This is a genomic window from Kitasatospora sp. NPDC127121, assembly GCF_042677305.1.
Lineage (GTDB): Bacteria > Actinomycetota > Actinomycetes > Streptomycetales > Streptomycetaceae > Kitasatospora.
In genome coordinates this window covers 1-55774 of the sequence record NZ_JBHXTQ010000008.1, presented here as the reverse complement: position 1 = coordinate 55774, position 55774 = coordinate 1, and the positions used below count along the sequence as shown (strand labels likewise).

Sequence of the window (55774 nt, the reverse complement as noted above, 5' to 3'; positions counted from 1 at the left end):
CGCCCAGGGACGTTCCGACGCTCTGGCTGCCGGTCAACGAGTCGGTGCAGTTCCGGCTGACCTCGCGTGACGTCATCCACGACTTCTGGCCCGTCAACTTCATGATGAAGATGGACGTCGTGCCGGGCGTGGTGAACAGGTTCGAGGTCACCCCCACCGTCAAGGGCGAGTACATGGGCAAGTGCGCGGAGCTCTGTGGCGTCGACCACTCGCGCATGCTGTTCAACGTCAAGGTCGTCGACCGCGCCGACTACGACAAGCACCTGGCGGACCTCCGGGCCAAGGGCCAGACCGGCGCGTTGCCCTCCGGCATCACGACCATGGGAAGTGAAGAGAAGTGACCATCCTCAACGAGCCCGCCGCGGCCGGCGGGGGCGCCGGGGCCGTCACGGTCGGGGCGCAGCGGACCCGCAAGCCGGGTTCGACCATCATCAAGTGGCTGACCACCACCGACCACAAGACGATCGGCACCCTGTACCTGGGCACGTCGTTCGCCTTCTTCCTGATCGGCGGCATCCTCGCGCTGGTCATGCGCGCCGAGCTGGCTCGTCCCGGGACCCAGATCCTGTCGAACGAGCAGTTCAACCAGGCGTTCACGATGCACGGCACGATCATGCTGCTGATGTTCGCGACGCCGCTGTTCGCCGGCTTCGCGAACTGGATCATGCCGCTCCAGATCGGCGCCCCGGACGTGGCGTTCCCGCGTCTGAACATGTTCGCGTACTGGCTGTACCTCTTCGGCTCGACCATCGCGGTGGCGGGCTTCCTGACCCCGAACGGCGCGGCCAACTTCGGCTGGTTCGCCTACTCCCCGCTGTCGGACGCGGTCCGTTCGCCGGGCGTCGGCGCCGACATGTGGATCATGGGCCTGGCCTTCTCCGGCTTCGGCACGATCCTCGGTGCGGTCAACTTCATCACCACGATCATCTGCATGCGCGCCCCCGGCATGACGATGTTCCGGATGTCGATCTTCGTCTGGAACGTCCTGCTGACCGCCGTGCTGGTCCTGCTGGCCTTCCCGGTCCTGGCCGCCGCGCTGTTCGCCCTGGAGGCGGACCGTAAATTCGGGGCCCACGTATTCGATCCCGCCAACGGCGGGGCGATGCTGTGGCAACACCTGTTCTGGTTCTTCGGCCACCCCGAGGTGTACATCATCGCGCTGCCGTTCTTCGGCATCGTGTCGGAGATCATCCCGGTCTTCAGCCGCAAGCCGATGTTCGGCTACTCCGGCCTGATCGCGGCCACCATCGCGATCGCCGGTCTGTCGGTGACGGTGTGGGCGCACCACATGTACGTCACCGGGCAGGTGCTGCTGCCGTTCTTCTCCTTCATGACCTTCCTGATCGCGGTCCCGACCGGTGTGAAGTTCTTCAACTGGGTCGGCACCATGTGGAAGGGCTCGCTGAGCTTCGAGACGCCGATGCTCTGGACGGTCGGCTTCCTGGTCACCTTCCTCTTCGGTGGTCTGACCGGTGTGCTGCTGGCCTCCCCGCCGATCGACTTCCACGTCTCGGACTCGTACTTCGTCGTCGCCCACTTCCACTACGTGGTCTTCGGCACCGTCGTCTTCGCGATGTTCGCCGGCTTCCACTTCTGGTGGCCGAAGATGACCGGCAAGATGCTGGACGAGCGCCTCGGCAAGATCACCTTCTGGACGCTGTTCTTCGGCTTCCACACCACCTTCCTGGTCCAGCACTGGCTCGGCGCGGAGGGCATGCCCCGCCGCTACGCCGACTACCTGGCCTCGGACGGCTTCACCACGCTGAACACCGTCTCGACCATCGGCTCGTTCGTGCTCGGCGCCTCGATGCTGCCGTTCCTCTACAACGTGTGGAAGACGGCCAAGTACGGCGAGAAGGTCGAGGTCGACGACCCGTGGGGCTACGGCCGCTCGCTGGAGTGGGCGACCTCCTGCCCGCCGCCGCGGCACAACTTCCTCACCCTGCCCCGGATCCGCTCCGAATCCCCGGCCTTCGACCTCCACCACCCGGAGATCGCCGCGCTGGACTACCTGGAGAACCACGGTGAGCCGGCCAAGCACCTCGCCGGCGTGACCCCGGCGAAGTACGACGCCCCGAAGCTGGACAAGGGCAAGAAGGAGGGCGACGTCTGATGAAGGAACAGGGAAAGATCTTCCTCGGGCTGGCGGTCTTCGTCCTCGCGATGGCCGTCACCTACGGCCTGTGGACCAACCACTCGGAGCACGGGATCGAGGCGGCCGGCACCACGGCGCTGTTCCTCGCCTTCGCGCTCTGCGCCTTCATCGGGTACTACCTCGCCTTCACCGCCCGCCGGGTGGACAGCGGCGCGGGTGACAACCCCGAGGCCGAGGTGGCGGACGACGCCGGCGAGCTGGGCTTCTTCGCCCCGCACAGCTGGCAGCCGCTCTCCCTGGCGATCGGCGGCTCGCTGGCGTTCCTCGGAGTGATCTTCGGCTGGTGGCTGCTGTTCTGGTCGATCCCGATCATCCTGATCGGCCTCTTCGGCTGGGTCTTCGAGTTCTACCGGGGCGAGAACCAGAACCAGTAGGTTCCCGGGTTCCGCCGACGACGACAGGGCCGGTCCTCCCGCATGGGGAGGACCGGCCCCGTTGCGTCTCCAGGGTGACGAACTCACTCACCCGGGTGAACGCGGGGGCGCTCCGATGTCGCTTCGGCGGGCCTCGTTCCTACGATCTGAGCAATCGTGCGGACCCTCGGAGGCGTTTCATGGCCGACAGGCGCGGAATCGCAGGTATCGGCGGCATCTCGCTGACCCTCGCAGTACTGGCCCCGCTGGCCGCCTGCTCGTCCGGCGGCGGCGAGGCGGTCGGCCCCCACCGGATCGACGCGGCCGTGCTCGTCCATCTCTCGGCCGAGGGCGGGGGCAAGGTCGACCCCTCCAAACCGGTCACGGTGACGTCCGTGCCCGGCAGCCGGCTCACCGACGTCACCGTGACCGGCCCGGACGGCCGGGTGGTGGCCGGTCAGCTCGCCGAGGACCAGCGCAGCTGGCAGACCACCGGCCGGCTGAAGGCCGACACCGACTACTCGGTGCGGATCGCCGCCGACGACGGCAAGGGCGGCCGCGGCGACACCACGGCGGACTTCAGCACCCTCGCCGCCCAGCGCCTGCTCACCGCCAAGCTGGGCCCGGACTCCTCCGGCAGCGGCATCTACGGCGTCGGCCAGCCGCTCACCGTGCAGCTCTCCGAGGCGGTGCAGGACCCGCAGGCCCGCCAGGAGGTCGAGCGCGTCCTGACCGTCAGCTCCCAGCCCGCCGTCACCGGCGCCTGGTACTGGGTGGGCGACAAGGAACTGCACTTCCGCCCGCAGGAGTACTGGCCGGCCGGCACCACCGTCTCGCTGGCCTTCGACGGCACCGGCGTCCGGATCGCGGACGGCCTCTACGGCGGCGACCGCAGCACGCTGGGCCTGCGGATCGGCGCACGGGTCGAGACGGTGGTCGACGCGGCCGCCCACCTGCTCACCCTCAGCCGTGACGGCGAGCTGCTCCGGAGCATCCCGGTGACCACCGGCAAGCCCGGCTTCGACACCCGCAACGGCGTCAAGGTGGTGCTCGGCCAGGAGCGGTCCGTCCGGATGAACGGCGAGACGATCGGGATAAAGGCCGGGAGCTCGGAGTTCTACGACCTCAACGTGGAGTGGGCCACCCGGGTCACCTGGAGCGGCGAGTACGTTCACGCGGCGCCCTGGTCGGTCCGCTCGCAGGGCCTGGAGAACGTCAGCCACGGCTGTACCGGCATGAGCACCGAGAACGCCAAGTGGTACTTCCAGAACACCAGGGTGGGGGACCTGGTGACGGTGGTGAACAGCCGCGGCGCCACCATGGAGCCCTTCGGCAACGGCTTCGGGGACTGGAACATCTCCTGGACGGACTGGGTCAAGCACAGCGCCCTCGGGCAGCCCGTCAGCACCACCGTGCCGTCCTCCCAGGCCCACGCCTCGGGGATGATCCGCCCGGAGGCCTGAGGGCCCCTGGAGCGCCTTCTCAGGCCTCCTGGTAGGCCAGCCGCAGGGCGGCGTCCACGGCGGCCAGCGCGTCCGCCCGCGGGAGCCCGAGCCGGGTCGCCCGCTCGGCGTACTCGGCGGCGGCCGCGGCGGCCAGCCGGTGCGCGGTGTCGCCGGTGGCCGCGATCAGCGTGCCGCGCCGGCCGTGGGTCTCCACCACGCCGTCCGCCTCCAGTTCCCGGTACGCCCGGGCGACCGTCCCGGCGGCCAGCCCCAGCTCCTCGGCCAGGGCCCGGACGGTGGGCAGCCGCAGCCCGGTCGGCAGTTCGCCGGAACGGGCCCGCTCGGCGATCTGGGCCCGGATCTGCTCGTACGGGGGAGTGGCGGCGGCGGGGTCGACGGACAGCTGCACGGGAGCTCCTGGAGGGTGCGGACGGGGGACGGGAAAGCCCGAGGGCCGCCGACCAGAAGAACTCTGGTCAGCGGCCCTCGGGTGTGACGCTGCGGGGCGTACGGGATCAGTGGTGGCCGTGGCCGCTGGTGATCTCGTGGTGCTCCTCGGAGGTCGGCTTGGGGATCTGGGCGCCGCCGCCGTAGAAGCCGCGGGACAGCTTGGCCCGGGTGCGGCCGATCAGGCCGGCCTTGCCGGCCACGCCGTTCTCGTCCGTCTGGGCCGGCAGCTCGACCGGCTGGACCTGCTCGTGCGCGGTGAGCTTGTACAGGTCCTTCTGCGGCAGCTGGGCGTGCACCTCGACGAACTCGCCGTGCGGCAGGCGCTTGATGACGCCCGTCTCGCGGCCGTGCAGCACCTTCTCCTTGTCCCGGCGCTGGAGGCCGAGGCACCAGCGCTTGGTGATGATGAAGGTGATGACCGGGACCGCGAAGAAGCCGACGCGGACGAAGTAGGTGATCGAGTTGATCGACAGGTGCAGGTGGGTGGCGAACAGGTCGTTGCCACCACCGACCAGCAGCACCAGGTACAGGCTGATCCAGGCGGCGCCGAGCGCGGTGCGGACGGGCGCGTTGCGCGGGCGGTCCAGGATGTGGTGCTCGCGCTTGTCGCCGGTGATCCAGCCCTCGATGAACGGGTAGACCGCGATCGAGACCAGGACCAGCGGGAAGATCATCAGCGGGATGAAGACACCCAGGTTCAGGGTGTGGCCCCACAGGCCGACCTCCCAGCCCGGCATGACGCGGATCAGGCCTTCGGAGAAGCCCATGTACCAGTCGGGCTGGGCGTCCGTGGACACCTGGTCCGGGCGGTACGGGCCGTACGCCCAGATCGGGTTGATCGTGGCGATCGCCGAGATGGCGGCGATCAGACCGAACACCAGGAAGAAGAAGCCACCGGCCTTGGCCATGTAGACCGGCATCAGCGGCATGCCGACGACGTTCTTCTCGGTCTTGCCCGGGCCCGCCCACTGGGTGTGCTTGTGGTAGAAGACCAGGATCAGGTGCGCCACCAGCAGGCCGAGCATGATGCCCGGGATCAGCAGCACGTGGATCGTGAAGAAGCGCGGCACGATGTCGTGGCCGGGGAACTCGCCCCCGAACAGGAACATCTGGATGTAGGTGCCGACCAGCGGGACGGCGAGGATCGCGCCTTCCATGAACCGGATACCGGTACCCGACAGCAGGTCGTCCGGCAGCGAGTAGCCGAAGAAGCCGTCGAACATGCCCAGGATCAGCAGCAGGAAGCCGAAGACCCAGTTGATCTCACGCGGCTTGCGGAACGCGCCGGTGAAGAACACGCGCATCATGTGCACGAGCATCGCGGCCACGAAGACCAGGGCGGCCCAGTGGTGGATCTGCCGGATCAGCAGCCCGCCGCGGACCTCGAAGCTGATGTCCACCGTCGAGGCGTACGCCTCGGACATCCCGATGCCCTTGAGCGGCACGTACGAGCCGTTGTAGACGACCTCGGCCATCGACGGCTTGAAGAACAGCGTCAGGTAGACACCGGTCAGGATGATGATGACGAACGTGTAGAGGCAGATCTCGCCCAGCATGAAGGACCAGTGGTCCGGGAAGATCTTGCGCAGGTTGGCCTTGGCGAGGGAGTAGATCCCCACCCGGCCGTCCGTCCAGTCAGCAGCGGCCTCCCACTTGTTGGCGGGCTTGGCGCGCGTGCTGGCGGGCTTGGCGGCACCGGTGGTGCTGCTCGTACTCATCGAGCACGCTCCCAGTAGCTCGGGCCGACGGGCTCGTCGAAGTCGCCGGTGGCGACCAGGTAGCCCTTCTCGTCAGTGATGATCTTCAGCTGCGGCAGCGGGTGGCCGGCCGGGCCGAAGATCACGCGCGCGCCGTCCGCCAGGTCGAAGGTCGACTGGTGGCAGGGGCAGAGCGCGTGGTGGGTCTGCTGCTCGTACAGGCTGATCGGGCAGCCGACGTGGGTGCAGATCTTGGAGTAGGCGAGGATGCCCTCGAAGCCCTTCTCCCGCGACCGGTCGTCCTTGATGTCGTCCGGTGCGATGCGCACCAGCATCAGGGCGTCCTTGGCGATCGCCTGCTGGAAGTCCTCGTCGTGGACGTGCAGACCCTCGGGCATGGCGAAGGTCAGCGAGCCGATGACGATGTCCTCGGCCTTCATCGGCAGGTTGGTGTTCATGTTGATGAGCTGCAGGGGCTGGGCCGGGGTCGCCTCGTTCCAGCCCGTCTCCTTCAGCTTCTTCTCGGGCAGCGGCCCGAGGTCGCGGAGCAGGACCACGCCGGAGAGCGGGACCAGCGCCATGGAGCCGATGAGGGTGTTGCGGATCATCTTGCGGCGGCCGAAGCCGGACTCGGCGGCACCGGTCTTGAACTGCTCGATGACGTCCGCGCGGACCTCGTCGTCAGCCTCGATCGGGTGGCGCTCGGCCGGCAGCTCGACGTCCGACATCAGCGTGCGGGCCCAGTGGACCGCACCCGCGCCGATCATGAACAGCGCGACGCCCAGGGTCATGCCGAGCGCGAAGTTCAGCGCGCTGACGTGACCGAGCGGGAAGATGTAGACGATCTTGTCCGGGTCGATGGCCACGTACGAGGCGATGAAGCCGATGGTGGCGAGCATCGAGACCACGAACATCAGCGAGACCTGGCGCTCGGCCCGCTGGGCGGCCCGCTCGTCGATGTCGGTGCGGCGGGGCTCGTGGGCCGGAAGGCCCGGGTCGGCGAACGGGTCGCCGTGTGCGGCGACGTCACCGGCGGAGCCGTGTGACTCCGGCAGCTTCTCTTCTGACATGTCGTGGCTCATGACTTCTTGGCCTTGGTGGTGTGGGCGGCGACCCAGATCGCGACCGCGATGAGCGTGCCGAGACCGAAGATCCAGCCGAACAGACCCTCGGTCACCGGACCGAGGCTGCCGAGCGTGAGACCACCGGGGTTGGGCTCATCGGAGGTGGTGTGGCGGACGAAGGCCACGATCTGCTTCTTCTGCTCCTCGGGCATGGTGGTGTCCGGGAACGACGGCATGTTCTGCGGGCCGGTCTGCATGGCCTCGTAGATGTGCTTGGCGTCCACGCCCTCCAGCGACGGGGCGTACTTGCCCTTGGTCAGGGCACCGCCCTGGCCGGCGAAGTTGTGGCACTGGGCGCAGTTGGTGCGGAACAGCTCGCCACCCTTGGAGATGTCGTCCGGGTTGGTCGAGGTGTACTGCTCCGGGGTCGGCGTCACCGGGCCGGGGCCGAGCGAAGCGACGAAGGCGGCGAGCTGGTCGATCTCCGCCTGCGAGTAGATGTTCTTCTTGCGCGGCACCTGGGCGCCGGGCTGCTGGGCCGGCATGCGGCCGGTACCGACCTGGAAGTCGACAGAGGCGGAGCCGACGCCGACCAGGCTCGGACCGTCGCTGCTGCCCTGGCCGTTCAGGCCGTGGCACGAGGAGCAGCCCACGGCGAAGAGCTTCTTGCCCTCATCGATCGCGAGCGACTGCGCGGCGACGTCGGCCTGCGCCTTGTCGGCGGGCGCGAACGCGGCGTACAGCCCCCCGGTTGCCGCCAGGGCGAGAAGTAGGACGACCAGCGCCGCCAATGGGTGGCGCCGTCGTGCGGAGAGCTTTTTCACGGAATAACCCCGGTGTCAGGATCTGGTCGACTGGTGGGTGCACCCGGCGGCCGGTCTGGCCGGCACGAGGCTGCCTGTCTAGGGCTGCGCGCGCGGTCGGTCGGTGGGAGCGTCGCCCACCGGCAGAATCGGCCCGACGCCGGTGAGGGCGGGGACCGAAGCCGGTGGCCAGCGACCTGATCAGCTGGTTACTTGATCAGGTAGATGGTCGCGAACAGGCCGATCCACACGACGTCGACGAAGTGCCAGTAGTACGACACGACGATCGCGGCGGTGGCCTGCTCGTGCGTGAAGCGCTTGGCTGCGTACGTCCGTCCCAGGACCAGCAGGAAGGCGATCAGACCACCCGTCACGTGCAGACCGTGGAAGCCGGTGGTCAGGTAGAACACCGTGCCGTACGGGTCGGAGGACAGCGAGAGGCCGTCCTTCTTGACCAGCTCGGTGTACTCGAAGATCTGGCCGCCGATGAAGATCGCGCCCATCACGAAGGTGATGACGAACCACGAGCGGAGCTTCTTCACGTCCCCGCGCTCGGCAGCGAACACGCCGAGCTGGCAGGTCAGCGAGGAGAGCACCAGGATCGTGGTGTTGACCGAGGAGAAGGGCACGTTGAGGGCGTGCGCCTTCTCGGTCCAGAACTCGGCTCCCTTGACGGAGCGGAGCGTGAAGTACATCGCGAAGAGGGCCGCGAAGAACATCAACTCGGAACTGAGCCAGACGATCGTTCCGACGCTGACCATGTTCGGCCGGTTGACCGATCCGTGCGCGTGCCCGGTTTCTACTGCTGTTGCTGTCGCCACGACGGACATTATGTCGGTCCCTTATTCCGTCTTCACGCCGGGGGGTGTCCCTCGGAGTGTCCGGTGCGTGCGGTATGCCCCCCTGAGGGGCGGTGGGGGACCCCAATGGCGGCTGAGCAGCGGCGTGTCCCTTTTCTGACGGTTCCTCGAAGGGGCCCGCGACCCCGTTGCCCAGCGCGTCGTTGCACGCTTGGCGGAGCCTCCGGGGGTAATGCGCGGGCCCCTTATCGGCCGTACGGGTGGTCTGGCCGGGTCCGGGTGACGGGCCGTCCTCCGGGCGGGTGAGTCGCGGGCGCGGCGGCTTGAGGAGGAAGGTCCGCGAGGGGGACTCGGCGACGGGTGATCGGGAGTAGCATCCGGATCAGGCGAACGTGGTCCGGATCACACTTGAGGGAGCAGGGCCCATGGCGTACACGACCGACGAGACGCTCACCGTCCTCGTCTACAGCGATGACCGCAACACCCGCGAGCAGGTGCTGACGGCACTCGGCCGCCGGCCCGTCGAGGACCTTCCGGAACTGTCCTACCTGGAGTGCGCGACCACCCCGGCGGTGCTGAAGGCACTGGAGAAGGGCGGCGTGGACCTCTGCATCCTGGACGGCGAGGCGGTGCCGGCCGGCGGGCTCGGGCTCGGCCGCCAGCTCAAGGACGAGATCTACGGCTGCCCGCCGGTGCTGGTGCTGATCGGCCGGCCGCAGGACTCCTGGCTGGCCGCCTGGAGCCGGGCCGACGCCGCGATCTCCCGCCCGGTGGACCCGGTGGCGCTGGCCGGCGCGGTCGCCACCCTGCTGCGGGCACGGCTGGCCAAGCGGGCCCCCGTCAGCCGCTGAGCGGTGCCGTCTCACGACTAGAGAAGACGCCGCCGCGGGAACCCGACTGGTCGATAGGCTGACTCCATCCGTACGGACGTCCCCCCGACGCGGGGAACCCGACAACAGCTGGAGTCAGCCATGGTGAACGTGAACCCTGCGAACGGTGGTACCGCACCCGCGCAGGTGGTCCGCACCTGGCCGGACGTCCTGGCGGCGCTGTTGAAGGGGGAGGACCTCGACCGCTCGGCCACCGCGTGGGCGATGGACCGGATCATGAGCGGCGAGGCGTCCCCCGTCCAGGTGGCCGGGTTCATGGTGGCGCTGCGGGCCAAGGGCGAGACGGTCGACGAGATCACCGGCCTGGTGGACGCGATGTACGCGCACGCCGAGCCGCTGGACATCCCCGGCCCGGCCGTGGACATCGTCGGCACCGGCGGCGACCGGGCCAAGACCGTCAACATCTCCACCATGTCGGCGATCGTCGCGGCCGCGGCCGGCGCCAAGGTGGTCAAGCACGGGAACCGCGCCTCCTCCTCGGCCAGCGGCTCCTCGGACGTGCTGGAGAAGCTCGGCGTCCGCCTCGACCTGTCGGCCCGGCGGGTCGCCGAGATCGCCGAGGAGGTCGGGCTGACCTTCTGCTTCGCGGCCAAGTTCCACCCGTCGATGCGGCACGCCGCCACCGCCCGGCGCGACCTCGGGGTGCCGACCGCGTTCAACATCCTCGGCCCGCTGACCAACCCGGCCAAGGTCACCTCGCACGCGATCGGCTGCTTCGACACCCGGCTCGCCGCACTGATCGCCGGTGTGCTCGCCCGGCGCGGCTCGACCGGCCTGGTCTTCCGGGGCGACGACGGCCTGGACGAGCTGACCATCACCACCACCTCGCAGGTGTGGATCGTGCGGGACGGGACCGTCACCGAGACCACCTTCGACCCGCGGGACGTCGGCGTCGAGCTGGTCGGCATCGAGGCGCTGCGCGGGGCGGACCCCTCGTACAACGCCGAGGTCGCGCGTCGGCTGCTGGCGGGCGAGCGCGGGGCCGTACGGGACGCCGTCCTGATGAACACGGCGGCGGCGCTGGTCGCGCTCGACCTGGGCGAGGCGCCGCTCACCGAACAGCTCGCGGCCGGCATGGCGCGGGCGGAGCGGGCCATCGACTCGGGCGCGGCGCAGGAGCTGCTGCGGCGTTGGTCGGAGGCCACCAGCCGGGTGTGAGGCGGTACTTGGGAGCCCGTGCCGCAACGTCGGCGCGGGCTCCTCGGCTGTCCGGATGGTGGATGCCTGTTTGACCACTCGCTGGGCGCGACCTAGAGTCTTGGCCAGGTCATGAGTGACAGCGTCAAGCCCCAGCTTGCTGTCCGGCAACCCTCCGTCCGTGGCGGGGTGCCCTGGGTGAGGACCGGGTCGCTCGGCGAATCGTCCGTGCGGCAAGCGCGGACGCCCGACGACTAGTACTCCCGGGGTCCCACATCCCCAGAAGGAGTGCATCCTCATGTCCGTCGCCACCGAAATCTGCGCCCCCCTCGCCGTCCTCGGCCACGACGTCCAGGTCCCGCTCGCCAGCGGCGAGAAGGTCGGGTACGCGGCCCTCGACTACGCGGCCAGCTCCCCGGCGCTCCAGCGGGTCTGGGACGACGTCTCCGCCTACGCCCCCTACTACGGCAGCGTGCACCGCGGCGCCGGGTACCTCTCCCAGCTGTCCACCGACCTGTTCGAGCAGAGCCGCCGCACCGTCGCCGAGTTCCTCGACCTGCGCGAGGGCGACCAGGTGGTCTTCACCCGGGCCACCACCGACTCGCTGAACCTGCTCGCCGCGGCCGTCCCGGCCGGGACCCGGGTGTTCGCCTTCGAGACCGAGCACCACGCCTCGCTGCTGCCCTGGGCGCACGCCGGGCTCGACGTCCACTACCTGCGCGCGCCGCGCTCGCACGCCGAGGCGGTCGCCGCCCTGGACGCCGCGCTCGCCGAGGCGCCCGAGGGCCCCAAGCTGCTCTGCGTCACCGGCGCCTCCAACGTGACCGGCGAGCTGTGGCCGGTCGCCGAGCTGACCGGGACCGCGCACCGGCACGGTGCCCGGGTGGTGCTGGACGCCGCCCAGCTGGCCCCGCACCACCGGGTCTCGGTGCGCGAGCTGGACGTCGACTGGATCGCCTTCTCCGGCCACAAGATCTACGCGCCCTTCGGCGCCGGTGTGCTGGCCGGCCGGGCGGACTGGCTGGACGCGGCCGACCCGTACCTGGCCGGCGGCGGGGCGACCCGGACGGTGGCCCGGGAGACCGACGGCTCGGTGGCCGTCCAGTGGCACTCCGGCCCGGCCCGGCACGAGGCCGGCTCGCCGAACGTCATCGGCGCCTACGCGATCGCCTCGGCCTGCCGGGCGCTGAGCGAGGCGGGGTTCGACGCGTTGGAGGCCCGGGAGCGGCAGCTGATCGCCCGGCTGACCGCCGGGCTGGCGGAGATCCCGCAGGTCAAGGTGTTGAACCTGTTCGGTGCCGAGGCGGCCCGGGTGGGCGTGCTGTCCTTCGTCGTCCAGGGCTGGAACAGCTCGCACTTCTCGGCCGCGCTGTCCGCCGAGTACGGCATCGGGGTCCGCGACGGCCTGTTCTGCGCGCACCCGCTGCTGCGCACCCTGCTCGGGGACGAAGAGGTCTCCCCCTCCGAGTGCGGGGCGCCCGAGCCGTCGCTGCCCGGCGAGCGCAGCCTGAACGCGATCCGGGTGAGCTTCGGGGCCGGGACTCCGGACGAGCACGTCGACCGCTTCCTGACCGCCGTCCGCGAGCTGGTCACGGACGGTGCCGCGTGGAACTACCGCAACGAGGGCGGACGCTGCGTCGCCACCGTGGAGGTCGACCGGGGGCGTCGGCAGGGCTGAGGGGCCCGGTCGGCAGGGCTGAGGGGCCTACTCGTCCAGGCCGAGGGCGAAGGCGGCCTCGAGGTCGTGCTGGGAGTAGGTGCGGAAGGCGATCTGGGTCTCGGTGTGGGCCACGCCCGGGACCTTGTTCAGCCGGCCCGGGATGACCGCGGCCAGATCGTCGTGCCGGCGCACCCGGACCATCGCCACCAGGTCGTAGCCACCGGTCACCGAGTACACCTCGCTGACGCCCTCGATGGCCGCGATGGCCTCGGCGATCTCCGGGATGCGGTCGACACTGGTCTTGATCAGGACGATGGCGGTGATCACTGTTCGGGCTCCTTTGTGGGGTGCCGCCAGCGTATCGGGCGTCAGCCGGGTCGTCTCGGGGGGTGGCTGACCGCCGTGCAGGCGTAGAGGAAGCCCGCCGCGAAGCCGATCACGTGGACCAGATAGGCCACCCCGGGCCCGGCCGAGTGGACCGACCACCACTGCAGGGCGAACCAGAGGCCGAGCACCAGCCAGGCCGGGAAGCGTAGCGGCAGGAACAGCAGCAGCGGGACGAGCGTCGTCACCCGGGCGCGCGGATGGAAGCGCAGGTAGGCGCCGAGGACGGCGGAGATCGCGCCGGAGGCTCCGATCAGCACCCGGGTGGAGCCCGGGGAGTGCGCCTCGGCGAGGGCGAAGCCGTACGTGGCCAGACTGCCGGCGGCCAGGTAGAAGAGGGCGAACCGGGCCCGGCCCAGCCGCTGTTCGACGGTGGGGCCGAAGACGTGGAGGAAGAGCAGGTTGCCCAGCAGGTGCAGCCAGCCCGCGTGCACGAAGAGCCCGGTGAGGACGGACAGCGCCGGGTGCTTGGTCGGGGTGGGCGCGGCCGGGCAGCCCGGGGCCGGGTCGGGGGCCTGGGCCAGCTGCTCGGCGGTCAGCGGGCGGCCGGCCAGCACCTCGGCGGGGATGACGCCCCAGCGCTGCTCGTACCGCTGCTCCGCGCAGAGCCGGGACTGGCCGGTGCCGTACAGCGGATTGAGCCCGGCGGCCGGGCCCAGCAGGAACACCAGGGTGTTGACCGCGATCAGGGCGTAGGTGACCGCCGGGGCGGGCACGGACGGGCGTTCGCCCCGCGCGTCGGTGTGCCCGGGGGCCGTCAGTGCCATGCGGCCAAGCATCCCTCCGTGTCGGGCGTGTGACACGGCCTTGTACGGCAGGTGGACTAGCCCGCTCGTTCTCCTGACTGGTGGCCGGGATGGTTGCCTCAGGCAATAGGCTTGGGGCGGGCAATCCCGCCTCCCGCCGCCGACGCCGGGGCCCCGGGGGGAGCGCCTAGCCCACCCAGGGACCACCCGAGAGGACCCCCGATGACCGTCCCCGCCCTGACCGCCGAGACGCGCTGGCGCTGCACCCTGTGCGGAAACCTCACCCGCTTCGACGTGACCCGCACCGCGCGGGTCACCGAGTTCCTGCACTTCGACCTGGCCGGCGAGTCCAAGGTCGAGGAGACCGAGGTGCTGAGCGAGACGATCGAGTCGGTGCGCTGCCGCTGGTGCAACGCCGTGGACCAGGTCGAGCTGGTGGCCCGTCCGGGCGCCGAGAGCGCGGAGGCCTCCGCCGAGCAGGGTTGACGCCCGACGGCGCGGGGGGCGGGTGCGCGGCGCGCCTGCCCGCCGCGCTGGGACAATACAGACAGGACGCACGGAGCGTGACGACAGGGCGGCGGCCGCGGGCCGTGACCCCGTAGGACCAGGATCGGAGCCGAGGACGTGGTGGACGCAGCGAGGGAGCCCGCCGAAGCGCAGGGGCTTCAGCCTGCTGCCGCCGCGCAGGCGCAGGCCGCCGACGCGGCCCCGTCCGGGCCCGCGGCCGTCGGCGAGGCGGCGGGTTCCGATGCGTCGGTGGGCTCCGGCGAGGCGGTGGGTTCCGGCGAGGCGGTGGCGGAGCGTGCTGCCGAGAAGCTGGACCGGCCGCTGCCCGAGGGCGTGCGCCGGCGCGTGGTCGGCCTGGCCTCGGACGCGCTCGGCGGGCTGCCGCCCGGCGAGCTCCCGCAGAGCCTGCGCCAGTACGTCAAGTTCACCCCGGCCCGGCGGGCCAAGTACGCGGCCACGGCGCTGGCCGCGGCGCTGGAGTCGGAGCCGGCGTTCCGGGTGCGGATAGCGGAGCGGCTGAGGCTGGGCCAGCCGGACCTGGTGAAGGCGTTGGAGTCGGGCAGCGTCCCGGGCGCCGCCGATCCGATGGACGTCGCGGCCGCCGCCTACCTGGTGCGGTCGGCCGGCTGGAGCCGGCTGGTGGCCGAGGCCGGGGAGGAGGCCGAGCGGGCCGGCGCCGAGGGCGCGGCCGCCGAGGCCACCCGGCTGGTGGAGAAGCTGCAGGCGGAGCTCGCCGAGCTGCGGTCCGCCGCCCGGGCGGACCTGGAGCGGCAGCGTGCGGAGTCCGAGGACGTCCGCCGGGAGGCCGAGTCGCTGCGGAAGAAGGTGCGCTCGCTGGAGAGCGACACCCGCCGGGCGCAGGCCGAGACCAGGCGGCTGACCGCCGAGCTGGAGGCCGCGAGGGCGCAGGCGGCCGTCGAGCGCGGCGCCGCGGAGTCCGAGGCGCGGCGGCTGCGGCACCGGGTCGGCGAGCTGGAGACGGCGGCCGAGCAGGGCCGCCGGTCGGCCCGCGAGGGCCGCAGCGTCGAGGACATGCGGCTGCGGCTGCTGCTGGACACGGTGCTGCAGTCGGCGCAGGGGCTCCAGCGGGAGCTGGCGCTGCCGGTCTCCCAGATCCGGCCGGGGGACCTGGTGGAGGCGGTGGTGCCGGGGGCGGCCTCGCCGCACGACGTGGCCCGGCGCGGTCTGGCCGACGACGATCCGGCGCTGCTGGACCAGCTGCTGGCGATCCCGCAGGTGCACCTGGTGGTGGACGGCTACAACGTGACCAAGACGGGCTATCCGACGCTTCCGCTGGAGCAGCAGCGGATCCGGCTGCTGGGCGGGCTGGCGATGCTGGCCCAGCGCACGCAGGCGGAGGTCACCTGCGTGTTCGACGGGCAGGACCTGGACGTTCCGGTGATCATGGCGCCACCGCGGGGGGTGCGGGTGCGGTTCAGCCGGACCGGCGAGACCGCGGACGAGCTGATCCGCCGTCTGGTGCGGGCCGAGCCGCAGGGGCGTCCGGTGGTGGTGGTGTCCACCGACCGGGAGGTCGCGGAGGGCGTGCGGAAGGCGGGCGCGCGCCCCGTGGCCTCCGTTCTGCTGCTGAACCGGCTGGCGCGGCCCTGACGGCTGCCGCGACGGAATGACGCCTGGTCAGCGCCCGGTTTGCGGCGGTGTGCACATCCGGTGAAGCCTGCGGGGGAAGTGGAGTTCACGCCTTCGGGGGAGTGGCAAAACCCGTGGATCTTCCCTAGGGTGTGGCGTCAAACCTATTTTCCGGATTCTCACCTGATCGGGTGAGGCCGATGGAAGAAGGAGCAATTCCCTTGGCCTCCCACCGCCGTCCCAAGCAGCCGAGCCGTGCCCGGGTCTCCGTGCTCACCGCTGCCGCGGCGACCGCGGTCGCCCTCTCCGCGCAGGTCGCCGCGCACGCCGCGCCCCAGCCCAGCAAGAGCGACGTCAAGGCGCAGATCGACCAGCTCCAGCAGGACCAGGAGCAGGCGGCGGAGAAGTACAACGGCGCCAAGGAGCGGGCCGACCAGCTCCGCAAGCAGTCCGACCAACTGCAGGACAAGGTGGCCCGCAGCCAGGACGAGATGACCCAGCTCCAGACCGGCCTGGCCGGCGTGGCGGGCGAGCAGTACCGCACCGGCGGCATCGACCCGTCCGTCCAGCTGATGCTCTCCTCGGACCCGTCCGGCTACCTGGAGAAGGCGTCCAGCGCCCAGCAGGCCAGCGCCAGCGAGTCCGAGGCGCTCAAGGGGCTGCTGGACCAGCAGCGCCGGCTGGACCAGGAGAAGTCCGAGGCCGCCGCCGTCCTGGCCTCGCTCGACTCCACCACCAAGGACCTGAACCAGGCCAAGACGGACGTCAACCAGAAGCTCAAGGCCGCGCAGGACCTGCTGAACTCGCTCAGCGCCTCCGACCGCGCCGCGCTGCGGGCCCAGCAGCAGCAGGACGACCGCGCCTCGCGCGGCAGCGACCGCGCCGACCTCGGCAGCCTCCCGCAGGCCGGCGGCTACGCGGGCGTGGCCGTCGCCAAGGCGATGAGCAAGCAGGGCTCGCCGTACGTGTGGGGTGCCACCGGCTCGACCACCTTCGACTGCTCGGGCCTGATGGTCTGGGCGTACGGTCAGGCCGGCGTCTCGCTGCCGCGTACCTCGCAGGAGCAGGGCAACGTCGGCACCAAGGTCACGCTGGACCAGGCCCAGCCGGGCGACCTGGTCATCTACGGCCCCGACCGGCACCACGTCGGGATGTACATCGGCAACGGCATGGTGGTGCACGCGCCGCACACCGGCGACGTGGTGAGGGTGATGAAGGTCGACGCGATGCCGATCAACACGATCCGCCGGGTCTGACGGCCCGACACGCCCGAAGGGCCCCGTCCGGGCCTGTGATCCACGCCACCCCCCGACCGGGGGTGGCGTTCGGGTTTTGTCCGCCGCGCGAGTCCCCGGTGAAGACTGATCAGCTTTGCGTACGACGGTGATCACTATGTGTCATATTCACAAAAGAACTTTGGTCTTCTTCCGTCTTTTTTCTGACAAGGATTTGAACGGATCACGGTTCAGTTACTAGGGTCGTGCCCCGAACCACCGCACTCCCGATCGCCCAGCCAGGGTGACGGCGGTGGTTTCCGTCGAGTTCGTGACGCAGCGGGGCGGGCCCAGTGCCTGCCCGACGGGGAGCCCAGCAGTCGGGGGTGCTGTCGAACGGAGCCGGGGAACCACGTTCCTCCGGGGTGAATCGGCGCCAGGTCGGCCGGTGGAACGGCCGTGAGGCGTCGTAGGGCACGCTTCCGGCCCGAACCCGTCAGCTCACCCGGTAGACGGCGTAGGAAGAAGGAGTCCGCCTTCGTGGCGTCCCATCGTCGTCCCAAGCCCGCTAGTCGCACCCGGGTCTCGATCATGACCGGCTTCGCCGCCGCGGCCGTCGCGCTGTCCGCGCAGTCCGGCGCCCACGCCGACCCGCAGCCGACCAAGGACCAGGTCAAGGAGCAGGTCGACCAGCTCAACGAGCAGGCCGAGGTCGCGACCGAGAAGCTCAACGCCGCCCAGGAGAAGCAGCAGCAGCTGCAGAAGCAGGTCACCGACCTCCAGGACCAGGTGGCGCGGCAGCAGGGGCAGGTGACCGACCTTCAGGGCGGCCTGGCCGAGATCGCCGGCGAGCAGTACCGCAACGGCGGCATATCGCAGACCGTCCAGCTGATGTTCTCCGCCAGCCCGGACACCTTCCTGAGCCAGGCCGACACGCTGAACCAGGCCGGCGGCACCCAGAAGGGCCAGCTCAAGCAGCTCCAGGACGAGCAGCGCAAGCTCGACCAGGTGCGCTCCGAGGCCCAGGGCAAGCTCGCCGAGATGGAGACCACCACCCAGCAGCTGAAGAGCGCCAAGGACGAGGTCCAGGGCAAGCTCAAGGCCGCGCAGGACCTCTTCAACACCCTGTCCGAGCAGGAGCGCCAGGCGATCCGCGCGGCCGAGGAGAAGGCCGCCGCCGAGGCCAAGGCGAAGGCCGACGCCGCCGCGAAGGCCGCCCAGCAGCAGGCGGCGGCCCAGCAGGCCGCCGACCGCTCCTCCCGCGACAACAGCCGCACCGACCTGAGCGCGTCGCAGGCCCCCGCCGCGCCGGTCACCAAGCCGAGCGCCGGCAGCTCGCGCGGCGCCGCGGCGCTGTCCATCGCCGCCTCCAAGATCGGCAGCCCGTACGTCTACGGCGCCTCCGGCCCCGGCTCCTTCGACTGCTCGGGCCTGATGGTCTGGGCGTTCAACCAGGTCGACGTGGCGCTGCCGCGCACCTCGCAGGAGCAGGCCCACGCCGGTACCCGGATCGGCACCGACCTCTCCCAGGCCCAGCCCGGCGACCTGCTGATCTTCTACGGGGACGCCCACCACGTCGGCATCTACGCCGGCAACGGCCAGGTGCTGCACGCGCCCAAGCCCGGCGCGTCGGTCCGCTACGAGGCGGTCGGCAACATGCCGCTGACCTCCATCGTGCGGGTCTGATCCCCGCGCAGGCCCTCCCAGGCCCGGCCTTCCACCACGGAAGGCCGGGCCTGCGGCTTTTCCGGCGCCTCGGACTGATGTCCGATTACGGGTCAAATATTCGGGTTGGCAGGGGTTTGGACTCGGTTGCCCGGACTCGCTAACGTCTGCCACCGGACTCCGCTTCCAGGGCCGCCCGCGTTGGTGCGGCGGCGGGGCCCCACCGCCGGATCGGAGCCGCTGCCGCCATGCCCGTGCACCGTCGTCCCCAACTGCTCGCCCGTGCGCTGGTGCTGACCGCGGCCGCCACCACCGCCCTGGGCGTGACGGCGGGCGGCAGCGCCCAGGCCGCCCCCGCCGTGCCGGACACGCCCACCCGCAAGGACGTCAAGGCGCAGGTGGAACAGCTCTACGGCGAGGCCGAGCAGGCGTCCGAGAAGTACAACGCCGCCCTGGAGACGCAGCAGCGCCTCCAGGGCGAGACGACCGTCCTCCAGGGCGAGATCGCCGTCGCCCAGGAGCAGCTCAACCAGTTGCGCGGCGACCTCGCCACCGTGGCCGGCGCCGAGTACCGCGGCGGCGGCATGGCCCAGACCGTCCAGCTGATGCTCTCCACCGACCCGGAGGGCTACCTGTCCCGGGCCCGCACCCTCGACCAGGCCGCCGAGCGGCAGCAGGAGACCCTGCACGAACTGGCCACCCGCCAGCGCCGGCTCGACCAGCGCCGCACCGAGACCGCCGGCAAGCTCGCCGAACTCGACCAGGCCCGCCGCTCGCTCGCCGACAGCAAGCAGCAGATCCAGCAGCGGCTCACCAAGGCCCAGCGGCTGCTGAACAGCCTGGGCGTCGCCGAGCGGGCCCGGATGGCCGCCCAGGACGCCCAGGAGGCCGAGCAGCGCGCCACCCGGGGCACCGACCGGCTGGACCTCGGCACGGCCCCGCCCGCCTCCGAGCGCGGGGCGGCCGCGCTGGCCGCCGCGGTGCGGATGATCGGCTCGCCCTACCTCTACGGATCCACCGGGCCCCGCGCCTTCGACTGCTCCGGTCTGATGTACTACAGCTGGCGGCAGGCCGGAGTGACCCTGCCGCGCACCTCGCAGGCCCAGGCGTACGCCGGGCAGCGGGTCAGCCTCTCCGAAGCGCGGCCGGGAGACCTGGTGATCTTCTACCGGGACATGCACCACGTCGGGATGTACGCCGGCGGCGGGGTGATCGTGCACGCCCCCTACCCGGGCGCCAGGGTCCGCTACGAGAGCGTCAACGCGATGCCGGTCGCGGGGGTGGTCCGGCTCTGAGCCCGGCACCGTCCGACCCCGACACCCCCCACCCGATAGACGGCGCCCGCCGGACGCTGTCCCGGCGCGGTGCGCTGCTGCTCGCGGCCGGCGGGCTGGCCCAGCTGTCGCTGCCGCCGGCCGCCCCGGCGGCCCCCTCGGCGGCCGGGCGGGCGGCGGACCGGTGGGCGGCGGACCGGCGGGCCGAGGTGGCCGCACTGCTGGACGCGCGGGCCCGGGCGCTGCCCTCCTGGTCCGGACCGGCGGCGATCGAGGCCGGCTACCGCAACCTGGTGCTCGGCGCGGACGCCGGGCCGGAGCGGCTCACGGCCGCCGCCGACCTGGCGGTCCGGATCACCGGGTACGACGACTACCCGGTGGTGTACCCGCGCCGGATCGACCTGGTCCGGGCCGGCGGCAGCTGGCGGGTCGACCGGGAGGAGAGCGCGAGCGGGCCCCCGGCACTCTGGGACCTCGGCTCCGCCCGGTCCGCGGCGGGCGCGCACTGCCTGGTGCTGGGCCTGGCCGACGGACCCGACCCGGCCGGCCTGGTCGCGGTGGCGGACCGGGCCGTGCCCGCCGTGAGCGAGGCCTGGGGCACCGGCTGGGCGGGCCGCCTGCTGCTCGAAGTGCCCGCCACCGCAGAGCAGTTCGCCCGGCTGCTGGAGGTCGACCCGGCGGGCTGGACGGGCATGGCGGCGGTCACCTCGGCCGCCCCCGGTGCGCCCTGGCACACCCCCGCCGACCGGGTGCTGGTCAACCCCGGGACGTTCGGGCGGCTCAGCGACTTCGGCCGGCAGGTGGTCGTCACCCACGAGGCCACCCACGTCGCGACCAGGGCCGACACCCGGGCCTGGACACCGCTCTGGCTCTCCGAGGGCGTCGCCGACTGGACCGCCTACCGGGGCTCCGGCCGGCGCCCGCAGCAGATCGCCCCCGAGCTGGCCCGGGACGTCGCCGCCGGCCGGCTGCCCGCCGCGCTGCCCGCCGACCGGGACTTCACCGCGGGCGCCGACGGCATCGCGCAGGCGTACGAGCAGGCCTGGCTCGCCTGCGAGCTGATCGCCCGGCGCTACGGGCCCGAGCGGCTCGTGGCGTTCTACCGGGCGGTCGGCGCGGCCGACGGGCAGGGGGAGGACCGGGACCGCCGGCTCGACCGGCTGCTCCGGGCCGGACCGGGCGTCGGCCTGGCCGAGTTCACCCGGCTCTGGCTGGCCGAGGTGGCCGCGCTGCGCGATTGAAGGCGCGCGTCGTTCAACGCCGCTGCCTGGCCGGGGTGCCGGGCCGCTGCCTGGCCGGAGTGCCGGGCCGGTCGATGCCGTCCAGCAGGTCCTGCTCGTAGGCGATGCCGGGGCGCACCGGGTAGGCGCCGGCGGGCACCGCCTCGGGCTTGGCCAGCACCACCGTCGCCGGGAGCTGTGCCGGGCCGCGGGTGGCGCGCCAGAGCCGGATGCAGGAGAGCACGGTGGCGGCCAGCAGCAGCAGGTTGCGCAGGCTGAGCACGGTGACGCCCCAGGGCTCGCTGGCGAGGATCCGGCTGAACATCAGCGGGAACTCGGCCAGCGTCAGCGGGCAGGCGAGCAGGATCAGCAGGGCCACCGGCCGCTGGCTGCTGCCGCGTACGGTCAGGCAGACCGCGGCGACGCCGATCAGCCAGACCAGGTACTGCGGGCTGATCACCCGGCTGGTGACGGTGAAGATGAGCAGCGCGCTGAGCGCCGCGTCGTACATGGTGGCCGCGTTGCGGCGCTTGGCGGTGAAGCGCCAGAGCAGCAGCCAGGCGAAGCCCAGCACGGTGCCGGCCATCATCACCTTGCTGATCACGGGGACCCACGGCCCGAGCATCTCCGGGGAGCCGTAGTTCATGGTGACCTTGCCGTCCCAGGCGTCCGCGAGCCGGGCGAAGTGCAGCGGCAGCGCGCCGAGCGACTCCACCTCGATGCCGCGCTCCTTCTGGAAGGCGAGGAAGCCGAAGGCGCCGTTCATCCCGGCCGCGAGCAGGAAGCCCACCGAGACGGCGGTGGCCGCGGCCAGCGTCCAGGCGCGGCGGGTGCGGCGGCCGGAGGGGGTGCCGATCAGGGCGAGCAGCGGCCAGATCTTGATGATCCCGCCCAGGCCGAGCAGCATCCCGCCGATCGCCGGGCGGCGGATCAGCGCCAGCAGGCCGGCCAGGGCGATCGTGGTGACGATGATGTCCAGCCGGTTGTAGACCATCGGGCCGAGCAGCGGCACGGCCACCACCCACATCCAGGCGCCGGTCAGTGCCCGGCCCCGGCGCAGTCCGGTGCGGACCAGCAGGGCGGTGGCGGCGATGTCGGCGATCCCGCAGATCACCCAGAAGGAGACCAGGTACGACCAGGGCAGCAGGCCCGGCAGCAGGATCACCAGGGCCGCGCCGGGCGGGTACTGCCAGGTCACGTCGTCGAACGGGAAGGTGCCGGTCTGCAGGACGCCGTACCAGGCGTGGTAGATCATCCAGACGTCGGCGGTGATGTCCCCGCCGAGCCCCTTGACCACGCCGGTCATCAGCAGCACCAGCACCGTCCGGGTGGCCAGCCAGGTGGCGCCGAGTGCGGCGAGCGCCCCGAACGGGCGGCCGGGGGCACGGGCCGGCTCCTGCCGGGCGGCCGGCGTCGGGCCGGGGCCGGCGGCGCCGCTGGGTGTACCGGACTCGGTGGCCGGGGCCAACTCCACTGCGCTCCCTCGTTCGTCTCGGACGTCCCACCGGAGGCGCCGCGCGACGGACGCCCGGGCGGTCGGAGGGGCGGGCACGGCACGCTGGGCCGGGCCGCCACCGGCCGCCTAGGTTCTAGGACTGACCCGGGGGTGAAACGGTTGCCGTGCGCGGATCCGTTCCCGGCGGGTCATGGTGTTGACCTATCGTACGGATCACCCAGCGGTACACCGCGCACCCCCCGACAAGCGAGCCGTGGCCTGAATGCACCGAACCTTGATCGTCACCAACGACTTCCCGCCCCGCCCCGGCGGCATCCAGGCCTTCGTGCACAACATGGCTGTACGTCAGCCCGCCGGGAGCATCGTGGTGTACGCCTCGACCTGGCGGGACGGCACCGAGGTGGCCCGCTTCGACGCCGAGCAGCCGTTCCCGGTGATCCGGGACCGGACGAAGGTGATGGTTCCCACACCGCGGGTCACCCGGCGGGCCGCCGAGATCCTGCGGGCGGAGAAGTGCGACTCGGTCTGGTTCGGCGCCGCCGCCCCGCTCGGGCTGATGGCGCCCGCGCTGCGCCGGGCCGGTGCGGCGCGGCTGCTCGGCATGACCCACGGGCACGAGGCCGCCTGGGCCCAGCTGCCGGCCGCCCGGCAGCTGCTGCGGCGGATCGGCGCGGGCACCGACGTGCTGACGTACCTGGGGGAGTACACCCGGTCCCGGATCGCGGGCGCGGTCGGGCCGCAGGCCGCGGCCCGGATGGTGCAGCTGCCGCCGGGCGTGGACGAGACGACCTTCCACCCGGGCTCGGGGGGCGCCGAGGTGCGTCGCCGGCTCGGGCTGGCGGACCGGCCGGTGGTGGTCTGCGTCTCCCGGCTGGTGCCGCGCAAGGGGCAGGACACGCTGATCGAGGCGATGCCGCAGATCCTCGCCGACGTGCCGGACGCCGTGCTGCTGATCGTCGGCGGCGGCCCGTACCGGGCGGACCTGGAGAAGCTGGCCGACGCCAGGGGAGTCCGGGCCTCGGTGCGCTTCACCGGCTCGGTGCCGTGGGAGGAGCTGCCCGCCCACTACGGGGCCGGGGACGTCTTCGCGATGCCCTGCCGGACCAGGCGCGGGGGGCTGGACGTCGAGGGCCTGGGCATCGTCTACCTGGAGGCCTCGGCGACCGGTCTGCCGGTGGTCGCGGGCGACTCCGGCGGCGCGCCGGACGCGGTGCTGGAGGGCGAGACCGGGTACGTGGTGCCGGGCGGCTCGGCCGCCGCGGCCGCCGAGCGGATCGTCCGGCTGCTGGGCGACGAGGAGCTGCGGCGGCGGATGGGCGAGGCCGGGCGGCGCTGGGTGGAGCGTTCCTGGCGCTGGGACCTGCTGGCCGGTCGGCTGACCTCGCTGCTGGCGGCCTAGACCGGGCTTGGGCACGTGAGCGGGCCCCGCCTCCCTCCGGGGAGACGGGGCCCTGCGGCTACTTCTGGTAGATCGCCTCGATGTCGGCGGCGAAGTCCTTCAGCACGAGGTTGCGCTTGAGCTTGAGGGAGGGCGTCAGATGCCCGCTCTCCTCGGAGAACTCGGTGTCCAGCAGGCGGAACTTCTTGACCGCCTCGGCGTGCGAGACGGCCGCGTTGCCGTCGTCCACCGCGGCCTGGAGGGCGGCCAGCAGGTCAGGGTCCTGGCTCAGCTCGGCCACCGTGGCGGTGGCGGGCTTGCCGTTGAGCTCCTTCCACTTGGGGAAGAAGTCCGGGTCGACGGTGACCAGGCAGGCCACGAAGGGCTTGCGGTCGCCGACCACCATGACCTCGCCGACCAGCGCGTGCGCCCGGATGCGGTCCTCGATCACGGCCGGGGCGACGTTCTTGCCGCCCGCGGTGACGATGATCTCCTTCTTGCGGCCGGTGATGGTCAGGTAGCCCTCGGAGTCCAGCGAGCCGAGGTCGCCGGTGGCGATCCAGCCGTCCTTGAGGGTGTCGGCGGTGGCCTGCGGGTTGTTCCAGTAGCCGGTGAAGACGTGCGGGCCCTTGAAGAAGACCTCGCCGTCCTCGGCGATCCGCACCGAGGCACCGGGGACCGGCTGGCCGACCGTGCCGATCTTCGGCTTGTCCCACGGGTTGAAGGCGGTGGCCGCGCAGGTCTCGGTCAGGCCGTAGCCCTCCAGGACGGTGAAGCCGATGCCCCGGTAGAAGTGGCCCAGCCGCTCGCCGAGCGGGGCGCCGCCGGAGATGGCGTGGGTGGCCCGGCCGCCGAGGGCGGCGCGCAGCTTGCTGTAGACCAGCTTGTCGAAGACCGCGTGCTTGATCCGCAGGACCAGGCCCGCGCCGCCGGCGTCCAGCGCCCGGCTGTAGGCGATCGCGGTGTCGGCGGCCTTGTCGAAGATCTTGCCCTTGCCGTCGGCCTGGGCCTTGGCGCGGGCGGTGTTGTAGACCTTCTCGAAGACTCTCGGCACGCCCAGGATCAGGCTCGGCTTGAAGGCGGCCAGCTCGGCGGTGACGTCCCTGATGTCGGAGACGTGGCCCAGCTTGATCGGCGCCATCGCGGTGGCGATCTCGGCGATCCGGCCGAGCACGTGGGCCAGCGGCAGGAACAGCAGGACGGAGCTGTCGCCGGTGCGGAACAGCGGGGCCAGGCGTTCCACCACGTTGCCGCACTCGGCGAGGAAGTTGGCGTGCGTCAGCTGACAGCCCTTCGGGCGGCCGGTGGTGCCCGAGGTGTAGACGATGGTGGCGATCGAGTCGGCGGTCGCGGTCGAGCGGCGCTCCTGCACCGTCTCGTCCGGGACGTCCTTCCCGGCCTCGGCCAGCGCGGCGATCGCGCCGCCCTCGATCTGCCAGGTGTGCTTCAGCCCGGTGAGCCGGCCGCGGACCTCGTCGACGACCTTGACGTGCTGGTCGGTCTCGGTGACGACGGCGACCGCGCCGGAGTCGCCGAGGATCCACTCGACCTGCTCGGCGGAGGAGGTCTCGTACACCGGGACGGTGATCGCGCCGGCCGTCCAGATCGCGAAGTCCAGCAGCGTCCACTCGTACCGGGTGCGGGACATGACGCCCACCCGGTCGCCCGGCTCGATGCCCGCGGCGATCAGGCCCTTGGCGGCGGCGTGCACCTCGGCCAGGAACTGCACCGCGGTCAACTCCTGCCAGCGGCCGTCCACCTTACGGCTGAGCACCGCGACATCCGGGTGCTCCGCTGCGTTCCGGTGCACAGGGTCGGAGAGATTACCGCCGCTGGGTACCTGGTAGAGAGCCGGAAGGCTGAAGTCGAGCAAGACTGCTCCTCGTTCGCGACGCTGCGGGACGGCAGGACGTTACTGCCCGGTAGGCAGCTTCGACCAGGGGGGTCGGCTCCGGTGTTCGAAGTGTCACACCCGGCCGGGTCCGACCAGGCCGTGACCGGGTCGTTCGAATGGCACCCTACGACAGCCCCGAGGTGACCGGCCGGTAGCATGCCCCGCCGACCGGCGCCGGGCCCCCGCCGAGCCGCGGCCCGCGCGGCCGAGCCGATCGCCGGTCGCGGTAGCCTGCTCCGGGCGGACAAGGCCGAGCACGCTCGACCGGACCGGCAGGCAGAGGGACGACGCGGAGGGCCATTCCATGGCGGAGCACACCAGGTCGAGCATCACCATCGACGCGACCCCGGCCACGGTCATGGCCGTGATCGCCGACTTCGCCGCCTACCCGGCCTGGACCGGCGAGGTCAAGGAGGTCGAGGTCCTGGAAGCCGGCGAGAACGGCCGCGCCGCCCAGGTCCGCCTGCTGCTCGACGCCGGCGCCATCCGTGACGAGCACGTCCTCGCCTACACCTGGGACGGCGACCGCGAGGTCGGCTGGACCCTCGTGCGCAGCCAGATGCTCCGCTCGCTGGACGGCTCCTACACCCTCGCCCCGCTCTCCGGCAGCCGCACCGAGGTGACGTACCAGCTCGCCGTGGACGTCAAGATCCCGATGCTCGGCATGATCAAGCGCAAGGCCGAGAAGGTCATCATCGACCGCGCCCTGGCCGGTCTGAAGAAGCGCGTCGAGGACGCCGACGGCAAGAAGCCCGTCCAGGGCTGACGCGGCGGAACGGGGGCCGACGGCATGACGGCGACACGCACCATCCTGGTCAGCGGCGACGCGGGCGCGCCCGTGGTGGCCGCCGCCACCGCCCTGCACGCGGCCCGGCGCGGCCACCGCACCTGGCTGCTGGCCGCCGACGACCCGCACCGCGCCCTGGACGGCGTCCTCGGCACCCGCCTGGAGCCCGAACCGGCCCGCTGCGCACCCGGCCTGACCGTCTCCCGGATCGACGAGCAGGCCGCCTTCCGGTACGCCGCCGGCGAGCTCACCAGCCGGCTCAAGCCCGCCCTCGACCTGCTCGGCGCCGAGCAGCTCGACCCCGAGGAGCTGACCGCCCTCCCCGGCATCGCCCGGATCGCCCTGCTGCGCGCCCTGCCCGCCGCCGACCAGGACGTCCTGGTCGTGCTCGCCCCGCCGCCCGCCGAGCTGATCGCCACCCTCGCCCTGCCCGAGCAGTTGGAGCGCTACCTGGACCGGCTCGTCCCCGAGCAGCGGCAGGCGGCCCGGGCGCTGCGCCCGCTGCTGGCCGGCCTGGCCGGCGTGCCGATGCCCGCCGAGTGGCTGTACGAGGGGCGGACCAAGGCCGCCGCGGTGCTCGCCGAGTCCCGCGCCGCGATCGCCGCGCCCGGCACCAGCGTGCGCCTGGTCGTGCCCGCCGACGGCCACCCGTACCAGGAACTGGGCCGGATCCGGGCCGGGTTGGCCCTGCACGGCCACCGGCCGGACGCCGTCGTGGTGCACGGCGTGCTGCCCGAGGGCGCGGCCGACTCGCCGGACCCGTGGCTGGCCGCGCTGGCCCGCCGCCGCCGGGAGGAGCTGGCCGAGCTCGCGGCCGAGACCGACGCCCCGGTGCTGGCCACCGGACTGGCCGAGGCCACCCTGGAGGCCGTCGCCGACCGGCTGTACGGGGACGGGCCCGGCCCGGAGCGGCTGGCCCCCGAGCCCTGGCCGGTCGAGGACCGCCTCGCCGAGGAGGGCCTGCTGGTCTGGCACCTCGCGCTGCCCGGCGCCGACCGGGCCGAGCTGGACCTCGTCCGGCGCGGCGACGAACTGGTCGTCGGCCTCGGCGCCCACCGCCGGGTGCTCACCCTGCCGTCCGCGCCGCGCCGCTGCACGGTGGCCGGCGCGAGCCTGCACGACGGGGCGCTCTCGGTGCGGTTCGCGCCCGACCCGGCGCTCTGGCCCCGGGGCTGAAGTGCTTTCGGGGCCCCTACGGGCTGTCCGGTAGCGTCGGGCCCGAGGGCCGCGGGGTGCGGCCCCGGCTGAGGAGGCGCCCGCGATGACCAGCACCGACGACCGGACCGAGCCCACCGCCGAGCCGGGCGGCCCGCAGGCCCACCCGTTCGGGCCGGAGCTGGGCCCGCTGGTGGACGAGGTGCGCAAGCTCGCCTCCGCCGTCGGCCAGAAGGCGCAGGAGGCGAGCGCCGACACCCTGATCACCCTCTCCGGGCTGGCCGACCGGCTGCGCACCCAGCAGCCCGAGGTCTACTCCCACCTCGCCGCCGCCGGCTCCGGACTGGCCGCCGCGGGCACCGAACTGCTGGCCGCCTACCGGGCCGCGGTGGCCGGCCACGAGCACCGCTGGACGGCCGGCGGGGGCGCCGCCACCGAGCGGATCGACCTCGACACGCCTGACGAGGCGTCCGCCAAGCAGTGAATCCGTAACCTTCGAACCGTGATCGCGTTGCTCTGGTGCGTGACGAAGCGGGCGATTAGATACGACTTTTGAAGCGTCACGGCCCGGTTGGTCCATGATTGTCTTCGGTTAATGTATGCGAGGCTGTGTACGGGGGGCAGGGTTGGGCGGTACCGTTCCGCCCAGCGGGAACGAGTGAATAGCTGAGGGACACATGGCTCTGACCATCGGCGTCGATGTCGGCGGGACCAAGATCGCGGCAGGCGTGGTCGACGAGGCGGGCGCGATCCTGGCCCGGACCAGGGTGCCCACCCCGGCCGATCCGCAGTGGGCGGTCGATGCCATCGCGCAGGCCGTGCGCGAGCTCAAGGAGCAGCACCCCGACGTCACCGCCGTCGGCGTCGGCGCCCCCGGCTTCGTGGACAGCAACCGTTCCACGGTGATCTTCGCGCCCAACATCGACTGGGAGAACGAGCCGCTGCGCGGCCGCATCGAGGAGCTCGCCGGCCTGGACACCGTCGTCGAGAACGACGCCAACTGCGCCGCCTGGGCCGAGTTCCGCTTCGGCGCCGCCGCCGACCACCAGGACATGGTGCTGATCACCGTCGGCACCGGCATCGGCGGCGGCATCGTCCTCGACGGCCGGCTGCACCGCGGCCGGTTCGGCGTGGCCGGCGAGATCGGCCACCTCAACATGGTCCCCGACGGCCTGACCTGCGGCTGCGGCGGCAAGGGCTGCTGGGAGCAGTACGGCTCCGGGCGGGCGCTGCGCCGCTACGGTCGGGAGAAGGCCGCCGCCGACCAGGTGCGCGGCCGGCGGATGCTGGAGCTCAACGACGGCGTCGCCGAGACCATCCGCGGCATCCACATCACCGAGGCGGCCGAGGAGGGCGACCCGCTCGCCCTGGAGTGCTACGCCGAACTGGCCGACTGGCTCGGCCGCGGCATGGCCGACCTCGCCGCGCTCTTCGACCCGGGCGTCTTCGTCCTCGGCGGCGGCGTCTCCGACTCCGGCCGCCTGCTGCTCGACCCGGTCGCCAAGGCCTTCGAGCACTACCTCACCGGCGGCATCCACCGCCCGCGCGCCGAGGTCGTGCTGGCCTCGATGGGCTCCGCCGCCGGCATCGTCGGCGCCGCCGACCTGGCCCGCACCGCGTAGCCACCCCCTGAACCCGCCGGCGGCGGTGCGACCGGACCCCGACCAACCCCGGACGCGCCGCCGCCGACGCACGCCCCCGGCCCTGCCGTACGGTCGTCCCACGCACCACGTACGGGGAGGACCAGGACCATGACCACGGCACCCGCCGAACCGCCGCCGCCCGGCCCGCGCCGGCTGCGCCTGCTCAGCTACAACATCCGCTCGCTGCGGGACGACCGGCGGGCGCTGGCCCGGGTGATCCGGGCCTGCGCACCCGACCTGGTCTGCATCCAGGAGTCACCGCGCTACTGGCGGCCCGAGGGCCAGGCCGCCCGGCTGGCCCGGAGCACCGGGACGGTCGTCCTGGCCGGCGGCGGCCGGACCGCCGCCGGGCCGCTGCTGCTCGGCCGGCCCGGCGCGGCGCAACTGCTGGGCGTGCACGACCGGCTGCTGCCCAAGACCCGCGGCCTGCACGCCCGCGGCTTCGCCACCGCGCTGCTGCGACTGCCCGGAACGGCGCCGTTCACCCTCACCAGCTGCCACCTCAGCCTGGACGCCGACGAGCGGTACGGCCAGTTCGAGCTGCTGCTCGACCAGCTCGGGATCGCCGAACACGGCATCGTGGCAGGGGACTTCAACGAGCACCCGGACGGCAGGGGCTGGCAGCTGCTGGCCGCGCGGCTCCAGGACGGGTACCCGACCGCGCCCTGGGGCGGCGAGTTCACGTCCGTCCCCGAGCGCCCCTACCAGCGGATCGACGCCGTGTTCGCCACGCCCGGGATCACCGTCCTCGGCTGCGGGGTGCCGCACGGGCTGCCCGGCGTCACCGAGGCCGACCTGCGCGCCGCGACCGACCACCTGCCGGTGCTCGCGGTGCTGGAGCTGCCGGAGGCTTAGGAGCTTGGCTCAGACGACCGCGCCGTTGTCCGGGTCCTCGGGCTCGTCCTCGTCGCGGTCCTTCATCCGGGTCACCAGGGTGACGAAGCCGCCGAGGAAGGCGGTGATCCCGACCCAGGCCGGCCAGCCGGCGATCTCCCGCCACACCACCGCGTCGAACAGCAGCAGGGCGGGGCCGCCGAGCACCGCGAGCCAGGCGAACTTCGCGGTGACGTCGGCGGTCGGCAGCGGCGGGGGCTCCGGCGGGACGTAGTGGTCCTCGTCGGTCTCCTCGGCCAGCTCGAAGTCGCGCGGGCCCGAGCCCGCCGCCGGCATCACCGGCCGACCGGAGCGGGGGCGGGGCTGCGGGGCGAGGTCGGCGAGGTCGTCCGGGTCGGTCCGGGAGCCGGGGGCGTCCTTGAAGCCGCCCTTCAGCTCGCTCTGGGCCCGGAGGTTCTCGACCTCCGGCCAGTTGGGGTTGGTGAGGTCCACGGGGTCGTCGAACTGGGCGACCAGGGCGGCGAAGATCTCGTCCTGCTCGGCCTGGCTGCGCTCGGGGGCGCGCCGGGTGCGGGGCTCCGCGGGCGCGGTGGCGTCCGGTTCGGCCGGGCGCCGGTCGGCGGCCGGTGCTTCGGCGGCCTCCGCGGCCGGGGCGGTGACGCCGTCCGCCCCCGGACGGTCCGCCGGGGCGCCGCTGTGCGCGGTGCCGTCCTTCGCCGTGCCGTCCTTCGCTGTGCTGTCCTTCGCCGTGCCGTCCTCGCGGGGTGCCTCGTCCCCGCCGCCCGCCGTGCTGCTCTCGTGCACTTCCGGCCCTTCAGCCATGGTGATCGTCGGATTCGACCCCGGTGACGCCCACCGCGTGCGCGGGGGCCAGCCGTCGGATGAAGTCCTGGCTGGCCGCGAATATTTCCGCCGCGTCGTGGTCCAGCGTCGCGACGTGGAAGCTGCGCTGGCACAGCCGCTCCGTCACGTCGGTCGAGGATATCCGGGCCAGCACCAGTTCCGAGTTGGCCGGCGAGACGACGTGGTCCTGCGGACTGCGGAAGAGCAGCACCGGCTGGGTCACCTGCGGCAGCCGCCGTTGGACGTCCCGCCACAGCCGGCCCAGCGACCAGGCGGCGTTCAGCGGCGTCCGGTCGTAGCCCAGCTCGACCGCGCCGGGCTTGGCGATGTCGTCGGCGATCCCGGGCACGCTCGGCACGAGGTGCCGCAGCACCGGCAGCAGCGCACTCGCGGGGTTGTCCGAGCGCACCGACGGGTTGACCAGCACCAGCCCGGACACCGCCGGACCGTGCAGCGCGGCCAGCCGCAGCGCCAGCGCGCCGCCCATCGACAGCGCGCAGACGAAGACCTGCTCGCACTCGGCGGAGAGCGTCAGCAGTTCGTGCTCGACCTCGGCGTACCAGTCCTCCCAGCGGGTGACCTGCATGTCCCGCCACCGGGTGCCGTGCCCGGGCAGCAGCGGCAGCGACACGCTGAACCCGGCCGCCGCCAGTTCCTCCGCCCAGGGCCGCAGCGACTGCGGCGATCCGGTGAAGCCGTGGCACAGCAGCACCCCCACCGGTCCGCCGTGGTGGCGGTACGGTTCGGCACCGGGCAGCAACGGCATGGCGGACTCCTTCGCGGGCGGGTGGCGCTGGGGGAGGGACGCTGGAGGGGGAGGCTGCGGGAATCCGCATCGTCCCACGGCCCCGCCCGGGACGTACACCCCTCATGGCGGCCTCCGCGCGGGCCGCACACCCCTCTCGGCGGCCCCCGTGCGAGTGCCTGCGGGAGTCCGATGGCGGCCCGCCGGGGCGGGGCGGGGCGCGGGCCGAGCCCACGGGGCATTAGGATCGACCGGTCCGCATAACAGGAGGCCCGGGTTGTTCTACCGACTGATGAAGATGATCGTCGCGCCACTGCTTCGGATCTTCTTCCGGCCGTGGATCGAGGGTGAGGAGAACATCCCCACCGAGGGCGCGGCCATCATCGCGAGCAACCACCTGTCCTTCTCGGACTCCTTCTTCTTCCCCGCGCTGATCAAACGCCGGGTGACCTTCATCGCGAAGGCCGAGTACTTCAACACCCCGGGCATCAAGGGCCGGCTGACCGCCGCGTTCTTCAAGGGCGTCGGCCAGCTGCCGGTGGACCGCTCGGGCGTGCGCGGCGCGGGCGAGGCCGCGATCCGCAGCGCCATCGCGGTGCTGGACGGCGGCGAGCTGTTCGGCGTCTACCCCGAGGGCACCCGCTCGCCCGACGGCAAGCTGTACCGCGGCAAGGTCGGCGGCCTGGCCCGCGTCGCGCTGGCCACCGGCGCGCCGGTCATCCCGGTCGCCATGATCGACACCGAGAAGGTCCAGCCGCCCGGTCAGGTGATCCCCAACTTCGGCACCCGCCCCGGCATCCGGATCGGCCGCCCGCTGGACTTCTCCCGCTACCACGGCATGGAGAACGACCGCTTCATCCTCCGTTCGGTGACGGACGAGGTGATGTACGAGATCATGCGGCTCTCCGGCCAGGAGTACGTGGACATCTACGCGACCGCCGCCAAGCGGCAGATCGCCGACGACAAGAAGAAGGCCGACGCCGAGCGCAAGGCCGCCGCCAAGGCGGAGAAGGCGGAGGCGGATGCCGAGAAGGCCGCCGCCGACAAGGCCGCCGCGACGGAGAAGGCCGAGCAGGCCGAGCAGTCCGGGCAGGAGCCGAAGGAGACCGGGTCGGCCTGACGACCGCGGGCACGGCCCAGGGGAGGGGCGCAAGGATGACGGACGGCGAGAGAACCGGGGCAGTCGGCGGCGCGGTCGCGGCCGGGGGCATGTCCGTCGAACTGCCGTTGTGGAAGGCCATCTCCTACTTCCGGGTGCTGGCCCTGTGCTACGCCCTGCTGCGCTACCTCAACTCCTACCTGGACTTCCTGCACCCCGTCGCCGGCTGGATCTTCCTCGGCACGCTCACCCTCTGGACACTCGCCAGCACCCGGGCCTTCGCCGGCCCGCAGCGCTGCACCTGGTACGTGCTCGGCACCGACCTCACCCTCGCCGTCACCGGCATCGTGATGAGCGGCCTGACCGACGACCCGGTACGGATCAGCCACGGCGCGCCCACCCTGCCGACCATCTGGGCCGCCGGCACGGTGCTCGGCTTCGCCGGCAAGGGCGGCTGGCGCTGGGCGGCCGCCGCGGGCACGGTGATCGGCGTCGCCAACATCCTCGGCCACGGCGGCCCGACCGGCGACAACATCCACAACATCATGCTGCTGATGGTGGCCGGCTGCGCCATCGGCTACGTCATCGAACTGGCCCGCGCCAGCGAGGCGACGCTCACCCGGGCACTCCAGGTCGAGGCGGCCACCCGGGAGCGCGAGCGGCTCTCCCGGGACATCCACGACGGCGTGCTCCAGGTGCTCGCCCTCGTCCAGCGCCACGGCGCCGAACTCACCGCGCGGCCGGCCGAGGGCGCCGCGGCTGCGGCCGGTGGAGGCCCGGGCGGCGACGCCGACTTCGCCGAACTCGGCCGACTGGCCGGCGAGCAGGAGCGCGCCCTGCGGGCGCTGATGACCGGCGGCCCGATCCCGGGGCAGCGCCCGCAGGAGTGCGTGGTTGGGGAGCCGCAGGACCTCACCGCGCTGCTGCGCCCGTACGCCGACGAGCGGATCACGCTGTCCGCCCCCGGCGGGCCGGTGCTGCTGCCCGCCGGGGCGGCCGGCGAACTGGCCGCGGCGGTCGGCGCCGCCGTCGACAACGTCCGCCGGCACGCCGGGGAGCGGGCCCGGGCCTGGATCCTGGTGGAGGACGAGCCGCAGGCCGTCACGGTCAGCATCCGCGACGACGGCCCCGGCTTCGCCCCCGGCCGCCTCGGCGAGGCGGAGCGGGCCGGGCGGCTGGGCGTCTCCCAGTCCATCCGCGGCCGGCTGCTGGACCTCGGCGGCACGGCCGAGCTGTACTCGGCGCCCGGGGAGGGCGTCGAGGTCGAACTCCGTGTCCCGAGGAAGGGCTCTGATGACCGATCAGCCGACGACTGACCGGCCGATACGGGTGATGGTCGTGGACGACCACCCGATGTGGCGCGACGCCGTCTCGCGGGACCTCGCCGAGGCGGGGCTCGACGTGGTGGCCACCGCGGGCGACGGCGAGGAGGCCGTCCGCCGGGCCCGCGCCTGCTCGCCGCAGGTCGTCGTGCTGGACCTCAACCTGCCCGGTCTGCCCGGCGCCGAGGTGTGCCGCCAGGTGGTCGCGCAGGATCCGGCGGTGCGGGTGCTGGTGCTCTCGGCCAGCGGCGAGCACCAGGACGTGCTGGAGGCGGTGAAGTCCGGCGCGACCGGGTACCTGGTCAAGTCGGCCGGGCGGGAGGAACTGCTGGACGCGGTGCGGCGCACGGCCGTGGGCGACGCCGTGTTCACCCCGGGCCTGGCCGGCCTGGTGCTGGGCGAGTTCCGCCGGCTGGCCGCCGAACCGGCCCCGGCCTCCGCGCCGGCCGTCCCGCAGCTGACCGCGCGGGAGACCGAGGTCCTGCGCCTGGTGGCCAAGGGCCTGTCGTACCGGCAGATCGCCGACCGGCTGGTGCTGTCGCACCGGACGGTGCAGAACCACGTCCAGAACACGCTCGGCAAGCTGCAACTGCACAACCGGGTGGAACTGGTGCGGTACGCGATCGAGCAGGGGCTGGACGACGACATCTGACGGCTCCGGCAGGTCCGGCCGCGTCGGCGGTCCCGCGTGCGGTGGGGGCCGGTCCCGGGACCGGCCCCCACCGGCTGCTCAGCCGGTTCCTCAGCCGCGGACGGCCGCCGCCTCGCGCAGCAGGCCCGCCACGATGCCGACGCCGTCGCGGGTCAGCACCGACTCGGGGTGGAACTGGAGGCCGGCGAAGCCGGGCCCGCGCAGCGCGTGGACGTCCCCGGTGGCGGCGTCCCGGGCGACCTCGACGCCCTGTGCGGCGAGCCGGGCCGCGTCGGCGTCCGCGCAGCGCGCGGTGAACGTGTTGTAGAAGCCGACGGTGTGCTTGGTGCCGAACAGGTCGATGCTCTCCTGCGCCCCCTGGTACGGGACGTCTTTGCGGCCCAGCGCCAGCCCGAGCTCGCCGCAGAGCAGCTGGTGGCTGAGGCAGACCGCGAGCAGCGGCGCGGTGCGGGCCCCGGACCGGACCGCGGCCAGGGCGTCCGCGACGACCGGCCGCAGCAGGGCCATCTTGGGGTCGTCGGCGAGCGCCGGGTCGCCGGGCCCGGGGCCCAGCACCAGCGGCCCGCGGTGCGCCGCCAGCAGGGCGGGCAGCCCGGGCGCGTCGTAGCGGACGACGCTGACCTGGTGGCCGATCGAGGTGAGCAGGTGGGCGAGCATCGAGGTGAAGGTGTCCTCGCCGTCGACCACCAGGGTCGGCGCGGGCTCGGTGACCAGCGTCGGCGTCTGCATCCGCAGCCAGAACGGGGCGAGGTCGGCCCGCCGGGCGTCCAGGGCGGCCTGGACGCGGTGGTCGTCGGCCAGCCGGGGGCCGGTGGGGCCGGGCAGCCGGGCGGGCGCGGGCCGGGCGCCGATCGCGGTGAGCACCCCGGCGGCCTTGGCGTGGGTCTCGGCGACCTCGGACTCGGGGACGGAGTGGCGGACGAGCGTGGCGCCGACCCGGACGACCAGGCGGCCGGTGGCCGGGTCGATGTCGGCGGTGCGGATGCAGATCGGCGAGTCCAGCAGCTGCCCGCCGCTGGCGGAGCGGCCGATCAGGGCGAGCGCGCCGGAGTAGTAGCCGCGCCCGCCGGGCTCGTACCGCTTGATGACCCGGGTGGCGTTCTGTACCGGGCTGCCGGTGACGGTGGCGGCGAACATCGTCTCGCGGAGCACCTCGCGGACGTCCAGCGAGGTGCGTCCGCGCAGCTCGTACTCGGTGTGGGCGAGGTGGGACATCTCCTTGAGCCGGGGCCCGAGCACCTGGCCGCCGAGGTCGCCGACCGTGCACATCATCTTGAGCTCCTCGTCGACGACCATCGTCAGTTCCTCCAGCTCCTTGGGGTCGTGGAGGAACCGGAGCAGCGAGTCGATGTCCGAGCCGCCGGCCGGATAGCGGTAGGTGCCGGAGATCGGGTTCATCACGACGGTGCCGCCGCTCTGCCGGACGTGCACCTCGGGGGAGGCGCCGACCAGGACGCGTTCTCCGGTGTGCACCAGGAAGGTCCAGTAGGCGCCGCGCTCCTGCTCCAGCAGCCGCCGGAACAGGGTGAGCGCGAGTGCGGGCGAGAAGTTCTCCAGGGTGGCGCCGAAGTCGCGCCGGATCACGAAGTTGGCGCCCTCGCCGTTGCCGATCTCCTCCTCGATCACCCGGCGGACGATCGCGGCGTACGCCTCGTCGTCGATGTCGAACGAGCCGCCGGTGAGCGAGACCGGCGACTGCGGCAGGGCGGCGGTGAGTTCGGCCAGCGGCAGGGTGTGCTGTTCGGTCACCGAGAGGGCCTGCAGCGGGGTCCCGTCGTCGTGCGCCTCGAAGCCGCGCTCGCGGATCTGCCGGTACGGGACGAGCGCGAGCAGGTCGTGCACCGGGCCGTCGGCCGGGACGCCGGTGCGGACCGGCAGGTCGGCGAGGTTGCGGTAGCTGTCGACGGTGCCCACCAGCACCTCGACGGTGTCCGGGGCGAGCCGGGGGGTGCGGCGGTGCAGCAGGGCGAACGCGGGCGCGTCGGGAGCGGTGAGGCGGGCGAGCAGGTCGGCGGTGGCGGTCACGGAGCGGCTTCCTTCCGGGGGACTGGTGAGGTGCGGTGCTGGGATCCGCTCCCGGAGGGCCGTCTGCGCATACGCCGACGGCCGCCCCGAGGGGCGGCCGTCGTGTTCGTCTAGGAACGCGCGATCGGTGGGCCACCCTTGGGGGAGGCCCACCACCAGGAGTGGGTGTGGGGCGCGTGCATGGTTCGAGCGTAGCGGATCGTGCGGGGAGGGTGAGCCCGGTCACGTGTTTGTCCGAGTTATGTCTCACCCCTCGGGCAATGGTCACGAATCGCTCGGGTCACCCCGTAGCCTTGGTGGTGTGACCGTGACGACTGAGACATCGAGGACTGGCCACTCCTGGCAGTCCCTGCCCGCGGCGCAGCAGCCTGAATGGCCGGACCAAGAGGCTCTGCGCAAGACCCTTGCCGAGCTCGCCTCCTATCCGCCGCTCGTGTTCGCCGGCGAGTGCGACCAGCTGCGCGCCCGGCTCGGAGCCGTGGCGCGCGGGGAGGCCTTCCTGCTGCAGGGCGGTGACTGTGCCGAGGCCTTCGACGGCGTTTCGGCGGAGCACATCCGCAACAAGCTGAAGACCCTGCTGCAGATGGCCGCCGTGCTGACGTACGCGGCCTCGGTGCCGGTCGTGAAGGTGGGCCGGATCGCCGGCCAGTACTCCAAGCCGCGCTCCAAGTCGACCGAGACCCGCGACGGCGTGACGCTGCCGGTCTACCGCGGCGACTCGGTGAACGGCTTCGACTTCACCCCCGAGTCCCGCATCCCGGACCCGGAGCGCCTCAAGCGGATGTACAACGCGTCCGCCGCGACGCTGAACCTGGTGCGCGCGTTCACCACCGGTGGTTACGCGGACCTGCGCCAGGTGCACGCCTGGAACCAGGACTTCGTGCGCAACTCGCCGGCCGGCCAGCGCTACGAGCAGCTCGCCCGGGAGATCGACAACGCCCTGGCGTTCATGAACGCCTGCGGTGTGGCGCCGGAGGAGTTCAAGACCGTCGAGTTCTTCTCCTCGCACGAGGCGCTGATCCTCGACTACGAGACCGCGCTGACCCGCGTGGACTCGCGCACCGGCGAGCTGTACGACGTCTCCGGCCACATGGTGTGGATCGGTGAGCGCACCCGCCAGCTGGACCACGCGCACATCGAGTTCGCCTCGAAGGTCCGCAACCCGATCGGCGTCAAGCTCGGCCCGACCACCTCGGTCGACGAGGCACTGACCCTGATCGAGAAGCTGGACCCGGAGCGCGAGCCGGGCCGCCTCACCTTCATCACCCGGATGGGCGCGGGCAAGGTCCGCGACCACCTGCCCACCCTGGTGGAGAAGGTCACCGCGTCCGGCGCCCAGCCGGTGTGGATCTGCGACCCGATGCACGGCAACACCTTCGAGGCCTCCAGCGGCCACAAGACCCGCAGCTTCGACGACGTGCTCGACGAGGTCAAGGGCTTCTTCGAGGTGCACCGCGCGCTGGGCACCCACCCGGGCGGCATCCACGTGGAGCTGACCGGCGACGACGTGACCGAGTGCGTCGGCGGTGGCGACGAGGTGCTGGTCGACGACCTGCACCAGCGCTACGAGACGGCCTGCGACCCGCGGCTCAACCGCAGCCAGTCGCTGGACCTGGCGTTCCTGGTGGCGGAGATGTACCGCGGCCAGTGAGCTGCCACGGGTGAGCCGCCGCCGGCGGGTCACCGGTGAACGAATGTGACGAAAGCCCCTCCGGATTCGGGGTCCCCGAGCCCGGAGGGGCTTTTTCGTACCCGGATCGCCGGGTAAGGTGAGGCTTAGTGAAGTAAGGCAAGCCTTAGTCAAGATCGTTCCGCCGGTCGGCGCCGCACCACCCTGGAGAGTCCGCGATGTACGTGTGCATGTGCCATGCGGTCACCGAGGACCAGGTGAAGAAGGCGATCGACGCCGGTGCCGAGACCCCGCGTCAGATCGCCCGGGGCTGCAAGGCCGGCACCGACTGCGGGTCCTGCGTCCGACGGATCCAGGCCCTGCTCGGCGAGCACGGCGCCCGGCCCTGCCCGACCGCCCGCCTCGCCGCGAAGCTCGGCCTGGCCGACCCGCAGGCCCAGGCCGCGCCCGCGCCGGTGGCCGCCGCGGCTCCCGCCGCCCCGGCCCTGGTCGCCCCGCTGCGCGCGGCCTGAGGACTCGGCCTGAGGACTCGGCCTGAGGGCTCGGCCTTGAGGGCTCAGGACTCCGGCTGCTCGATCACCTGGGCGAGGTAGAGCGCCTCGCCGAGCTTCTCCAGGAGCTCCAGCTGGGTGTCGAGGTAGTCGATGTGGTGCTCCTCGTCGGCCAGGATGTCCTCGAAGATGTTCGCCGAGGTGACGTCGTTCTTGGCGCGCATCACGACGATCCCGCGCTTCAGCCGGTCGATCGCCTCGACCTCGATCTGGCGGTCCGCCTCGAACATCTCCTTGACCGTCTGGCCGATCCGGACGTGGAACAGCCGCTGGTAGTTCGGCAGCCCGTCCAGGAAGAGGATCCGGTCGGTGAGGGTCTCGGCGTGCTTCATCTCGTCGAAGGACTCGTGCCGGGTGTACTTGGCGAGCTTCGTCCAGCCGAAGTTCTCCTGCATCTTGGCGTGCAGGAAGTACTGGTTGATCGCGGTGAGCTCCGCGGTGAGCTGCTCGTTGAGGAACTCGATGACCTCTGGGTCGCCCTGCATGGCTGGTGCCTCCCTGCGCTACGGCCTGTTGTGACTCCTGCGCTGCGCATCCTGGCATCGAAATGGGAGGAAATTCCAGTAAGTTCACACTCACTAGGACATGTTTCGGAATATCCGATTTGAGCTGATACGGGCTCGACCACCGGTTCTTGGGGATGGGGCGCGTGGCCGCGCCAAGGGGCGCGCACGGCGCGTCGACCGCCGTCTGTCACCATGGAGTCATGGGTCAGTCCGAACAAGAACCGCTTCCGCCGTCTGACCCGAGGCTCCCCCCGGGGCAGCGCGTGCAGCGCGGCTGGCCCGCCCTGCACTACGGGCCCGTACCCCGCTTCAAACCGCTGACCTGGGACCTCCAGGTGTTCGGCGCGACCGCCTCGGCGGAGAAGCACAGCTGGGACTTCGAGGCCTTCCACGCCCTGCCGCGCACCACCGTCGTCGCCGACCTGCACTGCGTCACCAAGTTCACGCTGCTCGGCAACGAGTGGTCGGGCGTGCCGGCCGCCGCCCTCCTCGACCTGGAGCCCCCCGCGCCCGGCGTCACCCACGTGATGGTCTGGGCCGAGTACGGCTACAGCGCCAACCTGCGGCTGGCCGACTTCGCCGACCCGCGGACGATCTTCGCCACCCACCGCAACGGCGAGCCGCTGACCGCCGAGCACGGCTTCCCCGTCCGGCTGATCGTCCCCGGGCTGTACGCCTGGAAGGGCCCCAAGTGGGTCCGCGCGGTGGAGTACATGCGGGCCGACCGCCGGGGCTTCTGGGAGGAGCGCGGCTACCACAACCTCGCCGACCCGTGGCGCGAGCAGCGCTACTCCCACCAGGAGGAGCCGGGCGACGGCCCGCTGCGCTGAGGGCGGACCGACGTTCGGAGGAATCCCCTCAGAAGCGAGGGATCCCCTTAGAAGAAGGGGAAGTTGACCGTCACCGCGGTGTGCTGCGGGTGCCGCTCGCCGGCCGCCGGGGACTGGCCGGACACCTTGCCCGTGCCGAACAGGTTGACCCCGCTGGTCTGCATCGTGAAGCCGGCCGCCTGGAGCGCCTTCGCCGCGTCGTCCTTGCTCATCCCGGTGACGTCAGGGACGGGCACCATGCCCTTGCTGACCACCAGCGAGACCGCGGTGTTCTCCCGGAGCAGCTGCCCGGCCGCCGGCGAACTGCTGATCACCACGCCCTCCGGCACGGTGTCGTCGTACGTCCCGGTCACGCCGCCCCTGGTCAGCTGGGCCGCGGTCAGCGCGTCGGCGGCCTGGTCGGCGGTCTTCCCGGTCAGGTCCGGCACCGCGATCCGCTTGGGGCCCCTGGAGACGGTGACCGTCACGGTGTCGCTCTTGCGGGTCCGCGCACCCACCCCGGGGTCGGTGGCGATCACCTGCCCGGCCGGGACGCTCTCGCTGAACGCCTCGACGAAGCGGCCGTGCATGCCGTCCTTGTCCAGGATCCGCTGGGCCTCGGCCCGGTCCTTGCCGAGCACGCCGGGCACCGGCCCGTACAGCCCCTCGGACAGCCCGTACGTCGCGCCGCCGACCGCCAGCACCAGGGCGGTCAGCGCGGCCGCCCAGATCAGCGGCTTGCGGGGGAGGCGGCGCAGCAGGCCGGGCCGGCGCCCGCGCACCGGGGTCGGCTCGTCGTACGGGCGCGGCTCGACCAGCAGCTGGTCCAGCAGCTCCGCCGGCACGTCCAGCACGCTGGTGGGCTCCGGCGCCGCGGCGTCGACGGGCCCCGTCGGCGGCTGGATCACCGAGGTCGGCTCGCTGGTCGGGTAGCGCGGGCTGGGCCGGGTGGAGGCCGGCGGCTCGGCGTCCAGCTCGGCGGGGGTGAGCGTGCGGCGGAGCCGCTGGAGGGCGGCGAGCAGTTCGACCGCGTCGTACGGGCGGGCCTCGGCCGTCCGGGCGCAGGCGCCGGCCACTATGGCGTCCAGCCCGGGGCCGACGGCCGGGGCGATCAGCGAGGGGGCGGGGACGTCCTCGTGCAGGTGCTTGTACATGACCTGGACGGGGTTGTCGCCGGTGTGCGGGCGGCGGCCGGTGAGCATCTCGTAGAGCAGGATGCCGGCCGCGTAGACGTCGACCCGCTGGTCGGTGGGGGCGTCCGGGAGGATCTGCTCGGGGGCCAGGTAGGAGACGGTGCCGAGGACCGTGCCGCCGGTCGCGGTGCTGGTCGAGGTGGGCGCGCCGTCGGCGGTGCCGAGGACCCGGACCAGGCCGAAGTCGGCGACCTTGACCAGCCCGTCCTCGGTGATCAGCACGTTCTCGGGCTTGACGTCCCGGTGCACCAGCCCGGCCCGGTGGGCGGCGCCGAGGGCGGCCAGCACCGGCTCCAGCACGTCCAGCGCGGCCCGTACGGACAGTGCGCCGCGGTCGCGCAGCAGGTCCCGCAGGGTGCGGCCGGGCACGTACTCCATGGCGAGGAAGACGTTCGCGCCGTCCGCGCCCTGGTCGAAGACGTTCACCACGTTCGGGTGGGAGAGCCGGGCGACGGCCTTGGCCTCGCGGATGAACCGGGCGGTGAAGCCGTCGTCCCCGGCCAGCGCGGGGTGCATCACCTTGAGGGCGACGACCCGGTCCAGCCGGGTGTCGGTGCTCTTGTAGACGGTGGACATCCCGCCGGTCGCGATGCGCTGCTCGACCCGGTACCGGCCGTCGAGCAGGGTACCGATCAGGGGGTCGTGCAGTGCCATGTCCACCCGGAGAGTCTAGGGCCGCAGGCGGCAGCGGGGCCCGGAGGACATCGCCTCCGGGCCCGGCTGTGCCCGGTTTGTGACACGGCACACGCGGGCGGGTGCCGGGCGTCCCGGTGTCAGAACGCCGGGTGCTCGCGGGTGTCCAGCTCCGCCCGGCCGGCCATCGCCGAGGAGGCCTCGGCGTGGAACCGGCGCGGGATGCGGCCGGCCCGGTGGGCGAACCGGCCCGCCTCGGCGGCGTGCCGCATCGCCTCGGCCATCAGCACCGGGTCCTGCGCCCTGGTCACCGCGGAGGCGAGCATCACCGCCGCGCAGCCCAGCTCCATCGCCAGCGCGACGTCCGAGGCGGTGCCGGCGCCCGCGTCCAGGATCACCGGGACGCCCGCGCCCTCCACGATCAGCTGGAAGTTGTGCGGGTTGCGGATGCCCAGGCCGGAGCCGATCGGCGAGCCCAGCGGCATGATCGCCGCGCAGCCGACGTCCTCCAGCTTGCGCGCCAGCACCGGGTCGTCGTTGGTGTACGGCAGCACCGTGAAGCCGTCGTCGACCAGGGTCTCGGCGGCGTCCAGCAGCTCGATCGGGTCCGGCAGGAGGGTCCGCTCGTCGGCGATCACCTCCAGCTTCACCCAGTCGGTGCCGAGCGCCTCGCGGGCCAGCCGGGCGGTCAGCACGGCCTCCCCGGCGGTGAAGCAGCCCGCCGTGTTGGGCAGCACCCGGATGCCGTTGCGGGTCAGCACGTCCAGGACGGAGCCCTGGGTGCCGGCGTCGACCCGGCGCATCGCCACGGTGGTCAGCTCGGTGCCGGAGGCCAGCAGTGCCCGTTCGAGGATCTCCAGGCTGGGTGCGCCGCCGGTGCCCATGATCAGCCGGGAGCCGAAGGACGCCCCGGCGATGGTCAGCAGGTCGTCGGCCATGTCAGCCTCCCTGGACGGCGGTGAGGATCTCGATCCGGTCGCCCGCCGACAGTTCCGTGGCCGGCCACGAACTGCGCGGCACCACGGCCTCGTTGAGGGCGGCGGCGACGCCGCTGTGGGCGGCGCTGAGGGTGGCCACGACCTCTGCGAGGGTGGTCGTGGTGGACACCCGGCGGGGCTCGCCGTTGACGGTCAGCGCGATCTCGGCCGGTGCGGTCCGGGCCGGCGTGGTCTGGGCCGGCGTGGTCTGGGGTGGTGCGATCTCGGTCATGCGGAGGCCTTCGTGGTGGAGCGGTCGGGGGAGAACCGGGTGGGTGTGAACGGCTGTGCGAGCTCGGGGAGTTCGCCGGTCGCCAGGTACTCGGCGAGCAGGTCGGCGGTCACCGGGGTGAGCAGCACGCCGTTGCGGTAGTGGCCGGTGGCGGCGACCAGCCCTGGCAGCGCGGTCGGGCCCAGCAGCGGGGCGTTGTCCGGCGAGCCGGGCCGCAGCCCGGCCGAGGTCTCCAGCAGCGGGAGTTCGGTGATGCCCGGCACCAACTCGTGGGCGTCGCGCAGCAGTTCGTACACCCCGCCGGCGGTGACGGTGGTGTCGTAGCCCTGCTCCTCGGTGGTCGCGCCGATCACCAGCTCGCCGTTCTCCCGGGGCACCAGGTACAGGTGCTGTCCGCGCACCACCGCGCGGACGTTGCGGGACAGGAACGGCCGGTACGTCTCGGGGATCCGCAGCCGCAGGATCTGCCCCTTCACCGGGCGGACGGCCGGCAGCACGCCCTCCGGCAGTCCGGGCAGCCGGTGGCTGTGCGGGCCGGCCGCGAGCACCACCTGGTCGGCCCTCCGGGTCTCGCCGGTGCCGAGCCGGGCGCCGACCGCGCGGTCGCCCTCGACCAGCAGCCCGACGGCCTCGGCACGGTGGACCACGACCCCGGCGAGCTCGCAGGCGGCCACCAGGGCGGTCAGCAGCCGGCGGGGATCCACCTGGTGGTCGTCCGCGACGTGCAGGCCGCCGCGCACGCCGGGGGCGAGCATCGGCTCCAGCCTGCGGGCCTCCCGGCCGGTCAGCCAGGCCGAGTCCAGGCCGAGCCGCTGGTGGAAGGCGTGCAGCTCGCGCAGTTCCTCGCGGTCGTCGGAGTCCAGCGCGACGGCGATCGTGCCGCACCGGCGGTACCCGGTGTCCAGGCCGCCGCTCGCCTCGGTGAGCTCGGCGGCGAAGTCCCCGTACCGCTGGTTGGAGGCCATGCCGAGGCGCAGCAGCGGCTCCTCCCCGTACTGCAGCTCGGTGACCGGGGCGAGCATCCCGGCCGCGACCCCGGCCGCCCCGCCGCCGGGGGAGGGGTCGACCACGACGATGTTCCGCAACCCGCGCTGCGCGGCGCGCCAGGCGACGGCGAGGCCGATGATGCCCCCACCGATCACCAGCACGTCGGCGTGGGTTTCCTCGGGCAAGCGTGACAAGGCTGCTCTTCTCCCTTCGCCGGAATGACCCGGATCAGGTTCGGACGGTCGCGGGCCGTGCCAGCCCGCCTCTCAGCCCGGTACGCCGGGCTCCCGTGATGGTGCCCCCACCATAACGCCGGGGGCGGGCCCGGCCGAAGGCCCGTACGCGGGGTGGACGGGCCGGTGGCCCCGGCAGGGCGCTGAGTACAGTGACGGGCGTGGCAGAGCTGAACGCAACGGATCAGGTGGTCGTCGTCGGGGCCGGGCTGGCCGGGGCGCAGTGCGCCCTGAAGCTGCGGCAGGGCGGCTGGCGGGGGCGGATCACGCTGGTCGGGGAGGAGCCGCACGCGCCGTACGACCGGCCGCCGCTCTCCAAGGACGTGCTGCTCGGCAAGGCCGACGCCACCACCCTGGACATCGACTACCCGCACCTGGGCATCGAGCTGCTCACCGGCCGCCGCGCCACCGGCCTCACCCCCGGCGTGCTGCACACCGACGCCGGCGACCTCCCGTACGACGCCCTGGTGATCGCCACCGGCGCCACCCCGCGCGCCCTGCCCGGTGCCGAGCGCGCGCACCTGCTGCACACCCTGGACGACGCGCTGGCGCTGCGCGCCCTGCTGCGGCCCGGCCTGCGGCTGGTGCTGGTCGGCGCGGGCTGGATCGGCGCCGAGGTGTCCACTGCCGCCCGCGCGGCCGGCTGCGAGGTGACGGTGGTCGAGGCGGGCCCGGCGCCCGTCCCCGGCGCGCTGCCGGCCGAGGTCGGTTCGGCGATGGCCGCCTGGTACGCCGAGGCCGGTGTCGACCTGCGCTGCGGGGTCGGCGTGGCCGCCGTCGAGGAGGGCGCGGTGCTGCTCGCGGACGGCTCGCACCTGCCCGCCGACGAGGTCGTGGTCGGCGTCGGCGCCCGGCCCGCGACGGGCTGGCTGGCCGGTTCCGGTGTCGAGCTGGACGGCACCGGCGCCGTCCTGGTGGACGGGCGGCTGCGCACCGGCCTGCCCGGCGTCTTCGCGGCCGGGGACTGCGTCAGCTACCCGTCCGCCCGCTCCGGCGCCCGGCTGGCCGTCCAGCACTGGGACCACGCGTTGCAGTCCGGCGAGGCCGCGGCGGCCGCCGTCCTCGGCGCGGACGCGCCGCCGTACGACCCGGTGCCGTACTTCTGGTCGGAGCAGTTCGGCCGGATGGTCCAGTACGCCGGGCGGCACGCCGAGGGCGACGAACTGCTGTGGCGGGGCGGCCCGCAGGACGCCTCCTGGACGGTGCTCTGGCTGCGCGACGGGGTGCCGAGCGCGCTGCTGGCCGTCGACCGGCCGCGCGATCTGACCCAGGGCCGCCGGCTGATCGAGCGCGGCACCGCGCTGGACCGGGCCCGCGCGGCGGACCCCTCGGTGCCGCTGAAGTCGGCGGTCGCGGGGTAGCGGCTGGTGCGCGGGGGGCTGTGGAGGTGGCAGTCTGGTGGCGTGAGTGAGATTGAAAGCAAGATTGAAGCCCTGGTTTCCGAGTGGATGTACCTGCCCGACATCTCGGAGCAGTGGGGGGTGCGCGTCACCGAGGTGCGCGACCTGGTCCGCACCGGCGGGCTGATCGCCGTCCGGCGGGGCCCCAACAAGTCGCTGCAGGTCCCTGCGGCGTTCATCGACGGCCAGGGGCTGGTCAAGCACCTGTCCGGCACCCTGACCGTGCTGCGCGACTGCGGTTACAACGACGTGGAGATCCTGGAGTGGCTCTTCACCGAGGACCCGTCGCTGCCCGGCAGCCCGATCCAGGCGCTGCAGGAGAACCGCGGCACCGAGGTCAAGCGGCGCGCCCAGGCGATGCTGATCTGATGGCGGCGGACACGCCGCGCCGGCGGCTGGCCGACGCCCGGCTGTACCTGTGCACCGACGCCCGCCGGGAGCAGGGCGACCTCGCCCAGTTCCTGGACGCGGCGCTGGCGGGCGGGGTGGACATCGTCCAGCTCCGGGACAAGGGCCTGGAGGCCAAGCAGGAACTGGAGGCCCTGGAGGTCTTCGCGGACGCCTGCCGCCGCCACGGCAAGCTGCTGGCCGTCAACGACCGCGCCGACGTCGCGCACGCGGCCCGGCCGGACGTGCTGCACCTCGGGCAGGACGACCTGCCGGTGCCGGCCGCCCGGGCGATCCTCGGCGACGAGGTGCTGATCGGCCGGTCCTGCCACGCCGAGTCCGAGGTGGACGCGGCGGTCGCCGAGCCCGGCGTGGACTACTTCTGCACCGGCCCGGTCTGGCCGACCCCGACCAAGCCGGGCCGCCCGGCGCCGGGCCTGGGCCTGGTCTCGTACGCGGCGAAGCAGAGCACCGACCGGCCGTGGTTCGCCATCGGCGGCATCGACCTCGGCAACCTCGACGAGGTGCTGGCCGCCGGCGCCCGCCGGATCGTCGTGGTCCGCGCCATCACGGCCGCGGACGACCCGCAGGCCGCCGCCGCCGAGCTCGCCCGGCGGGTGCGCTCGGCCTGACGGCCCCGGGGGCCGTCACCGTTCTCCGTACCTGCGGATCCTCTTGCGTGCGGATCTCAGTACTTGCGGACGGTGGCGGCCTCGGCCAGGGCCAGCAGCACCGTGCGGGCCTGCTCGTCGGCCAGCGGCGCCGCCTCCAGCGCGGCCAGGGACTGCCGCATCAGCTCGTCGATCCGGCGCTCCACCCGCTCGGGCGCGCCGCTGCGGGCCACCAGGTCGCGCAGCCCGGCGACCTCCTCGGGCACCAGGTTTGGCGCGCCGAGCCGCTCGTCCAGGTGCCGGGCGTCGGCGGCCGGCAGGCCCCGCATCGCGTGCGCCACCAGCAGGGTGCGCTTGCCCTCGCGCAGGTCGTCCCCGGCCGGCTTGCCGGTGACCGCCGGATCGCCGAAGACGCCGAGCAGGTCGTCCCGCAGCTGGAAGGCCTCGCCCAGCGGCAGCCCGAACGCCCCCAGCGCCGCCACCAGCTCCGGGCCGGCCCCGGCCAGCAGCGCGCCGACCTGGAGGGGGCGCTCGATCGTGTACTTCGCCGACTTGTAGTGCAGCACCGTCTGCGCCCGGTCGAGCGCGCCCTCGTCGGCGGAGTCGCCGGCCACCGGCTCCAGGACGTCCAGGTACTGGCCGACCATGACCTCGGTGCGCATCAGGTCGAACACCGGCTTGGCGGCCAGCACGGCGGCCGGCTCCAGGCCCGAGCGCAGGAACAGCTCGTCGCACCAGATCAGCAGCAGGTCGCCGAGCAGCACCGCCGCCGAGGCGCCGTACTGCTCGCGGTCGCCGCGCCAGCCGTTCGCCCGGTGCAGCGCCTCGAAGCGGCGGTGGATCGAGGGCAGGCCGCGGCGGGTGTCGCTGCGGTCCATCAGGTCGTCGTGCACCAGGGCGCTCGCCTGGAGCAGTTCCAGCGCGGCCGCCGCGTTCGCGATACCCTCGCCGCCGGCCGGGCCGCCGGCGCCGCGCCAGCCCCAGTAGCAGAAGGCCGGGCGCAGCCGCTTGCCGCCGTCCAGCAGGAAGTCGCGCAGGGCGTCGGCGGCGGGCACGAGCTGCGGGGAGATCTTGTCCAACAGGGCGGACTGGCCGTCCATGAACGCGGCGAGGGCGGCGTTGACGCGCGCGCGGACGTCCTCCACGTCTATGGGGTTGGCCGGCCGGTTGCTGGACGAGGTCACGATGAGGCTCCGCTGGTTCGCTGGGGTGCAGCAAGCGTAGCGGGGCGACTGGGAACGGATGTGCGAGCCGGCGTGCGGGCCGGCGGGCGCGGGCTTCGAGCGCCGGTCGGAATTCGTCGGACCACGGACGGAGTATCGTCCACCGCTTGTCTCAATCCGTGGTACCGAGTTGTCCGGCCCCTTCGAACGCCCGATAACCTGCCAGCATGGCACTCGGCATCGCTTCCACCAGACCGGACCGCGCACTGACGGTCCGCGAACTCCTGGCAGCCGGAAAGCGGTCCTTCTCCTTCGAGTTCATGCCCCCGCGCACCGAGGTCGGCGAGCAGAGACTCTGGGACGCCATCCGCCGGCTCGAACCGCTGGACCCCAACTTCGTCTGCATGACGTACGGCGCGGGCGGCTCCTCGCGCGAGCGCACCGTCAACATCGTCGGCCGGATCGCCACCGAGACCACGCTGACCCCGGTCGCCCACCTGACCGCCGTCGACCACTCGATCGCCGAGCTGCGCAACATCATCGGCCAGTACGCCGACCAGGGCGTGCGCAACGTCCTCGCCGTCCGGGGGGACCCGCCCGGCGACCCGATGGGCGAATGGGTCAAGCACCCCGACGGCGTCACGTACGCGTACGAGCTGGTCGAGCTGATCAAGGGCATCGGCGACTTCTGCGTCGGCGTCGCCGCCTCGCCGAACATGCACCCGCGCTCCACCGACTGGGACGAGGACATCCGGCACTTCGTCGGCAAGGTCCGGGCGGGCGCCGACTACGCGATCACCCAGATGTTCTTCGAGGTCGACGACTACCTGCGGCTGCGCGACCGGGTCACCGCCGCCGGCTGCGAGACGCCGATCATCCCGGAGATCATGCCGGTCACCAACGCCAAGCAGCTGGAACGCTTCCCCCAGCTGAGCGGCTCCGCCTTCCCCGCCGACCTGGAGGCCCGGCTGCGGGCCGCCGTCGACGACCCGGCGGCGCTGCGCGCGATCGGCATGGAACACGCCACCGCGATGGCCGAACGCCTCCTCGCCGAGGGCGCGCCGGGCCTGCACTTCATCACGCTCAACCACTCCACGGCGACGCTGGAGATCTACCAGAACCTCGGCCTGCACCAGCGCCACGCGTAGGCCCCGCCCGGCGCCCCGTCGGGGCCCTGCCCCGGGCAGACCGGGGCCCGCGAGCCCGGACGTTCACCGGCCCGTCACCGCCCCGACGGTGACGGGCTCGGTCGTGTGCGCCCCGGCCGCGACCGGCGGGAACGCGATGCGGTACCCCGGCCGTTGAACCGGTACAGTCGCCGCACACGCGCGGCGAGCGCGGGCACGCGACTGGAGGTAGCGGGCGGATGGGCATCGGATACCTGCTGCTGTACGTCGCGTTGGCGGTGGTGGCGCTCTGGCTGGTCGCCGAGGTCCTGCTGCAGAACCGGGCCCCGCTGCACTGGCGGGCCCTCGCCCTGGTCGGCTTCCTCGGAGTGGCCGCCGGCATGGTGCTCGGCTCCGTCCCGGTGATCGGCGCCGGCGCCGCCCTCTTCGCGGCCGGCCAGACCTTCGTCACCCTCTCCGTCAAGCGCGGCTACCGGGCCGGCTGGTCGCTGCGCAAGGCCGACGGCTCGCTGCCCGGCCCGCTCGCCAAGGTGCCCCTGCTCGGCGCCCTCACCGGCGGCGCGGCCGCCGTGGCCGCGGTCGAGGCCACCGAGAAGCGGATCGGCGAGGTCAGCGCCGTCGAGGAGGCCCCGGTCGCCGCCCCCGTCCTTGCCCCGGTTGCCGAGGACGTCCCCGAGGTCGAGCAGACCGCCGCCTTCGAGATGCAGGAACTCGCCCAGGACGGCGTCTACGCGCCCGCCTACTACGAGCAGCAGCAGGCGCCGCACGACCCCTACGCCGAGGCCTACCAGTCCGGCTACGACAACGCCGCCCAGCCGCAGCCGGCCTACGAGCAGCAGCAGTGGCAGAGCCAGCAGCAGCCCGCCTTCGCCTACGACCAGGGCTACGGGGCCTACCCCCAGCAGCCCGACCCGTACAACGGCTACCCGCAGCAGGACCAGTACCAGTCCTACCCGCAGCAGCAGCCCGGCTGGGAGCAGCACCCCCAGCAGCAGTGGCAGACCCCGCAGCAGCACCCCGAGCAACACCTGGAGCAGCACCCCGGCCAGCAGCCGGGCCAGCACCCCCAGGGCATCCCGCAGCAGCAGTCCTACGACCACACGTACGGCTACCAGCAGCAGAACACCTGGCCCCAGGGCTGAGTTCCGGCGCCAGGGCCGCTAGGCCCTGTCCGGCCGGACCTAAGCCGGGCCGATCAGGTTGGCGGCGATGCAGGCGGACATGCCGGTCCGGGCCAGTCCGCCGCCGGGGTGGGCCGCTCCGCCGATCAGGTAGAGGCCGGGGACGGGCGACTCGTTGGCGGGCTGGAGCCATCCGCCGCCGTCTCCGGCGAGCGCGGGGCGGGGGACCGACCCGCCGAGGGCGCCGGTCTCCCGGCGGGTGTCGTCCGGGGTGCGCACGACCCGCCACAGCACCCGTTCGCGCAGGCCCAGGCCGGCGGCGTCGGCGTGCGCCAGCAGCTGGTCCGCGTAGTGCTCGGCGACCCCGGGCGCCGTCCAGTCGACGTCGCCCTGGGCGGGGACGGTCGCGGTCAGCACCACGCTCTCGTGCGCGTCGTCGGGGCGCAGCGAGGGATCGTCCGGGCGCAGCACCTGGAGGGTGGGGCGTTCGCAGGGCGGGGCCGAGAGGGTCAGGGCGTCCCGCTCGGCCGCCGGGTCGGCGGCGTGCACCACCGTCCGGTGCGGGGTGCCGGCCGGCCGGGCGCCGCGCAGCGCGAGCAGCACGCTGAACCGGCCGGGCACCTCGGACGGCTCCCCGTGGCCGGGTCCGAGCTCCGGCCACCGGGCGAGACCGTCACGGAACAGGGTCCTGGCGTCCATCGAGGAGACCACCAGGTCCGCGTCGATCCGGCCGCCCGGGGTGTCGACGCCGCAGGCCCGGCCGTCCTCGACCAGCACCTCGGTGACCGGGGTGTCGAAGCGGAACTCCACCTTGCGCAGCTCGCAGCGCCGGTGCACCGCGTCCGCCAGGGCCCGCAGGCCGCCCCGGACGTACCAGACGCCGAAGGACTGCTCCATGTACGGCAGCACGGTGGCCCCGGCGGGGGCGGAGCCGGGGGGCAGGCCGAAGCGCAGGGCGTGCTCCGCCAGCAGCGCGGTGAGGCCGGGGTGGCCGCCGAGTTCGCGGGCGGCGACGTCGGCGAGGGTCCACGGGCGGGGCCGGCCGAGCCGGGCGAGCAGGCCGCGCCGGGGCGGGACGGGGTAGGGGTCGGTGTGCAGCGGCGACCGGTCGGCCGGGAGCGGCTCCTCCAGGAGCGGGCGGCGGGTGGCCTCCCAGACCGTCCGGCCGTGGTTCATGACCGCGCTCCAGCGGGCGCCCGAGCCGGCGCCGAAGGCGGCGTCCAGGGCCTGGCTGACGCCGCCGCGGGAGGCGTTGGGCAGGCTGACGGCGGTGCCGTCCGGGAACAGGTGCCGGCTCTCCGGGTCCACCGGGGCGAGGTCGACGAGCTGTTCCAGCGGCTCCTTGCCGGTCTTCAGCGCGAGGTCGCGGTAGACGGCCGGGAGGGTCAGCAGGCCGGGGCCGGTGTCGAAGGCGAAGCCGTCGCGCTCGTACCGGCCGACCATGCCCCCGTACGTGCCGCCGGCCTCGCAGACCGTCACCCGGTGTCCGAGGGTGGCCAGCCTGGAGGCCGCCGCGAGCCCGCTCATTCCTGCGCCGATGATGACGATCCGTGCCATGGCACCTGATCCTAGGGCGTGTCTGACAATTCCCGCCGGGCGCGCGACGCCGGGCATCCCGCCTGGACGCACCGGCGAAACGTCCAAGTACGGCCCAGTACGAGGACGCTTCGCCGGCACGCCCAGCCGGGCGCCCAACGCCGCGCGCTGATCCGACGCGAATTGTCAGACACGCCCTGGGCCGTGACCTGGGCCGTGACCTGGGCCGGGCCGGGCCCGGCGGGCGCCGTCCTCAGCGCCGTGGGACGTACGGCCGGTCCGCCTCCTGTTCGCGGGCGGCGGACCGGGCGTCGCGGGCGGCGCGGCGTTCGCGGCGGCGGGCCCGGAAGGCGCGGATCCGGTTGACCGCGAACCAGACCAGCAGCAGGCCGACGGCGAGCAGGACGGCGGCGATCGAGGCGGCCAGCCAGGGGTGGAAGATCGCCAGGGAGACCAGCCCGGCCACCGACACGTCCTCCGCCATGCTGACCGCGATGTTGCTGGCCGGCTCGGGCGAGGTGTTGACCGCCATCCGCAGCGAGGCCTTGACCAGGTGGCTGACCAGCGCCGTGGTGCCGCCCATGGCGCCCGCCGCGACCTCGCCGAGCGAGCCCGGGTCGGTGCTCGCGATCAGCGCGCCGACGGTGGCGCCCGCGATCGGCCGGATCACGGTGTGCACGGAGTCCCAGAGGCTGTCGACGAACGGGATCTTGTCGGCCACCGCCTCCAGCAGGAACAGCACGGCGGCCGCGGCCAGCACGTCGGTGCGCTCCAGCGCGGGCGGCACCGAGTCCGCGCCGCCGAAGCGGCCCAGCAGTCCGAGCAGCAGCACCACCGCGTAGGCGTTGATGCCGCTGGCGAGTCCGCTGGTGAAGATCAGCGGCACGATCGTCATGGCTTCCCCCTCCTCATCGCTTTCCCCCTCCTTCTCGTGGCGGTGGCGGGGCCGCCCCGCCCACGGCCGTACCGTACCGGGACGTGCCGGGTCGGCCCGCCGGTTCCGGCCACGCCAGGGCCCGGGGCCGACGGATCTGAGTACGCGTACTCAGATCCGGGGTTGAGTACGTCAGCGGATGGCCCGCCGACCTGCCGGGACGGGAGAGTGGTGGCACCGGGACGGCGGCGCGTCGGGCGCCCCGCCCCGGACGGCGGATCCGTCCGCCCAGCCGGCAGATGAGGGGTCGGCGGGGCGGCGGCGGAGATCCGCCACTGGAGCCGGTCACGGGCCCTGCACCGCCGACACGGGGCGGCGGAGCGGGCCGGGGGGAGACCGGCCACCGGAAGGGGGAGCTGGCCACCGCCGCCTGTGGGGAACGGCGGAGCGGCGGCGTACGGCGGCGGCACAGGACCTGGGGGGACAGGCCCGTGCCCGCCGCCGCTCACCCGTTCCGGGCCGCGTTGTCAGTGGTCCCGTTCACGATGGAGGGGCACGGACCGCCCGGTCCGCGCGCTGCCTCGGAACGGGGGAGACCATGACCATCAGCCGTCCTGAGCCCGTCACCGCCCGCCTCCACTCCACCGCCCTGCCGTCCTCCCCGGGCGGGCGCCCGGGTGGCGGGGACGTCCACCCCGTGCTGCGCCGGGCCGCCGCGCCGCCGGCCGCCCTCGACCTGCTTGCCGACGCCCACCGCACGCTCGCCCGGGCCCGCCTCCTGGAGGACCCGCTGGAGCGGTACGCCACCGCGCACCTGGCCGCGCTGCGCACGGTGGCGGCCGTGCTCGCGGTGCGCGGGCGGCCGGAGAAGAGCCCGCGCCGGCGCAAGGCCATCCGCAGTGCCTGGGAGGTGCTGCCCGAGATGGCCCCCGAGCTGGCCGAGTGGGCGCTCTACTACGCCGCCGGCGCCCGCCGCCGGGCGGCCGCCGAGGCCGGGATCAGGGGCGCCGCCTCGGCCCGTGACGCCGACGACCTGGTCCGCAACTCCGCCCTGTTCCTGCGCCTGGTGGAGCGCCTGCTCGGCCTGCGCCCGGCCCCGCCGGCCCTGCGGCTTCCGCTGGACGGCGACGACCCGCCGGGGGTGACGGGCCCGGCCACCCGCCCGGTCTAAGGTGGAGGCATCCTGATCGATCTGCATGTGCCGAGGAGCCCCGCCTTGTACCCGACGCGTCCCCGCAGTGCCCTGCGTACCGCCGTGGTGTGGGAGGTGGTGCGGGCCGCCCTGGAGAAGCGGGCGGCCGAGCTGGACCAGCCGGTGCTCGACGTGGTCGACACCGGCGGCGGCACCGGCAACTTCGCCGTGCCGGTGGCCAAGCTCGGCCACCGGGTCACCGTGGTCGACCCCAGCCCGGACGCGCTGTTCGCGCTGGAGCGCCGGGCAGCCGAGGCCGGGGTGACGGAGCTGGTCCGGGCCGTCCAGGGCGACACCCAGACGCTGCCCGAGCTGGTCGCCCCCGGCTCCGTGGACGCGGTGCTCTGCCACGGTGTGCTGGAGGTCGTGGACGACCCGGCGGAGGCGCTCGGCAGCCTGGCCGGCACCCTGCGCCGGGGCGGCCTGGTCAGCCTGCTGGCCGCCAACCGCAACGGCGCCGTGCTGGCCCGGGCGCTGGCCGGCCACTTCACCGAGGCCCGGACGGTGCTGTCCGCGACCGACGGCCGCTGGGGCGAGCAGGACCCGATGCCGCGCCGCTTCACCGGCGAGGAGCTGGGCCGGCTGGCCGAGGGCGCGGGCCTGCGGGTGGAGTCGGTGCACGGCGTCCGGGTCTTCGCCGACCTGGTGCCCGGGGTGCTGGTGGACGCCGAGCCGGGCGCGATGGAGGCGCTGCTGAAGCTGGAGGAGGCCGCCGCCGAGCAGCCCGCGTTCCACGCCGTGGCGACCCAGCTGCACCTGCTGGCCACCCTGGCCTGAGCGGCCGCGGGACCGCCCACCGCCGTACGGTTCGCACGCCGTGCGGCGGCGGTTCGCCTTCCGGACGCCCCCCGGCCTCGTCCGGGTGGTCCCGAACCTGCCCAGGTCCGGACCGATTCCACCCGTTCGGGCACTTGTCCGCGTCTCGTGGCGTTGAGCCGGGTGCGGCCGTGCCCGGTCGAAGTGGCCCGTCCCACGCGGCGCAGACCACTCCGTAACGGGCTCACGGACCGTATGATCTGGGTAAAGCCGGAAAGCATGACAGCCGGATGCGTGGGGCATATGGACGACACGGGCCGGGTCCCCCCGCACAGGCGTCCGACCGTGTGCCCCGAAGGCTGATTGGACTTTGCCTCCCCGACCGGGGTGGCGGACCGGTCGCACCCGCGACCGACGAGTAGGAGGACTCCGTGCCGCTCTCGGAGCACGAGCAGCGACTGCTCGACCAGATGGAGCGAGCGCTGTATGCCGAAGATCCCAAATTCGCGACGGCGCTTGAGGGAACCGGGCTGCGCACCTACACCCGCCGGCGGGTGTACCTGGCCGTTGCCGGCTTCGTGGTGGGCATCGGCCTGCTGATGGGCGGCATGGTCGTCCCCGACCAGATCTGGGTCAGCGTCGTGGGCTTCCTGGTGATGCTCGGGTGCGCGGTGTTCGCCGTGACCGGCTGGCGCCGCGGCCCCGCCGGCCAGGGCTCCGGCCCCCGGCCGGCCGCCGCGCCCCGCCGCAAGGCCGGGATGATGGACCGGGTGGAACAGCGCTGGCAGCGTCGACGGGACGAGCAGACCGGCGGCTTCTGAGCCGCGCACCGCACGCCCGCCGGGGCGCGCACACGCTGGACGAACGCCGGGGCGGGCAGTCGATCGACAGCCCCCCCCCGCGGTCTCGGATCCCCCCCCCCGCCCCGTAGCTCGGGCCCCCCGCCGGACAACCCCGGGGGCGGCTCGG

Annotated in this window: 53 protein-coding genes and 3 riboswitches (1 of these 56 cut by a window edge); of the genes, 33 read left to right on the top strand and 20 right to left on the bottom strand. The window is 73.2% G+C overall.

Going from position 1 to position 55774, the window contains the following annotated elements:
• From coxB to ACFVHI_RS07170, 4 genes are all read left to right on the top strand, one after another.
• Nucleotides 1-341, top strand: partial view of a cytochrome c oxidase subunit II gene (gene coxB, locus ACFVHI_RS07185; protein WP_063347292.1) — the final stretch only. It extends 514 nt beyond the left edge of the window; only the last 341 of its 855 coding nucleotides appear in the window; its start codon lies off the left edge, out of view; it ends in the stop codon at nt 339-341.
• Nucleotides 338-2113 (top strand): cytochrome c oxidase subunit I, encoded by a 1776-nt coding sequence (gene ctaD / locus ACFVHI_RS07180; protein WP_063347291.1) that lies wholly within the window; start codon nt 338-340, stop codon nt 2111-2113. Before coxB ends, ctaD begins: the two co-directional genes overlap by 4 nt.
• Complete coding sequence (locus ACFVHI_RS07175) at nt 2113-2529, top strand: cytochrome c oxidase subunit 4 (protein ID WP_063347290.1); 417 nt, start codon at nt 2113-2115, stop codon at nt 2527-2529. The genes ctaD and ACFVHI_RS07175 overlap by 1 nt, the downstream gene beginning before the upstream one ends.
• Nucleotides 2530-2708: 179 nt before the next feature.
• On the top strand, nt 2709-3971 hold the full coding sequence (locus tag ACFVHI_RS07170) for an Ig-like domain-containing protein (protein WP_380336550.1): 1263 nt from the start codon (nt 2709-2711) through the stop codon (nt 3969-3971).
• A 19-nt stretch (nt 3972-3990) separates the two neighbouring features.
• Here the strand turns inward: ACFVHI_RS07170 and ACFVHI_RS07165 are convergent, their stop codons facing one another.
• The 5 genes from ACFVHI_RS07165 to ACFVHI_RS07145 all read right to left on the bottom strand — a co-directional run bounded on the left by ACFVHI_RS07165 (nt 3991) and on the right by ACFVHI_RS07145 (nt 8797).
• Nucleotides 3991-4362 (bottom strand): GntR family transcriptional regulator, encoded by a 372-nt coding sequence (locus ACFVHI_RS07165; RefSeq protein WP_063347288.1) that lies wholly within the window; start codon nt 4360-4362, stop codon nt 3991-3993.
• Nucleotides 4363-4468: 106 nt separating this feature from the next.
• Nucleotides 4469-6121, bottom strand: a complete 1653-nt coding sequence (locus ACFVHI_RS07160; RefSeq protein ID WP_063347287.1) for a ubiquinol-cytochrome c reductase cytochrome b subunit — start codon at nt 6119-6121, stop codon at nt 4469-4471.
• Nucleotides 6118-7170 carry a ubiquinol-cytochrome c reductase iron-sulfur subunit gene (locus tag ACFVHI_RS07155; protein WP_063347286.1) on the bottom strand — a complete coding sequence of 351 codons (1053 nt, stop codon included), beginning with the start codon at nt 7168-7170 and terminating at the stop codon, nt 6118-6120. The genes ACFVHI_RS07160 and ACFVHI_RS07155 overlap by 4 nt, the downstream gene beginning before the upstream one ends.
• Before the next feature lie 8 nt (nt 7171-7178).
• Nucleotides 7179-7988 carry a c-type cytochrome gene (locus ACFVHI_RS07150; protein WP_063347285.1) on the bottom strand — a complete coding sequence of 270 codons (810 nt, stop codon included), beginning with the start codon at nt 7986-7988 and terminating at the stop codon, nt 7179-7181.
• Nucleotides 7989-8176: 188 nt separating this feature from the next.
• The gene (locus ACFVHI_RS07145) at nt 8177-8797 is read right to left on the bottom strand and encodes a heme-copper oxidase subunit III (protein ID WP_063347284.1); all 621 of its coding nucleotides are present in this window, start codon (nt 8795-8797) and stop codon (nt 8177-8179) included.
• Nucleotides 8798-9192: 395 nt separating this feature from the next.
• Here ACFVHI_RS07145 and ACFVHI_RS07140 point away from each other — a divergent pair, with 395 nt between their 5' ends.
• The 3 genes from ACFVHI_RS07140 (at nt 9193) to ACFVHI_RS07130 (ending at nt 12472) form a co-directional block, all read left to right on the top strand.
• Nucleotides 9193-9618, top strand: coding sequence for a hypothetical protein (locus ACFVHI_RS07140; protein WP_063347283.1), 426 nt, complete (start codon nt 9193-9195; stop codon nt 9616-9618).
• Between the two features lie 120 nt (nt 9619-9738).
• A complete protein-coding gene (gene trpD, locus ACFVHI_RS07135) occupies nt 9739-10815 on the top strand; it encodes an anthranilate phosphoribosyltransferase (protein WP_107452844.1) in 1077 nt (358 codons plus the stop codon).
• A 107-nt stretch (nt 10816-10922) separates the two neighbouring features.
• A riboswitch (SAM riboswitch) is annotated at nt 10923-11040 on the top strand.
• A 52-nt stretch (nt 11041-11092) separates the two neighbouring features.
• The gene (locus ACFVHI_RS07130; protein ID WP_380336544.1) at nt 11093-12472 is read left to right on the top strand and encodes an aminotransferase class V-fold PLP-dependent enzyme; all 1380 of its coding nucleotides are present in this window, start codon (nt 11093-11095) and stop codon (nt 12470-12472) included.
• 27 nt (nt 12473-12499) lie between these two features.
• Here the strand turns inward: ACFVHI_RS07130 and ACFVHI_RS07125 are convergent, their stop codons facing one another.
• Both ACFVHI_RS07125 and ACFVHI_RS07120 read right to left on the bottom strand, forming a co-directional pair.
• Nucleotides 12500-12781 (bottom strand): Lrp/AsnC ligand binding domain-containing protein, encoded by a 282-nt coding sequence (locus ACFVHI_RS07125; protein WP_063347281.1) that lies wholly within the window; start codon nt 12779-12781, stop codon nt 12500-12502.
• Nucleotides 12782-12822: 41 nt separating this feature from the next.
• A complete protein-coding gene (locus tag ACFVHI_RS07120; RefSeq protein ID WP_380336540.1) occupies nt 12823-13605 on the bottom strand; it encodes a rhomboid family intramembrane serine protease in 783 nt (260 codons plus the stop codon).
• 201 nt (nt 13606-13806) lie between these two features.
• On the opposite strand from ACFVHI_RS07120, the gene ACFVHI_RS07115 reads away from it, so the two are divergent.
• From ACFVHI_RS07115 to ACFVHI_RS07090, 6 genes are all read left to right on the top strand, one after another.
• Nucleotides 13807-14070 (top strand): hypothetical protein, encoded by a 264-nt coding sequence (locus ACFVHI_RS07115; RefSeq protein WP_063347279.1) that lies wholly within the window; start codon nt 13807-13809, stop codon nt 14068-14070.
• Between the two features lie 270 nt (nt 14071-14340).
• On the top strand, nt 14341-15702 hold the full coding sequence (locus ACFVHI_RS07110; protein WP_380336656.1) for an NYN domain-containing protein: 1362 nt from the start codon (nt 14341-14343) through the stop codon (nt 15700-15702).
• A gap of 200 nt (nt 15703-15902) precedes the next feature.
• Nucleotides 15903-16937, top strand: a complete 1035-nt coding sequence (locus tag ACFVHI_RS07105) for an NlpC/P60 family protein (RefSeq protein WP_380336537.1) — start codon at nt 15903-15905, stop codon at nt 16935-16937.
• 338 nt (nt 16938-17275) lie between these two features.
• A riboswitch (cyclic di-AMP (ydaO/yuaA leader) is annotated at nt 17276-17425 on the top strand.
• A gap of 10 nt (nt 17426-17435) precedes the next feature.
• Nucleotides 17436-18581 carry an NlpC/P60 family protein gene (locus ACFVHI_RS07100; protein WP_063347277.1) on the top strand — a complete coding sequence of 382 codons (1146 nt, stop codon included), beginning with the start codon at nt 17436-17438 and terminating at the stop codon, nt 18579-18581.
• A 227-nt stretch (nt 18582-18808) separates the two neighbouring features.
• Nucleotides 18809-19855, top strand: a complete 1047-nt coding sequence (locus tag ACFVHI_RS07095) for a C40 family peptidase (protein ID WP_063347276.1) — start codon at nt 18809-18811, stop codon at nt 19853-19855.
• Between the two features lie 188 nt (nt 19856-20043).
• Entirely contained in the window at nt 20044-21075 is a 1032-nt protein-coding gene (locus ACFVHI_RS07090) for a hypothetical protein (RefSeq protein WP_380336533.1), read from the top strand.
• Between the two features lie 13 nt (nt 21076-21088).
• Here the strand turns inward: ACFVHI_RS07090 and ACFVHI_RS07085 are convergent, their stop codons facing one another.
• Nucleotides 21089-22528 carry a glycosyltransferase family 87 protein gene (locus ACFVHI_RS07085; protein WP_063347274.1) on the bottom strand — a complete coding sequence of 480 codons (1440 nt, stop codon included), beginning with the start codon at nt 22526-22528 and terminating at the stop codon, nt 21089-21091.
• 244 nt (nt 22529-22772) lie between these two features.
• Here ACFVHI_RS07085 and ACFVHI_RS07080 point away from each other — a divergent pair, with 244 nt between their 5' ends.
• On the top strand, nt 22773-23909 hold the full coding sequence (locus tag ACFVHI_RS07080) for a glycosyltransferase family 4 protein (protein ID WP_063347273.1): 1137 nt from the start codon (nt 22773-22775) through the stop codon (nt 23907-23909).
• Nucleotides 23910-23967: 58 nt separating this feature from the next.
• Here ACFVHI_RS07080 and ACFVHI_RS07075 read toward each other — a convergent pair whose 3' ends face one another.
• Complete coding sequence (locus tag ACFVHI_RS07075) at nt 23968-25761, bottom strand: long-chain fatty acid--CoA ligase (RefSeq protein WP_063347272.1); 1794 nt, start codon at nt 25759-25761, stop codon at nt 23968-23970.
• Between the two features lie 325 nt (nt 25762-26086).
• Here ACFVHI_RS07075 and ACFVHI_RS07070 point away from each other — a divergent pair, with 325 nt between their 5' ends.
• The 5 genes from ACFVHI_RS07070 (at nt 26087) to ACFVHI_RS07050 (ending at nt 30222) form a co-directional block, all read left to right on the top strand.
• Entirely contained in the window at nt 26087-26548 is a 462-nt protein-coding gene (locus ACFVHI_RS07070) for an SRPBCC family protein (protein ID WP_063347271.1), read from the top strand.
• Between the two features lie 24 nt (nt 26549-26572).
• Nucleotides 26573-27745 (top strand): ArsA family ATPase, encoded by a 1173-nt coding sequence (locus ACFVHI_RS07065; RefSeq protein ID WP_380336529.1) that lies wholly within the window; start codon nt 26573-26575, stop codon nt 27743-27745.
• Nucleotides 27746-27830: 85 nt separating this feature from the next.
• Nucleotides 27831-28208, top strand: coding sequence for a DUF5304 family protein (locus ACFVHI_RS07060; RefSeq protein ID WP_380336526.1), 378 nt, complete (start codon nt 27831-27833; stop codon nt 28206-28208).
• 193 nt (nt 28209-28401) lie between these two features.
• Complete coding sequence (locus ACFVHI_RS07055) at nt 28402-29346, top strand: ROK family glucokinase (protein WP_063347268.1); 945 nt, start codon at nt 28402-28404, stop codon at nt 29344-29346.
• Between the two features lie 129 nt (nt 29347-29475).
• Entirely contained in the window at nt 29476-30222 is a 747-nt protein-coding gene (locus ACFVHI_RS07050; RefSeq protein WP_063347267.1) for an endonuclease/exonuclease/phosphatase family protein, read from the top strand.
• Nucleotides 30223-30231: 9 nt separating this feature from the next.
• Here the strand turns inward: ACFVHI_RS07050 and ACFVHI_RS07045 are convergent, their stop codons facing one another.
• Nucleotides 30232-31005 carry a hypothetical protein gene (locus tag ACFVHI_RS07045; protein WP_079135537.1) on the bottom strand — a complete coding sequence of 258 codons (774 nt, stop codon included), beginning with the start codon at nt 31003-31005 and terminating at the stop codon, nt 30232-30234.
• Between the two features lie 10 nt (nt 31006-31015).
• Nucleotides 31016-31810 (bottom strand): carboxylesterase, encoded by a 795-nt coding sequence (locus ACFVHI_RS07040; RefSeq protein WP_063347266.1) that lies wholly within the window; start codon nt 31808-31810, stop codon nt 31016-31018.
• 271 nt (nt 31811-32081) lie between these two features.
• Between ACFVHI_RS07040 and ACFVHI_RS07035 the strand changes: the two genes are divergently transcribed.
• The 3 genes from ACFVHI_RS07035 to ACFVHI_RS07025 are packed head-to-tail and all read left to right on the top strand — an operon-like array spanning nt 32082 to nt 34862.
• Nucleotides 32082-32909 carry a lysophospholipid acyltransferase family protein gene (locus ACFVHI_RS07035; protein WP_079136233.1) on the top strand — a complete coding sequence of 276 codons (828 nt, stop codon included), beginning with the start codon at nt 32082-32084 and terminating at the stop codon, nt 32907-32909.
• Between the two features lie 35 nt (nt 32910-32944).
• Nucleotides 32945-34204 carry a MacS family sensor histidine kinase gene (gene macS / locus ACFVHI_RS07030; RefSeq protein WP_380336521.1) on the top strand — a complete coding sequence of 420 codons (1260 nt, stop codon included), beginning with the start codon at nt 32945-32947 and terminating at the stop codon, nt 34202-34204.
• Nucleotides 34182-34862, top strand: coding sequence for a response regulator transcription factor (locus tag ACFVHI_RS07025; protein WP_063347264.1), 681 nt, complete (start codon nt 34182-34184; stop codon nt 34860-34862). The genes macS and ACFVHI_RS07025 overlap by 23 nt, the downstream gene beginning before the upstream one ends.
• Nucleotides 34863-34952: 90 nt before the next feature.
• Here ACFVHI_RS07025 and ACFVHI_RS07020 read toward each other — a convergent pair whose 3' ends face one another.
• On the bottom strand, nt 34953-36887 hold the full coding sequence (locus ACFVHI_RS07020) for an anthranilate synthase family protein (RefSeq protein ID WP_380336518.1): 1935 nt from the start codon (nt 36885-36887) through the stop codon (nt 34953-34955).
• Between the two features lie 241 nt (nt 36888-37128).
• Here ACFVHI_RS07020 and ACFVHI_RS07015 point away from each other — a divergent pair, with 241 nt between their 5' ends.
• Entirely contained in the window at nt 37129-38538 is a 1410-nt protein-coding gene (locus tag ACFVHI_RS07015; protein WP_380336515.1) for a class II 3-deoxy-7-phosphoheptulonate synthase, read from the top strand.
• Between the two features lie 197 nt (nt 38539-38735).
• Complete coding sequence (locus tag ACFVHI_RS07010) at nt 38736-39029, top strand: bacterioferritin-associated ferredoxin (RefSeq protein ID WP_063347261.1); 294 nt, start codon at nt 38736-38738, stop codon at nt 39027-39029.
• Nucleotides 39030-39073: 44 nt separating this feature from the next.
• On the opposite strand, the gene bfr is transcribed toward ACFVHI_RS07010, so the two are convergent.
• Complete coding sequence (bfr, locus tag ACFVHI_RS07005; protein WP_063347260.1) at nt 39074-39553, bottom strand: bacterioferritin; 480 nt, start codon at nt 39551-39553, stop codon at nt 39074-39076.
• A 221-nt stretch (nt 39554-39774) separates the two neighbouring features.
• Between bfr and ACFVHI_RS07000 the strand changes: the two genes are divergently transcribed.
• Nucleotides 39775-40404: a molybdopterin-dependent oxidoreductase gene (locus ACFVHI_RS07000; protein ID WP_063347259.1), complete on the top strand. Its 630-nt coding sequence runs from the start codon at nt 39775-39777 to the stop codon at nt 40402-40404.
• A gap of 47 nt (nt 40405-40451) precedes the next feature.
• On the opposite strand, the gene pknB is transcribed toward ACFVHI_RS07000, so the two are convergent.
• The 4 genes from pknB to thiO all read right to left on the bottom strand — a co-directional run bounded on the left by pknB (nt 40452) and on the right by thiO (nt 44590).
• Complete coding sequence (gene pknB, locus ACFVHI_RS06995) at nt 40452-42230, bottom strand: Stk1 family PASTA domain-containing Ser/Thr kinase (RefSeq protein ID WP_380336653.1); 1779 nt, start codon at nt 42228-42230, stop codon at nt 40452-40454.
• A 119-nt stretch (nt 42231-42349) separates the two neighbouring features.
• A complete protein-coding gene (locus ACFVHI_RS06990; protein ID WP_063347257.1) occupies nt 42350-43147 on the bottom strand; it encodes a thiazole synthase in 798 nt (265 codons plus the stop codon).
• Between the two features lies 1 nt (nt 43148).
• Nucleotides 43149-43418, bottom strand: a complete 270-nt coding sequence (thiS, locus tag ACFVHI_RS06985) for a sulfur carrier protein ThiS (RefSeq protein WP_380336509.1) — start codon at nt 43416-43418, stop codon at nt 43149-43151.
• The gene (gene thiO / locus ACFVHI_RS06980; RefSeq protein ID WP_380336506.1) at nt 43415-44590 is read right to left on the bottom strand and encodes a glycine oxidase ThiO; all 1176 of its coding nucleotides are present in this window, start codon (nt 44588-44590) and stop codon (nt 43415-43417) included. Before thiO ends, thiS begins: the two co-directional genes overlap by 4 nt.
• Before the next feature lie 3 nt (nt 44591-44593).
• Nucleotides 44594-44706: riboswitch (TPP riboswitch) on the bottom strand.
• A gap of 84 nt (nt 44707-44790) precedes the next feature.
• Here thiO and ACFVHI_RS06975 point away from each other — a divergent pair.
• Genes ACFVHI_RS06975 through thiE form a run of 3 tightly spaced genes read left to right on the top strand, consistent with a single transcriptional unit; the run spans nt 44791 to nt 47057 of the window.
• Complete coding sequence (locus tag ACFVHI_RS06975) at nt 44791-45999, top strand: NAD(P)/FAD-dependent oxidoreductase (protein WP_380336503.1); 1209 nt, start codon at nt 44791-44793, stop codon at nt 45997-45999.
• Between the two features lie 42 nt (nt 46000-46041).
• Nucleotides 46042-46407: an Rv2175c family DNA-binding protein gene (locus tag ACFVHI_RS06970; RefSeq protein ID WP_063347255.1), complete on the top strand. Its 366-nt coding sequence runs from the start codon at nt 46042-46044 to the stop codon at nt 46405-46407.
• Complete coding sequence (thiE, locus tag ACFVHI_RS06965; protein ID WP_063347254.1) at nt 46407-47057, top strand: thiamine phosphate synthase; 651 nt, start codon at nt 46407-46409, stop codon at nt 47055-47057. Before ACFVHI_RS06970 ends, thiE begins: the two co-directional genes overlap by 1 nt.
• Before the next feature lie 56 nt (nt 47058-47113).
• Here the strand turns inward: thiE and ACFVHI_RS06960 are convergent, their stop codons facing one another.
• Entirely contained in the window at nt 47114-48220 is a 1107-nt protein-coding gene (locus ACFVHI_RS06960; RefSeq protein ID WP_380336499.1) for a polyprenyl synthetase family protein, read from the bottom strand.
• A gap of 206 nt (nt 48221-48426) precedes the next feature.
• Here ACFVHI_RS06960 and metF point away from each other — a divergent pair, with 206 nt between their 5' ends.
• Together metF and ACFVHI_RS06950 are read left to right on the top strand one after the other, a co-directional pair.
• Nucleotides 48427-49347, top strand: coding sequence for a methylenetetrahydrofolate reductase [NAD(P)H] (metF, locus tag ACFVHI_RS06955; RefSeq protein WP_063347252.1), 921 nt, complete (start codon nt 48427-48429; stop codon nt 49345-49347).
• A gap of 218 nt (nt 49348-49565) precedes the next feature.
• Entirely contained in the window at nt 49566-50468 is a 903-nt protein-coding gene (locus ACFVHI_RS06950; protein WP_380336495.1) for a hypothetical protein, read from the top strand.
• Nucleotides 50469-50507: 39 nt separating this feature from the next.
• Here the strand turns inward: ACFVHI_RS06950 and ACFVHI_RS06945 are convergent, their stop codons facing one another.
• Both ACFVHI_RS06945 and ACFVHI_RS06940 read right to left on the bottom strand, forming a co-directional pair.
• The gene (locus tag ACFVHI_RS06945; RefSeq protein ID WP_380336492.1) at nt 50508-52004 is read right to left on the bottom strand and encodes a phytoene desaturase family protein; all 1497 of its coding nucleotides are present in this window, start codon (nt 52002-52004) and stop codon (nt 50508-50510) included.
• Nucleotides 52005-52236: 232 nt separating this feature from the next.
• Complete coding sequence (locus tag ACFVHI_RS06940; RefSeq protein WP_363378593.1) at nt 52237-52878, bottom strand: DUF4126 domain-containing protein; 642 nt, start codon at nt 52876-52878, stop codon at nt 52237-52239.
• Between the two features lie 583 nt (nt 52879-53461).
• Between ACFVHI_RS06940 and ACFVHI_RS06935 the strand changes: the two genes are divergently transcribed.
• The 3 genes from ACFVHI_RS06935 to ACFVHI_RS06925 all read left to right on the top strand — a co-directional run bounded on the left by ACFVHI_RS06935 (nt 53462) and on the right by ACFVHI_RS06925 (nt 55626).
• On the top strand, nt 53462-54028 hold the full coding sequence (locus tag ACFVHI_RS06935) for an SAV_6107 family HEPN domain-containing protein (protein ID WP_380336650.1): 567 nt from the start codon (nt 53462-53464) through the stop codon (nt 54026-54028).
• Between the two features lie 45 nt (nt 54029-54073).
• Entirely contained in the window at nt 54074-54826 is a 753-nt protein-coding gene (locus ACFVHI_RS06930; RefSeq protein ID WP_063347248.1) for a methyltransferase domain-containing protein, read from the top strand.
• A gap of 410 nt (nt 54827-55236) precedes the next feature.
• Nucleotides 55237-55626, top strand: coding sequence for a DUF3040 domain-containing protein (locus ACFVHI_RS06925; protein ID WP_063347247.1), 390 nt, complete (start codon nt 55237-55239; stop codon nt 55624-55626).
• The last annotated feature ends 148 nt before the right edge of the window (nt 55627-55774 follow it).

Excerpts from the sequence above, each read along its gene's own strand:
- ACFVHI_RS07050 (WP_063347267.1), top strand. The coding sequence starts at position 29,476 with ATGACCACGGCACCCGCCGAACCGCCGCCGCCCGGCCCGCGCCGGCTG.
- ACFVHI_RS07040 (WP_063347266.1), bottom strand. The coding sequence starts at position 31,810 with ATGCCGTTGCTGCCCGGTGCCGAACCGTACCGCCACCACGGCGGACCG.
- ACFVHI_RS07145 (WP_063347284.1), bottom strand. The coding sequence starts at position 8,797 with ATGTCCGTCGTGGCGACAGCAACAGCAGTAGAAACCGGGCACGCGCAC.
- ACFVHI_RS06945 (WP_380336492.1), bottom strand. The coding sequence starts at position 52,004 with ATGGCACGGATCGTCATCATCGGCGCAGGAATGAGCGGGCTCGCGGCG.
- ACFVHI_RS06940 (WP_363378593.1), bottom strand. The coding sequence starts at position 52,878 with ATGACGATCGTGCCGCTGATCTTCACCAGCGGACTCGCCAGCGGCATC.
- ACFVHI_RS07140 (WP_063347283.1), top strand. The coding sequence starts at position 9,193 with ATGGCGTACACGACCGACGAGACGCTCACCGTCCTCGTCTACAGCGAT.
- pknB (WP_380336653.1), bottom strand. The coding sequence starts at position 42,230 with ATGGCACTGCACGACCCCCTGATCGGTACCCTGCTCGACGGCCGGTAC.
- ACFVHI_RS07095 (WP_063347276.1), top strand. The coding sequence starts at position 18,809 with ATGCCCGTGCACCGTCGTCCCCAACTGCTCGCCCGTGCGCTGGTGCTG.
- ACFVHI_RS07120 (WP_380336540.1), bottom strand. The coding sequence starts at position 13,605 with ATGGCACTGACGGCCCCCGGGCACACCGACGCGCGGGGCGAACGCCCG.
- macS (WP_380336521.1), top strand. The coding sequence starts at position 32,945 with ATGACGGACGGCGAGAGAACCGGGGCAGTCGGCGGCGCGGTCGCGGCC.
- ACFVHI_RS07055 (WP_063347268.1), top strand. The coding sequence starts at position 28,402 with ATGGCTCTGACCATCGGCGTCGATGTCGGCGGGACCAAGATCGCGGCA.
- ACFVHI_RS07060 (WP_380336526.1), top strand. The coding sequence starts at position 27,831 with ATGACCAGCACCGACGACCGGACCGAGCCCACCGCCGAGCCGGGCGGC.
- ACFVHI_RS07000 (WP_063347259.1), top strand. The coding sequence starts at position 39,775 with ATGGGTCAGTCCGAACAAGAACCGCTTCCGCCGTCTGACCCGAGGCTC.
- ACFVHI_RS07130 (WP_380336544.1), top strand. The coding sequence starts at position 11,093 with ATGTCCGTCGCCACCGAAATCTGCGCCCCCCTCGCCGTCCTCGGCCAC.
- metF (WP_063347252.1), top strand. The coding sequence starts at position 48,427 with ATGGCACTCGGCATCGCTTCCACCAGACCGGACCGCGCACTGACGGTC.
- thiS (WP_380336509.1), bottom strand. The coding sequence starts at position 43,418 with ATGACCGAGATCGCACCACCCCAGACCACGCCGGCCCAGACCACGCCG.
- ACFVHI_RS07115 (WP_063347279.1), top strand. The coding sequence starts at position 13,807 with ATGACCGTCCCCGCCCTGACCGCCGAGACGCGCTGGCGCTGCACCCTG.
- ACFVHI_RS06950 (WP_380336495.1), top strand. The coding sequence starts at position 49,566 with ATGGGCATCGGATACCTGCTGCTGTACGTCGCGTTGGCGGTGGTGGCG.
- ACFVHI_RS07175 (WP_063347290.1), top strand. The coding sequence starts at position 2,113 with ATGAAGGAACAGGGAAAGATCTTCCTCGGGCTGGCGGTCTTCGTCCTC.
- ACFVHI_RS07010 (WP_063347261.1), top strand. The coding sequence starts at position 38,736 with ATGTACGTGTGCATGTGCCATGCGGTCACCGAGGACCAGGTGAAGAAG.
- trpD (WP_107452844.1), top strand. The coding sequence starts at position 9,739 with ATGGTGAACGTGAACCCTGCGAACGGTGGTACCGCACCCGCGCAGGTG.
- bfr (WP_063347260.1), bottom strand. The coding sequence starts at position 39,553 with ATGCAGGGCGACCCAGAGGTCATCGAGTTCCTCAACGAGCAGCTCACC.
- ACFVHI_RS07160 (WP_063347287.1), bottom strand. The coding sequence starts at position 6,121 with ATGAGTACGAGCAGCACCACCGGTGCCGCCAAGCCCGCCAGCACGCGC.
- ACFVHI_RS06990 (WP_063347257.1), bottom strand. The coding sequence starts at position 43,147 with ATGGCCGACGACCTGCTGACCATCGCCGGGGCGTCCTTCGGCTCCCGG.
- ACFVHI_RS07070 (WP_063347271.1), top strand. The coding sequence starts at position 26,087 with ATGGCGGAGCACACCAGGTCGAGCATCACCATCGACGCGACCCCGGCC.
- ACFVHI_RS07080 (WP_063347273.1), top strand. The coding sequence starts at position 22,773 with ATGCACCGAACCTTGATCGTCACCAACGACTTCCCGCCCCGCCCCGGC.
- ACFVHI_RS07065 (WP_380336529.1), top strand. The coding sequence starts at position 26,573 with ATGACGGCGACACGCACCATCCTGGTCAGCGGCGACGCGGGCGCGCCC.
- thiE (WP_063347254.1), top strand. The coding sequence starts at position 46,407 with ATGGCGGCGGACACGCCGCGCCGGCGGCTGGCCGACGCCCGGCTGTAC.
- ACFVHI_RS07170 (WP_380336550.1), top strand. The coding sequence starts at position 2,709 with ATGGCCGACAGGCGCGGAATCGCAGGTATCGGCGGCATCTCGCTGACC.
- ACFVHI_RS07015 (WP_380336515.1), top strand. The coding sequence starts at position 37,129 with ATGTCTCACCCCTCGGGCAATGGTCACGAATCGCTCGGGTCACCCCGT.
- ACFVHI_RS07025 (WP_063347264.1), top strand. The coding sequence starts at position 34,182 with ATGACCGATCAGCCGACGACTGACCGGCCGATACGGGTGATGGTCGTG.
- ACFVHI_RS07155 (WP_063347286.1), bottom strand. The coding sequence starts at position 7,170 with ATGTCAGAAGAGAAGCTGCCGGAGTCACACGGCTCCGCCGGTGACGTC.
- ACFVHI_RS07035 (WP_079136233.1), top strand. The coding sequence starts at position 32,082 with ATGAAGATGATCGTCGCGCCACTGCTTCGGATCTTCTTCCGGCCGTGG.